At 68.9% G+C, this 51,721-nt stretch carries 45 protein-coding genes (1 of these 45 only partly in view); 27 read left to right on the plus strand and 18 right to left on the minus strand.

Features of this window, described 5'->3' with window-relative positions; translation table 11 throughout:
* The 7 genes from ACZ54P_RS26990 to pqqA all read right to left on the minus strand — a co-directional run.
* Positions 1-328, minus strand: partial view of an MFS transporter gene (locus ACZ54P_RS26990; protein WP_465464356.1) — the beginning only. Its footprint begins 893 nt before the window's first position; only the first 328 of its 1,221 coding nucleotides appear in the window; the start codon lies at positions 326-328; its stop codon lies beyond the left edge, outside the window.
* The gene (locus ACZ54P_RS26995; protein ID WP_465464357.1) at positions 325-843 is read right to left on the minus strand and encodes a helix-turn-helix domain-containing protein; all 519 of its coding nucleotides are present in this window, start codon (positions 841-843) and stop codon (positions 325-327) included. Before ACZ54P_RS26995 ends, ACZ54P_RS26990 begins: the two co-directional genes overlap by 4 nt.
* A 164-nt stretch (positions 844-1,007) precedes the next feature.
* The gene (pqqB, locus tag ACZ54P_RS27000) at positions 1,008-1,871 is read right to left on the minus strand and encodes a pyrroloquinoline quinone biosynthesis protein PqqB (RefSeq protein WP_465464358.1); all 864 of its coding nucleotides are present in this window, start codon (positions 1,869-1,871) and stop codon (positions 1,008-1,010) included.
* A complete protein-coding gene (gene pqqE / locus ACZ54P_RS27005; RefSeq protein WP_465464359.1) occupies positions 1,868-2,956 on the minus strand; it encodes a pyrroloquinoline quinone biosynthesis protein PqqE in 1,089 nt (362 codons plus the stop codon). The genes pqqB and pqqE overlap by 4 nt, the downstream gene beginning before the upstream one ends.
* Positions 2,947-3,219 (minus strand): pyrroloquinoline quinone biosynthesis peptide chaperone PqqD, encoded by a 273-nt coding sequence (gene pqqD, locus ACZ54P_RS27010; protein WP_465464360.1) that lies wholly within the window; start codon positions 3,217-3,219, stop codon positions 2,947-2,949. Before pqqD ends, pqqE begins: the two co-directional genes overlap by 10 nt.
* Positions 3,220-3,221: 2 nt before the next feature.
* Complete coding sequence (gene pqqC / locus ACZ54P_RS27015; RefSeq protein WP_465464361.1) at positions 3,222-3,902, minus strand: pyrroloquinoline-quinone synthase PqqC; 681 nt, start codon at positions 3,900-3,902, stop codon at positions 3,222-3,224.
* An 84-nt stretch (positions 3,903-3,986) separates the two neighbouring features.
* Positions 3,987-4,082, minus strand: coding sequence for a pyrroloquinoline quinone precursor peptide PqqA (gene pqqA, locus ACZ54P_RS27020; protein WP_007033797.1), 96 nt, complete (start codon positions 4,080-4,082; stop codon positions 3,987-3,989).
* 313 nt (positions 4,083-4,395) lie between these two features.
* On the opposite strand from pqqA, the gene ACZ54P_RS27025 reads away from it, so the two are divergent.
* Positions 4,396-5,382, plus strand: coding sequence for a PQQ-dependent sugar dehydrogenase (locus ACZ54P_RS27025; protein WP_465464362.1), 987 nt, complete (start codon positions 4,396-4,398; stop codon positions 5,380-5,382).
* Between the two features lie 76 nt (positions 5,383-5,458).
* Here the strand turns inward: ACZ54P_RS27025 and ACZ54P_RS27030 are convergent, their stop codons facing one another.
* Positions 5,459-6,835: a WS/DGAT/MGAT family O-acyltransferase gene (locus ACZ54P_RS27030; RefSeq protein WP_465464363.1), complete on the minus strand. Its 1,377-nt coding sequence runs from the start codon at positions 6,833-6,835 to the stop codon at positions 5,459-5,461.
* 95 nt (positions 6,836-6,930) lie between these two features.
* On the opposite strand from ACZ54P_RS27030, the gene ACZ54P_RS27035 reads away from it, so the two are divergent.
* From ACZ54P_RS27035 to ACZ54P_RS27075, 9 genes are all read left to right on the plus strand, one after another.
* On the plus strand, positions 6,931-7,944 hold the full coding sequence (locus ACZ54P_RS27035) for a glutathione S-transferase family protein (RefSeq protein ID WP_465464364.1): 1,014 nt from the start codon (positions 6,931-6,933) through the stop codon (positions 7,942-7,944).
* Positions 7,928-9,085, plus strand: coding sequence for an NAD(P)/FAD-dependent oxidoreductase (locus tag ACZ54P_RS27040; protein WP_465464365.1), 1,158 nt, complete (start codon positions 7,928-7,930; stop codon positions 9,083-9,085). Before ACZ54P_RS27035 ends, ACZ54P_RS27040 begins: the two co-directional genes overlap by 17 nt.
* On the plus strand, positions 9,078-9,704 hold the full coding sequence (locus tag ACZ54P_RS27045; protein ID WP_465464366.1) for a pyridoxamine 5'-phosphate oxidase family protein: 627 nt from the start codon (positions 9,078-9,080) through the stop codon (positions 9,702-9,704). The genes ACZ54P_RS27040 and ACZ54P_RS27045 overlap by 8 nt, the downstream gene beginning before the upstream one ends.
* Before the next feature lie 98 nt (positions 9,705-9,802).
* Positions 9,803-11,434 carry a thiamine pyrophosphate-binding protein gene (locus tag ACZ54P_RS27050; RefSeq protein WP_465464367.1) on the plus strand — a complete coding sequence of 544 codons (1,632 nt, stop codon included), beginning with the start codon at positions 9,803-9,805 and terminating at the stop codon, positions 11,432-11,434.
* Complete coding sequence (locus ACZ54P_RS27055) at positions 11,431-13,491, plus strand: hydantoinase/oxoprolinase family protein (RefSeq protein WP_465464368.1); 2,061 nt, start codon at positions 11,431-11,433, stop codon at positions 13,489-13,491. The genes ACZ54P_RS27050 and ACZ54P_RS27055 overlap by 4 nt, the downstream gene beginning before the upstream one ends.
* Entirely contained in the window at positions 13,488-15,269 is a 1,782-nt protein-coding gene (locus ACZ54P_RS27060; RefSeq protein ID WP_465464369.1) for a hydantoinase B/oxoprolinase family protein, read from the plus strand. Before ACZ54P_RS27055 ends, ACZ54P_RS27060 begins: the two co-directional genes overlap by 4 nt.
* Positions 15,200-15,985 (plus strand): SDR family NAD(P)-dependent oxidoreductase, encoded by a 786-nt coding sequence (locus tag ACZ54P_RS27065; protein WP_465464370.1) that lies wholly within the window; start codon positions 15,200-15,202, stop codon positions 15,983-15,985. The genes ACZ54P_RS27060 and ACZ54P_RS27065 overlap by 70 nt, the downstream gene beginning before the upstream one ends.
* Before the next feature lie 4 nt (positions 15,986-15,989).
* Entirely contained in the window at positions 15,990-16,679 is a 690-nt protein-coding gene (locus ACZ54P_RS27070) for a GntR family transcriptional regulator (protein ID WP_465464371.1), read from the plus strand.
* Positions 16,680-16,778: 99 nt separating this feature from the next.
* On the plus strand, positions 16,779-18,050 hold the full coding sequence (locus tag ACZ54P_RS27075; protein ID WP_465464372.1) for an aminotransferase family protein: 1,272 nt from the start codon (positions 16,779-16,781) through the stop codon (positions 18,048-18,050).
* 142 nt (positions 18,051-18,192) lie between these two features.
* Here the strand turns inward: ACZ54P_RS27075 and ACZ54P_RS27080 are convergent, their stop codons facing one another.
* The 5 genes from ACZ54P_RS27080 to ACZ54P_RS27100 all read right to left on the minus strand — a co-directional run bounded on the left by ACZ54P_RS27080 (position 18,193) and on the right by ACZ54P_RS27100 (position 22,495).
* Positions 18,193-18,387, minus strand: coding sequence for a hypothetical protein (locus ACZ54P_RS27080; protein ID WP_465464373.1), 195 nt, complete (start codon positions 18,385-18,387; stop codon positions 18,193-18,195).
* Positions 18,388-18,632: 245 nt separating this feature from the next.
* Positions 18,633-19,127 carry a GNAT family N-acetyltransferase gene (locus ACZ54P_RS27085; RefSeq protein WP_465464374.1) on the minus strand — a complete coding sequence of 165 codons (495 nt, stop codon included), beginning with the start codon at positions 19,125-19,127 and terminating at the stop codon, positions 18,633-18,635.
* Positions 19,128-19,180: 53 nt separating this feature from the next.
* On the minus strand, positions 19,181-19,960 hold the full coding sequence (locus ACZ54P_RS27090) for an IclR family transcriptional regulator (protein WP_465464375.1): 780 nt from the start codon (positions 19,958-19,960) through the stop codon (positions 19,181-19,183).
* Positions 19,961-20,408: 448 nt separating this feature from the next.
* Positions 20,409-21,944 carry a PH domain-containing protein gene (locus tag ACZ54P_RS27095; protein ID WP_465464376.1) on the minus strand — a complete coding sequence of 512 codons (1,536 nt, stop codon included), beginning with the start codon at positions 21,942-21,944 and terminating at the stop codon, positions 20,409-20,411.
* Complete coding sequence (locus ACZ54P_RS27100) at positions 21,941-22,495, minus strand: PH domain-containing protein (protein ID WP_465464377.1); 555 nt, start codon at positions 22,493-22,495, stop codon at positions 21,941-21,943. Before ACZ54P_RS27100 ends, ACZ54P_RS27095 begins: the two co-directional genes overlap by 4 nt.
* Positions 22,496-22,600: 105 nt before the next feature.
* On the opposite strand from ACZ54P_RS27100, the gene ACZ54P_RS27105 reads away from it, so the two are divergent.
* Positions 22,601-23,524 (plus strand): proteasome assembly chaperone family protein, encoded by a 924-nt coding sequence (locus ACZ54P_RS27105; RefSeq protein WP_465464378.1) that lies wholly within the window; start codon positions 22,601-22,603, stop codon positions 23,522-23,524.
* Positions 23,525-23,820: 296 nt separating this feature from the next.
* Here ACZ54P_RS27105 and ACZ54P_RS27110 read toward each other — a convergent pair whose 3' ends face one another.
* Positions 23,821-24,474 (minus strand): NAD(P)-dependent oxidoreductase, encoded by a 654-nt coding sequence (locus tag ACZ54P_RS27110; RefSeq protein WP_465464379.1) that lies wholly within the window; start codon positions 24,472-24,474, stop codon positions 23,821-23,823.
* Between the two features lie 165 nt (positions 24,475-24,639).
* On the opposite strand from ACZ54P_RS27110, the gene ACZ54P_RS27115 reads away from it, so the two are divergent.
* Positions 24,640-25,440, plus strand: a complete 801-nt coding sequence (locus ACZ54P_RS27115; protein ID WP_465464380.1) for a class I SAM-dependent methyltransferase — start codon at positions 24,640-24,642, stop codon at positions 25,438-25,440.
* 26 nt (positions 25,441-25,466) lie between these two features.
* Here the strand turns inward: ACZ54P_RS27115 and ACZ54P_RS27120 are convergent, their stop codons facing one another.
* The gene (locus ACZ54P_RS27120) at positions 25,467-25,901 is read right to left on the minus strand and encodes a MarR family transcriptional regulator (protein ID WP_465464454.1); all 435 of its coding nucleotides are present in this window, start codon (positions 25,899-25,901) and stop codon (positions 25,467-25,469) included.
* Positions 25,902-26,004: 103 nt separating this feature from the next.
* Here ACZ54P_RS27120 and ACZ54P_RS27125 point away from each other — a divergent pair, with 103 nt between their 5' ends.
* Together ACZ54P_RS27125 and ACZ54P_RS27130 are read left to right on the plus strand one after the other, a co-directional pair.
* On the plus strand, positions 26,005-26,691 hold the full coding sequence (locus tag ACZ54P_RS27125) for a nitroreductase/quinone reductase family protein (protein ID WP_465464381.1): 687 nt from the start codon (positions 26,005-26,007) through the stop codon (positions 26,689-26,691).
* Positions 26,692-27,003: 312 nt separating this feature from the next.
* Entirely contained in the window at positions 27,004-27,819 is an 816-nt protein-coding gene (locus ACZ54P_RS27130; protein ID WP_465464382.1) for a CARDB domain-containing protein, read from the plus strand.
* A 45-nt stretch (positions 27,820-27,864) separates the two neighbouring features.
* Here ACZ54P_RS27130 and ACZ54P_RS27135 read toward each other — a convergent pair whose 3' ends face one another.
* From ACZ54P_RS27135 to ACZ54P_RS27145, 3 genes are all read right to left on the minus strand, one after another.
* Positions 27,865-29,100 carry an RNA polymerase sigma factor gene (locus ACZ54P_RS27135; RefSeq protein ID WP_465464383.1) on the minus strand — a complete coding sequence of 412 codons (1,236 nt, stop codon included), beginning with the start codon at positions 29,098-29,100 and terminating at the stop codon, positions 27,865-27,867.
* On the minus strand, positions 29,100-29,504 hold the full coding sequence (locus ACZ54P_RS27140) for a YciI family protein (protein ID WP_465464384.1): 405 nt from the start codon (positions 29,502-29,504) through the stop codon (positions 29,100-29,102). The genes ACZ54P_RS27135 and ACZ54P_RS27140 overlap by 1 nt, the downstream gene beginning before the upstream one ends.
* A 106-nt stretch (positions 29,505-29,610) precedes the next feature.
* Positions 29,611-30,840, minus strand: coding sequence for an MFS transporter (locus ACZ54P_RS27145; RefSeq protein WP_465464385.1), 1,230 nt, complete (start codon positions 30,838-30,840; stop codon positions 29,611-29,613).
* A gap of 153 nt (positions 30,841-30,993) precedes the next feature.
* Here ACZ54P_RS27145 and ACZ54P_RS27150 point away from each other — a divergent pair, with 153 nt between their 5' ends.
* The 13 genes from ACZ54P_RS27150 to ACZ54P_RS27210 are packed head-to-tail and all read left to right on the plus strand — an operon-like array spanning position 30,994 to position 51,624.
* Positions 30,994-31,761, plus strand: a complete 768-nt coding sequence (locus ACZ54P_RS27150) for a thioesterase II family protein (RefSeq protein WP_465464386.1) — start codon at positions 30,994-30,996, stop codon at positions 31,759-31,761.
* Between the two features lie 25 nt (positions 31,762-31,786).
* Positions 31,787-33,112, plus strand: coding sequence for a salicylate synthase (locus ACZ54P_RS27155; protein WP_465464387.1), 1,326 nt, complete (start codon positions 31,787-31,789; stop codon positions 33,110-33,112).
* Positions 33,109-34,194 carry a Gfo/Idh/MocA family oxidoreductase gene (locus ACZ54P_RS27160; RefSeq protein ID WP_465464388.1) on the plus strand — a complete coding sequence of 362 codons (1,086 nt, stop codon included), beginning with the start codon at positions 33,109-33,111 and terminating at the stop codon, positions 34,192-34,194. Before ACZ54P_RS27155 ends, ACZ54P_RS27160 begins: the two co-directional genes overlap by 4 nt.
* Before the next feature lie 2 nt (positions 34,195-34,196).
* Entirely contained in the window at positions 34,197-34,874 is a 678-nt protein-coding gene (locus ACZ54P_RS27165; RefSeq protein ID WP_465464389.1) for a VOC family protein, read from the plus strand.
* Positions 34,875-34,902: 28 nt separating this feature from the next.
* Positions 34,903-36,447 (plus strand): ABC transporter substrate-binding protein, encoded by a 1,545-nt coding sequence (locus ACZ54P_RS27170; protein WP_465464390.1) that lies wholly within the window; start codon positions 34,903-34,905, stop codon positions 36,445-36,447.
* A gap of 1 nt (position 36,448) precedes the next feature.
* Positions 36,449-37,396, plus strand: a complete 948-nt coding sequence (locus ACZ54P_RS27175) for an ABC transporter permease (protein WP_465464391.1) — start codon at positions 36,449-36,451, stop codon at positions 37,394-37,396.
* Positions 37,393-38,154 (plus strand): ABC transporter permease, encoded by a 762-nt coding sequence (locus ACZ54P_RS27180; protein WP_465464392.1) that lies wholly within the window; start codon positions 37,393-37,395, stop codon positions 38,152-38,154. The genes ACZ54P_RS27175 and ACZ54P_RS27180 overlap by 4 nt, the downstream gene beginning before the upstream one ends.
* Complete coding sequence (locus ACZ54P_RS27185) at positions 38,151-39,620, plus strand: ABC transporter ATP-binding protein (RefSeq protein ID WP_465464393.1); 1,470 nt, start codon at positions 38,151-38,153, stop codon at positions 39,618-39,620. Before ACZ54P_RS27180 ends, ACZ54P_RS27185 begins: the two co-directional genes overlap by 4 nt.
* Entirely contained in the window at positions 39,617-44,932 is a 5,316-nt protein-coding gene (locus ACZ54P_RS27190) for a non-ribosomal peptide synthetase (protein ID WP_465464394.1), read from the plus strand. Before ACZ54P_RS27185 ends, ACZ54P_RS27190 begins: the two co-directional genes overlap by 4 nt.
* Positions 44,929-46,656 carry an ABC transporter ATP-binding protein gene (locus tag ACZ54P_RS27195; protein WP_465464395.1) on the plus strand — a complete coding sequence of 576 codons (1,728 nt, stop codon included), beginning with the start codon at positions 44,929-44,931 and terminating at the stop codon, positions 46,654-46,656. The genes ACZ54P_RS27190 and ACZ54P_RS27195 overlap by 4 nt, the downstream gene beginning before the upstream one ends.
* The gene (locus ACZ54P_RS27200; RefSeq protein ID WP_465464396.1) at positions 46,653-48,389 is read left to right on the plus strand and encodes an ABC transporter ATP-binding protein; all 1,737 of its coding nucleotides are present in this window, start codon (positions 46,653-46,655) and stop codon (positions 48,387-48,389) included. Before ACZ54P_RS27195 ends, ACZ54P_RS27200 begins: the two co-directional genes overlap by 4 nt.
* On the plus strand, positions 48,386-49,378 hold the full coding sequence (locus ACZ54P_RS27205) for a hypothetical protein (protein WP_465464397.1): 993 nt from the start codon (positions 48,386-48,388) through the stop codon (positions 49,376-49,378). Before ACZ54P_RS27200 ends, ACZ54P_RS27205 begins: the two co-directional genes overlap by 4 nt.
* Entirely contained in the window at positions 49,375-51,624 is a 2,250-nt protein-coding gene (locus ACZ54P_RS27210; protein WP_465464398.1) for a class I SAM-dependent methyltransferase, read from the plus strand. Before ACZ54P_RS27205 ends, ACZ54P_RS27210 begins: the two co-directional genes overlap by 4 nt.
* Positions 51,625-51,721 lie beyond the last annotated feature (97 nt).

A 51,721-nucleotide genomic window follows, 5' to 3' on the forward strand; every position in this document is an offset into this window, starting at 1 on the left:
GCGCGACCAGCAGCGGAATCGAGGCGAATCCACAAAGGACACTCGCCGCGATGGTCGCCTGGGTCAGCGTCGCGGCGAGTTCGGTGCCCTGCAGGATCACCGATCGCGGCAGTCTGTCCGCCAGCACCCCGCCGAACAGCAGCAACAGCACACTCGCCACCGACCGCGCGCCGACGACGATGCCGATGTCGACGGCCGAACCGGTCAGGTCGATCACCGCAAACGCCAGCGCGAGCGGGGCGACGGCGTTGCCGAACTCGCCGAACGTACGGCCGCCGATCAGCCAGCGGAAGTTGTGGTGGCGCAGGGGCTCGCGCAGTGAGGTCACGACGGCGTCATTTCGAACATCGCGACCGTCGCGCTGACCGGGATCGTGCCGCGAGTCCGGGGCGGCCGCGCGGCCGCGTGCAGGAGCCTGCTCAGTTCACGCGCGTGCCCGAGTGCTTTCTCCCAGGTCTCGCGGTCGACCCACATTTCCGCGTCGGTCGTCGAACCGCGTTCGCCGGTGACCCGGAATTCGCTGCGACGTGTGAGCTCTTCGGCCATGGACCCGATGAGGAGCTGTTCCTCTCGCGGATTCGTCGAGGCGAACCGCGTGCCGGACTCCGGATCATGCCGGTAGCGCTTCGCCAGCCCGCCCCGGATCCGGACCTCCTCGGCGACGTCCAGCAGCCCGGCCTCGTGCAGTCGCCGCAAGTGATAGCTGACATTCGCCTGTGTCTCGCCGAGTTCGCGGGCGGCTTCGGCCGCGCTCATCGCGACACCGGTCAAAAGCGACAGAATGCGCAGCCGTACGGGATGCGCGAGGACGCGAAGCCCTTCGAGGCTCGGGGAATCCGGCATAAGGACGAGTATTGACTGCCGGGACGACAACCGGCAAACAGTTATTTGGGGGTTTGTTCGGCCGGGAGTCCCAGTGCGGTGCCTCGACGTCTGTGCTGTGCTGGAGCACGCGTACGACAGGAGCGGTCTCGAGGTGTGCCGGGCGCGAGTCCGGAAGGCATCTCCTAAAGCTCGAACTCGGTACCGTCCAAGGGAAGTGAGGCGTCGCCATCCAGTACGGCGGCGTGCTCAGGTGAGGACGGGTCGATGACCGGGTTCGTGTTGTTCACATGTGTGTAGGCCCACCGCGGACCAGGACGGAGTCTCGCGAGACTTCCGGTGATCGGCAGATGTCCCATCGCCAGCTGCGCGCCGTCCCCGACCTTGGCCTCGGTGGCCCCCGACATCTCGTCCGGCGCGTGGAAAGTGCCGTCCAGCAGTACCAGGCCCGCGTCGCGCGTGAACTCGTCGAACCCGTCCGGCCAGCTCCTCAGGCATGGCGCGTACACGAAGACGCCGCCGGTCCCGACGTCCTCGATGCGATACGCCACCACCCACGGACCGTCCTCTGTGGACGAACGCGCGTACTTCGGTCGTTTGTCGCTCACCGGAAGCACGCTCACCCGAAGCCCGTCGATGGCGATCTCCGACGTCGGCAGCCAGTCCCAGCCACCGTAACCGTCGATGATCGACCGTGCGGGGAACTGCTCGGAGAGTGCGCGAAGCGCCGCCTCCGGTGCCCACACCGGAAGTCCGCCGGCTTCCCGTAACATGAGCAGGCCCAGCGAATGATCGAGTTCGGCGTCGGTGAGCAGCACCCCGCGCAATGGGATCTCTCGCGGCCCCGGCCCGGCACGAAGTGGCGGCGTGGCGAGGATCTGGGCGCGGATGTCCGGAGACGCGTTGAGCAGGTACCAGCCCTTGCCGTCCGCGCTCACCGCGACGCAATCCTGCGTCCGAGGCGGAGCGTCCGAAGTGCACAGTGCGCAGGCGCAGTTCCATTGCGGGAACCCACCGCCGGCCGCGGTGCCGAGCAGGATCACCCTCATCGAGTTGTCCGCATGACCAGTTCGCCGGTGCGAGGCGGCGTGGCGAGGATGAGATCGACGACGTCGCGACGCGGCGATCGGGAGCACACCGGGTCCGTCGCGGCGGCGTCACCGGTGAGCTGGAACGCCTGGCAACGGCAGCCGCCGAAGTCGATCGAGCGCCGCTCGCAGGTTCCACACGTGTCCGGCATCCAGTCCTCGCCGCGGTAAGCGTTGAAGGAACTCGACTCGTACCAGATTCGCGCCAGCGGCATGTTCCGCACGTTGTCGAATTCCAGCGTCTCGATCGCGGTCGACGCCGGACACGGCAGCACGGTTCCGTCGGGCGCCACGGTCAGTTGCCGCGCGCCCCAGCCGTACATGCACGGCTTCGGATACTGCTCGTAGTAGTCGGCGACGACGTAGATGATCTCCATACTGCCGCGCAGCCGTTCGGTGGCCGCGCGCACGATCGGCTCGGCCTCGTCGAGTTGGCGCCTGGTCGGCATCAGGGCGTCGCGGTTGCGCAGGGCCCAGCCGTAGTACTGCGTGTTGGCCAGTTCCAGCCGGTCCGCGCCCATTTCCTCGGCCAGTTCGATGATCCCGGCCAGCTGGTCGTGGTTCTGCCGGTGCAGGACGACGTTCACCGAAAGCGGCAGGCCCGCTTTCTTGATCAGTTCGGCGACGACCAGTTTGCGGTCGTGGGCACGCGCGCCCGCGAGCCGGTCCGCGCGCTCGGCCGTCGCGCCTTGGACGGAAAGCTGGATATGCGCGATGCCACGTTCGACGAGATCATCCAATCTGGACTCCGTCAGCCCGAGACCGGACGTCACCAGGTTGACGTAGCAACCCAGTTTCGTGGCGTGCTCGACCAGGATGGGCAGATCCGGCCGGGCGAGTGGTTCGCCGCCGGACATGTGCACCTGGAGTACGCCGAGTTCCCGTGCCTGCGAGAGGACGAACAACCATTCCTTTGTGGATAGTTCGTCCTCGCGGGCGAGTAGTTCGACGGGATTCGAGCAGTACGGGCAATGCAGCGGACAGCGATGGGTCAGTTCGGCCAGCATTCCCAACGGGGGTGCCGCGGTGGAGGTGTTCAGGTCCATTCGACGATCCGCCGATCTCCCAGCCGGGACAGGACGTCCAGGATCTCTTCCTCGCGGACACCGGAATAGCGCTCGCGCAGCGCGGCCGCGATCGCGGAGACGTCCGCCTCGCCGTCGCAAAGCCCGAGTACGGCGGCCGCCGTCGGATTCGGGACGAGCACACCTTCCGGGAAGAGCAGGACGTGCGTTTCCCGGGTCTGGTCATAGCTCAGCCGGACTCCGCGCCGCAGCCGCGGCACCGAACCCATCTCCAGGGTGGTCATCGCTACTCCTTGGCCGCGGCGCGCTCGATGGCGTCGAGCATGGACCAGAGCACGTCGGTCTTGAACGTCAGCGCGGCGATCGCCTTGTCCTGGTGCTCTCGGGTGACGGCGTGCCGCACGACGATGTCGAGCGTTCCCTTGCCCTCGCCTGAGACCTTGTCGATGCGATTGGTGAAGTAGGCGAGGTCTTCCTTGGCGATCCACGAGTAGTTCGCCAGCATGTCGGCGACCCGTTGTTGCATGAGATGGCCGGCGAACATTTCGGTCAGCCCCGAAGCGACCGCTTCGAGCCAAGGTTTCGTACGCGCGAAGTTCACGTAGGCGTCGACGGCGAACCTGACGCCGGGGGCGACGTGCCGCTGATCGAGAACCTCTTCGCGGTCGAGCCCGACCGCGGTGCACAAGCGGAGCCACCGCTCGATTCCGCCGTCCCCGGCTTTCGTCCCGTCGTGATAGACGATGCGGTCCAGCCATTCGCGGCGGATTTCCGGCAACGGGCAGTTGCTGATGATCGCCGCGTCCTTCTGTGGGAGCATGCACTGGTAGTACCAGCGGTTCGCGGCCCAGATCTTCAGCTCGTACTCGGACAGGTCGCCGCGGTGCATCCGCTCGTGGAACGGGTGCGTGCCCCAATAACGGTGCGAAAGCCCGCGCAAGGCCGCGATGAAGTCCGACGACGACATGAGGGACACCGGGCTGCCTCCAACGGCTCGCTGATCGGGACGGCGGCGCGGTGGTGGGGATGGCCCCCACCACCGGAGGCGAGATCAGTCCTCCATGCGCGCCGCGTAAGCGGTGACCTCCATGGGGGTTTCGTACTCGACGAAGTCGGGGGTGGTCCATACCTCGATGGTTTCGATCATTTCCGCTCCTAACGTCCACATGGGATCGAACAGGGCCGAGCCCCGTCACCTTAGAAGCGGGCCGCCGATTCTGACCAGACGTAAGAGCCAAGTTCCGGGCGGGTTTTGTAAAGTTTCCTACCTATGGGCGATAGCGTCGGCCCGCCGGTCACGCTCGGCACACACAACGGTTAACGGAAAGCGCTTGCCTTAGCCCGTCCAGTGGTGTCCGTTTCATCCTGTGGTGTGTTTGTATCCAACTCGACGGGGGCACCCGACCCTCCGTCATCCGCCGCCATCCGGGCTCCAGGGGTGTAGCTGAAGGAGGCGTCCCATGTCCTTACGTCGTACTCTCGCCACCACGTTCGCCGCCGCGACGGCCGTGTCGATCGCGGTTGTTCCGGCGGCGGCGGCCGAAGCGCCGTCCGTCCAGGCGATCAGACAGCTGGCGAGCGGGCTCAACCAGGCCTGGTCGCTCGACTTCCTGCCGGACGGCACCGGCCTCTTCACGCAGAAGGACGCCAAGACGATCAGCAAGATCGACAAGGCGGGCAAGGTCACCACCGTGCAGACCATCCCCGGGGTGAGCGTCACGGCGGAGGCCGGTCTGCTCGGCATCGCCGTCTCGCCTCAGTACGCCACCGACCAGACGGTCTTCATCTACTACACGACCAGTTCCGACAACCGCATCGCCAAGCTGAAGCTCGGGCAGACGCCGACGCCGATCGTCACCGGCATTCCGCGTGGTTCGCAGTACCACCACGGTGGGCGGATCAGGTTCGGCCCGGACGGTTACCTCTACGCGGGCACCGGCGACGGCCAGAACGGCGCCACTGCGCAGGACAAGAACTCCCTCGGCGGCAAGGTCCTGCGGGTCACCACCGACGGCGCGCCCGCCCCGGGCAACCCGTTCAACAGCCGCGTCTACTCCTACGGCCACCGCAACGTCCAGGGGCTGACCTGGGTGAACGGTCAGCTGTACAACTCCGACATCGGCGCGAACAGGCTCGACGAACTGAACAAGATCGAGCCCGGCAAGAACTACGGCTGGCCGACCTGCGAAGGCCCGTGCAACACCGCGGGCATGACCAACCCGGTGAAGTCGTGGCCGACGTCTTCGGCCACACCGAGCGGGCTCGCGGCCTACAAGGGCTCGCTGTACATGGCCTCGCTCAAGGGCGGTACCTACAAACTCGACGTGAATGGCAACGGCGGCAAGCTCTGGACGAACCTCGGCCGTACGCGTGACGAGGTCGCCGGTCCCGACGGCCAGCTGTACACGATCACGCCGAGCGCCATCTACGTCTCCGACGGGAGCTAGCCCCGGCGCGTTTCGTCCTCTGAATGCGGTAGTTCAGCGTCGAACCAGCGCATTCAGAGGACGAAACGCAAAGGACTTAAACGCGGGGTAGGGCGACCGCGTGCTCGAGCTCGACCAGCGCGGTGTCGAGGTGGGTCAGGATGCGCTGCAGATGCGGGACGCTCCGGCGGCAGCCGGTGATGCCGAAGTCCAGGTTGTCCCCGTTGCTGGTCAGCGTGATGTTCAGCGCCTGCCCGTCGAGCAGCACCGACGCCGGGTAGATGCCGTCGAGCGACGCGCCGTTCCAGTACAGCTGCTTGCGCGGCCCCGGCACGTTGGAGATCACCAGGTTGAACGGCGGTTTCGTGTTGTTCACGAAACCCGGGATCGGGGACACGCCGAGCTGGGCGACGTTGATCCCCGACAGCAGCAGCGTCTGCAGTGGCGTCAGTTCCGAGAAGAGCTTCTTCCCGTTGCGCATGGACGCGTTGATCGCCGCGAGCCGCGCGGCCGGATCGGCCAGATGAGTGGCGAGGTTGCACAGCAGCGCGCCGATGTTGTTGCCCGCCGCGTCCCCACTGTCCTTACGCCGCAAGGACACCGGAACCATCGCGGTCAGCGGCGCGTCGGGAAGCGCGTTCTGTTCGATCAGGTAGTCGCGCAGCGCGCCCGAGCACATCGCGAGGACGACGTCGTTGCGCGACACCCCGGCCGCGGTGGCGATCTTGCGCACCCTGTCCAGCGACCACGACTGCGCCGCGAACCGCCGGGCACCGCCGATCGGGACGTTGAACATCGTCTTCGGCGCCTGCGACGGCAGCGTCAGGGTGTGCTCCTGGAACGCCTCGCGCGCGACCTTCACCGCGGCGGGCGCGATGCCGGCGAGCTGATTGAACGTCTTGCCGACGGTCCGGAACATCGAGGGGGACGCCTTGCCGTTGCGGCTCCCGCCGGGTTTGGGCCGGGACCCCCACGGCGGCGGGCAGTCGAGGTCGAACGGGTCGTCCGACAGCGTGCCCTGCAGATGCCGCAGTGCCGAAACCCCGTCCATCAGCGCGTGGTGGATCTTGCTGTAGATCGCGAACCGGCCGTCCTGCAGACCCTCCACCAGGTGGATCTCCCAGAGCGGGCGGTGCCTGTCGAGCAGGGTGCTGTGCCAGCGCCCGGTCAGCTCCAGCAGTTCGCGGATCCGGCCGGGCTGGGGCAGTGCCGAATGGCGGAAGTGGTAATCGAGCTCGAGATCGGTGTCGGTCGACCAGGCGAGGTGCCCCGCGGTGTTGACCGGCCGGGCGGGACGGCGCCGGAACACCGAGCGCATGTTGTCGGAATCGAGCAGTTTCCGCCGGATGTCACGGAGATAGTCGTCGCCGGCGTCCTCGGGTTTCTTGAACAGTTGCAGTCCGCCGACGTGCATCGGATGTTCGCGCGTCTCCACAAGAAGGAACATCGAGTCGGTCACGGGCATCAACGGCATCGTGGGACCACCTTCCGCGCGGCGGCGTGCGGGCACGCCGGGTGCGAGAGTCTACGCACACCGCAACCACCATCTCACGCTTTAGGGTGGCTTACATGACGATCCCGACCGATCCGGAGACGGGCGAGTTCCGTCGATCCGCCAACCATTTCGACGCGCGCATCACCGCCGACGGCCGCGACGGCTGGCCGGTCGAGGCGGGAAGATACCGCTTGGTGGTGAGCCGGGCCTGCCCTTGGGCGAGCCGTGGGCTGGTCGTCCGGCGGCTCCTCGGCCTCGAGTCCGCGCTGAGCGTGGCCGTCGCCGACCCGATCCAGGACGACAAGAGCTGGCGGTTCACCCTCGATCCCGATGGCCGGGACCCGGTACTGGGCATCAAATACCTGGCCGAGGCCTATCACGCCGCCGACCCGCACTATCTTGGCGGGATCAGCGTTCCGGCCATTGTGGACATTCCGAGCAAGCGGCTGGTGACCAACGACTATCCGCGGATCACCTTGGATCTTTCCGCCGAATGGACCAGTCTGCACCGCTCCGGCGCGCCGGAGCTGTATCCGGAGCGGCTGCGCGACGAGATCGACGCCGTCAACGCGGGCGTTTACACCGACGTCAACGCCGCCGTCTACCAGGCCGGTTTCGCTACCAAGCAGTCCGCGTACGAAGACGCGTACCATCGCCTCTTCATCATGCTGGACGTGCTTTCCGAACGACTCGAAAGGCAGCGGTACCTCGTCGGTGACACGATCACCGAAGCGGACATCCGGCTGTTCACCACGCTCGTCCGGTTCGATCCGGTCTATCACGGGCATTTCAAGTGCAACCGGAACAAACTGGCCGAAATGCCGGTGCTGTGGGCGTACGCCCGTGACCTCTTCCAAACGCCCGGCTTCGGTGACACCGTCGACTTCGACCACATCAAGCGGCACTACTACGCGGTGCACGAGCAGGTGAACCCGACGCGGATCGTCCCCTTGGGACCGGAGCTGTCCGGCTGGGCGACCCCGCATCACCGGGAGCAGCTGGGCGGGCGCCCGTTCGGCGACGGCACGCCGCCGGGACCGCCGCCCGAGGACGAACGGATCGGAACAGGAGATGGAGTCACTTCCTGAACGCACCGACGTCGTCGTGATCGGCGGCGGCATCATCGGGGTCGCCTGCGCGTACCGGCTCGCCGCCGCCGGAGTCGCGGTGCTGCTCCTCGAACGCGACAGCTTGGGCGCGGGCTCGACAGCGAAAGCGGCCGGCGGGATCCGGTCGTCGTTCACCACCAGGGCCAACATCGAGATCGGGCTACGCGGCTTGGCCGAGTACGCCTCCTTCGCCGAGACGTACGGGACCGAGATCGACTTCCGCCGCGACGGCTACCTGTACCTGATCACCGATCCCGCGGACCTGCCCAAATTCGAGCGCTGTGTCGACCTGCAGAACTCCTACGGCGTCCGCAGCAGACTCGTCGAACCGGGCGAAGCAAGGCGGCTCTCCCCGCTGATCGACACCGAAGGCGTGGTCGCGGCGCTGTGGTCGCCGGAGGACGCGAAGGCCACGCCCGACTCCGCGGTCCAGGGTTACGCGCGGGCGGCCCGCGGGCACGGCGCGGTGCTGAAGACCGGCGTCGAGGTGGTCGGGATCGAACGCGACGGCGACGAGATCACCGGCGTCCGGACCAGCGACGGCATCACGTCGACGAACGCCGTGGTCTGCGCGGCGGGCGCCTGGTCGGGGCGGGTCGGCGAGTTCGCCGGCGTCGACCTCCCGGTCCGGCCGTTCCGGCGGCAGGTCGTGTTCACCGGACCGGTCGCGGACCTGCCCGAATCCGTACCGCTGACCATCGAGATGCCGTCGGCGTTCTACTTCCACCGCGAGGGCCTCGGCCTGGCGATGTCCTTCTGCGACGGTGACGGCGACCCCGGCTTCGACACCCGGTACCAGCCGGGTGACTGGCTGCCGAAGCTCGCCGAGATCGCCGCGCGCCGGGTGCCCGCCGTGCTCGACGCGGGGATCCGCAGCGGCTGGGCGGGGCTTTACGAAGTCACCCCCGACCGCAACCAGATCGTGGGTGAAAGCGTCCAGGTGTCACGGTTCTTCTACGCGACCGGGTTTTCGGGGCACGGGTTCCAGATGGGCCCGGCCGTGGGGGAACTCGTGCGGGACCTCTACCTGGGGAGGGCCCCGAGTATCGACATCACCGAGCTCGACGTCCGGCGCTTCGCCGGCGACCGGGCCGTGACGAGGGAGCACAACATTGTCTGAGGGAATCGTCGAGGTCACCACCGAGGCGGAGCTGCGCGAGATCCTGCCGCCGCCGCTGGAGCGGACCGCGAACAAGGCGCGGCCGAAGCTGCACGAGATGGACCGGCGGTGGCTCGCGGAGTCGCCGTTCGTGCTGATCGCGACGTCGGCGGCGGACGGCACCTGCGACGTCTCGCCGAAGGGCGACCCGGCCGGGTTCACGCTGGTACTGGACGACACGCGGATCGCGATCCCGGAGCGTCCCGGCAACCGCCGCGCCGACGGATTCCACAACGTACTGTCGAATCCGCACGTCGGGCTGATCTACCTCATCCCCGGTCGAGGGGACACGCTGAGGATCAACGGTCGCGCGCGGCTCGTGCGGGAGGCGCCGTTCTTCGACGACATGATCGTGAAGGGGAACCGGCCGAAGCTCGCGCTGGTCGTCGACATCGACGAGATCTTCCACCACTGTCAGAAAGCCTTCATGCGGTCGAAGCTTTGGGAGCCCGAGACGTGGGCTCCCGACGCGATGCCGTCCCGTGCGGTCATCTCCAAGACCTTCGAGCGGCCGGAGGACAGCATCGCTGACCTGGAGGCGTACTACGAGCCGGACAGGTACGCGGCCGGGCTGTACTGACCTCGTGAGTGGTAATGACGGTTAGAACCGTCGTTACCACTCACGAGCCGTAGCGGAATGGTTGCTGGATCGTTGAACGATCTGGCACTATCGGCGAGGTGCCTGCACCCACCGGAGCCCAGCATCTCGCCGACGCGCTGACCGCTCTGGGGACCGAAGTCGTCTTCGGTCTCCCTGGGGTGCACAACCTGCCGTTATGGGAGGCGCTGGCCGACACGGACATCCGGCTCGTGGGGGTCCGGCACGAGCAGACGGCCGGGTACGCGGCCGACGGCTACGCCCGCGCGACCGGGAAACTCGGCGTCGCGCTGGTGACCACCGGGCCCGGCGCGGCGAACACGCTCGCCGCCGTCGGCGAGGCGATGGCGTCCGCGGCGCCGATCCTGGTCATCGCGACCGACATCCCGTCCACGCTGCGGCGTCCCGGCGTCGTCCGCGGCGTCTTGCACGAGACGTCGGATCAGCAGGCGATGTTCGCGCCGGTCACGAAGGCGGGGTTCACCGTCCAGAGCGCCGACCAGGTCGCCGCCACCCTCCACCGCGCGGCCCGGCTCGCGCTCCAGCCGCAGAGCGGTCCGGTCTACGTAGGTATCCCGGCCGACTTCCTGTCGCAGCGGACACCGGCCCGCCGTCCGCCGCGGTCGCACGCGCGACCTCCCGAAATCCCGGATCTCACCGAAGCCGAGGCGTTGCTGGCCACCGCGGAACGGCCGCTGATCTGGGCGGGCGGTGGCGCGTTGCGGGCCGAGGCCGGTGAGGTGATCGGCAAACTCGCCGAACGGCTGGCCGCGCCGGTGCTCACGACCTTCGGCGCTCGCGGGCTCCTGTCGGTCGATCATCCCTGTCTCGCCCCGAACCCGGTGCACGCGCCCGAGGTCGGTGCCCTGTGGGACGAGGCGGACGTCGTCCTCGCCATCGGCACCGATTTCGACGGGCTGATGACGCAGAACTGGGCGATGCCGAAGCCGAAGAAGCTCATCGCGATCAACGTCGACCCCGACGACGCGGCCAAGAACTACCAGCCGGACATCACGCTGGTCGGTGACGCCCGCGCGCTCACCGAGGCGTTGAAAGTCGAGGAACGGCCCGGTATCGCGGCCCTCGTCGGCAGGCTCGCCAAGGTCTCCGCGCGGGTCCGGCGGCGGATCAAGGAAGAGGAGCCGCAGGCCGCGGACCTACTGTCCACTTTGGACGAAGTGTTGCCGCAGGATGCCGTCGTGGTCGCGGACATGTGCGTGGCCGGGTACTGGATCGGCGGTTTCCACCGCGTCCGCGCCCCGCGCAAGCTCGCCTATCCGATGGGCTGGGGCACGCTCGGCTACGGGTTCCCGGCCGCGCTCGGTGCCGGGGCGGCGGGCGCCGGTCGCGCCATCTGCGTCAGCGGGGACGGCGGTTTCCTGTTCGCCTGCGGTGATCTCGCCACGCTGGCGCAGGAACAGTTGCCGGTCACCGTGATCATCGTCGACGACGGCGGCTACGGGATGCTCCGCTACGACCAGGACAGGGCCGGGCTGCCGCGACGCGGCGTCGACTGGGACAGCCCCGATTTCGTCGGTCTCGCCCGGTCGTTCGGGGTCCACGCGGACCGCGTCTCCGGGTTCGGGCGCGCGTTCCGGCGACTGCTCGGTGAGTTCGTCGAGTCCGACGAGCCGAACGTGCTGGTCGTCCGGGCGAAGATGGCGCCGCCGCTCAACACCTCCCCGCGCTGGTATCGCAAGGAATCTTCGTGACCGCGCTCCGGCTCGGCGTGGACATCGGCGGGACGTTCACCGATCTCTGCGTGCTCGACGAGTCCGGTGTCGTCGCCATCGGCAAGGTGCTGACGACGCACGACGAACCCGCCCGCGCGGTCGAAGAGGGACTGAAGAAGACACTCGCCGACGCCGGGCTGGACGCGGCCGACGTCGAGCAGTTCGTGCACGGCACCACGCTCGTCACGAACGCGTTGATCGAACGCAAGGGGTCGCGCACCGCGCTGCTGGCGACCGCCGGTTTCCGTGACGTACTGGAGATGCGGCGCGAACATCGGTACGAACTGTACGACCTGCTCATCGAACTTCCCGCCCCGCTGGTCCCGCGGCACCTGCGCTTCGACGTCCCCGAGCGGATCCTCGCCGACGGGACCGTCCACACCGGACTGGACGAGGACTACGTCGCGCGTCTCGGCCGCGAACTCGACGCCCGCGGGATCGACGCGGTGGCGATCTGCTTCCTGCACGCCTTCACCAATCCCGTGCACGAACGACAGGCGGCCGAGATACTTCGTGACGTCGCACCGCGACTGCGGATCGCGCTGTCCAGCGAGGTCGTCCCGGAGATCCGCGAGTTCGAACGCGCGTCCACCACGGTCGCGAACGTCTACGTCCAGGACCTCACCGAGCGCTACCTGCGTGACCTGGAACGACGGCTGCACGGGGCGGGCGTGCGGCCGTCGCCGCACATCATGCTGTCCAACGGCGGGATCGCGACCGTCGACACCGCCGCGCGCTACCCGATCCGCATCCTGGAATCCGGTCCCGCGGGCGGTGCGCTCGCCGCGGCCGCCCTCGGTGCCGCGGCCGGTATCGAGGATCTGCTGGCCTTCGACATGGGGGGCACCACGGCGAAGTTGTGCATGATCTCCGGTGGCGCGCCGCTGGTGACGCACGAGTTCGAAGTGGACCGGAAGTACCGGTTGCTGCCGGGCTCCGGGTTGCCGGTCAAGGTCCCGGTCACCGACATGATCGAGATCGGTGTCGGCGGCGGCTCGATCGCCCGGATCGACGCGCTCGGGCTGCTCACCGTCGGCCCGGATTCGGCAGGCTCCGAACCGGGCCCGGTCTGTTACGGACGAGGCGGCACCGAGCCCACCGTGACCGACGCCGACCTCGTGCTCGGCTACCTGGATCCCGCCTATTTCCTCGGCGGCGGAATGACTTTGGACGCCGAGGCCGCGCGCGAAGCCATCCGGGTGAAGATCGCCGGGCCGCTCGGCGTCAGTGTCGAAGAGGCCGCCTGGGGTATTCACACCAGCGTCAACGAGGACATGGCGAACGCGGCGCGCGTGCACGCCGTCGAACGCGGCAAGGACCCGGCGAAGCTGCCGATGTTCACGTTCGGTGGTGCCGGGCCGGTGCACGGTGTCGGCGTGGCGCGAGCGCTCGGCGCACCCGAAGTCGTCGCGCCACCGGCGGCCGGAGTACTGAGCGCGGCGGGTTTCCTCACCGCGCCGCTGGCTTTCGATTTCGTGCGTTCGGCGCGTGCGGCGGTCCTCGATCTTTCTTGGGCGCAGGTGGAAGCACTGTTCGCCGAGATGGAGGCCGAGGGCGCGGAACTACTGGAGAAGTCCGGTGTGGACGGTGCGAAGGTGACGCATCGGCGGATCGCCGAGATGCGGTATTCCGGTCAGGGCTACGAGATCCGCGTACCGGTCGAGAACGGGAACTGGCCGGAGTCACTGGTCGGCGCGTTCACCGAGGCCTATCGGACGCTGTATCGCCGGACCGGTCCGGACGTCGCGATCGAGGTGCTCAACTGGCGGGTCGTCTCCACCGGTCCGGCACCCGAAGTCACCCTGAAGCTCTCGGGCACGGTGGCCGAAGGTGACGCGCGCAAGGGCGGTCGTCCGGCGTACTTTCCCGCCCAGGGTGGTTTTGTCGACACGACGGTGTTCGACCGGTACCGGCTCAAGCCCGGTGACAGCGTCGAGGGTCCGGCCATCGTCGAGGAACGAGAGTCCACTGTGGTCGTTCCGCCCGGTGCTCGGTGCGTGGTCGGCGAGGACGCCAGTCTGGTGGTGACGGTATGAGCGTCGACCCGATCCTGGTGGGGGTGCTGGGGAACCGGTTGCATTCGATCCTGGCCGAACAGCAGAACGCGCTCGTCAACACGGCGTTCTCCTCGGTGGTGCGGGAATCGCTCGACCTCGCCTGCGCGGCGTTCGACTCGCGCGGCGAGATGATCGGCCAGTCCGTCGGCGGGACTCCCGGCCACATCAACGCGATGGCGACCGGGATGCACCACTTCGTCGCCGCTTATCCGCCGGAGACGCTGGAACCGGGCGACGTCCTGCTCACCAACGATCCATGGCAGACCGCGGGGCAGATCAACGACATCACCGTGGCCACGCCGGTGTTCCTGCGCGGACGGCTGGTCGCCTGGTTCGCTTCCTGTTGCCACGCCCCGGATATCGGTGGACGGCTGGTCTCGGCCGAGGCCAACGAGGTCTTCGAAGAGGGCCTGCGCCTGCCGATCATGAAGTTCCTTCGCGCGGGAAAGGTCAACGCCGATCTCGAATCGGTGATCCGGGTGAACGTGCGCACCCCGGAGGAGACCATCGGCGACCTGTACGCGCAGGTCACCGGGAACGAGGTCGGCGCCGCGAGTTTGGTGCGGCTGCTGGAGGAGTTCGGCCTCGATTCGCTGGACGATGTCGCGGCGGAGATCATGAACCGCTCCGAGCGGGCACTGCGGGACGCGCTGGCGAAATTGCCGGACGGCACCTACACCAGCGAACTGGTGACCGACGGCTTCGACGACGAAGAGATCGTCCTCAAGGTCACTGTGACCATCGACGGCGAAGACATCCACCTCGACTTCGGTGGATCGTCGCCGCAAAGCCGTCGCGGAATCAACGTCGTGCTCAACTACACCCGGGCGTATGCCTCGTTCGCGGTCAAGGCGGCGATTTCCCCGGCGGTACCGCACAACGCGGGCTCGTTCCGGCCGGTGCACGTCAGCGCGCCGGAGGGATCGGTGCTCAACTGCACTCCGCCCGCTCCGGTGGCGTCCCGGCATCTGATCGGGCATTTCCTGCCGTCCTTGCTGATCACCGCGCTGCACGAAGCGTTGCCCGGTAACGCCTTGGCGCACAGCGCGGACGCGTTGTGGATGACCATCTGGCGCGGCGTCGACGCCGAGGGCCGCGAGTTCATGCTCAACGTCTTCCAGACCGGCGGGATCGGCGCGAGGTCCACAAAGGACGGGCTCAGTACCACCGGATTCCCGAGCGGACTGAGGTCGACGCCGACGGAGGTCATCGAGACGATGGCGCCACTGATCCAGCGTGAACGTGTGCTGCGCACGGACTCGGGCGGCGCCGGAAAGTGGCGAGGCGGCCTCGGCCAGTGCACCACCATGGCCGCTCGCGGTGAGATTTCCTGGAGCGTCAACGGAAACGTCGATCGGGTGCGCCGACCGGCGTCCGGGGTGGATTCCGGACACGACGGGTCGATAGGCCGATTCGAGCTGACCCGCGGTTCTTTGCCGTCGAAGAGCCGGGTGAACCTGCGGCAGGACGACGTGGTGAACGTGTTCCTCCCGGGCGGTGGGGGTTACGGCGACCCGTTCGAACGGGACCCGGAAGCCGTGCTCGCCGACGTCGTCGACGGTTACGTTTCCGTGGAAGCCGCGCGCGAACTGTACGGCGTCGAGGTCACCTATCACGGAGATCCCGAGGCGCTCGTGCGCCTTCCGGAGGACTACACAGCGGTTTCGTCGAGAGGGAGGAAAAGAGCATGGGCCGGCTGGCAGACAAGGTCGCGGTGGTCTTCGGGGGAGCGAGGGGTATCGGTCTCGCCACCGTGAAGGAGTTCGTCGCCGAGGGCGCGACCGTGTTCTCCAGCGACCTCCGTGAACTCGCCGAGCCCGTCGAAGGCGTTCGGCATTCCCTTGTGGACGCTACCGACGAGACACAGGTCGACGAGTTCGTACGCGGCGTGCTCGCCGAGGCGGGCCGGATCGACGTACTGTTCAACAATGTCGGCAGCCACCTCGGAAAACCCCTGTCCGACACCACGCTCGCGGAATTCGACGACATCTTCGCGGTGAACGTCCGCGCCGCGTTCCTCGGCACGAGAGCGGTACTGCCGCAGATGATCGAGCGAAAGGCGGGCAGCATCGTCACGACGTCGTCCAACGGCGGTGTGATGGGCCGCCCCGGCGACCCCGTGTACAACGCCACCAAACACGCGCTGGTCGGCATGATGAAATCGATCGCCGTCGCGCACGCTCATCAAGGGATCCGCGCCAACACGATCAATCCGGGCGCGATCGACACCGACATGTTGCGCGGAACCCTGGCCGCGCCGGAGGATTTCGAGGCGAAACAACACCAGTTGACCGCGAGTACCCCGGCCGCGCGGGTCGGCGAGGCATGGGAGGTCGCGAAGGCCGTGGTCTTCCTGGCAAGCGACGAGTCGCGGTTCATCAACGGCGTCGCGCTCCCGATCGACGGCGCCAAGGCCGCCGGTGCCATGCCCGGCAACCGGTACAGCCTCGACTTCGAACTCGGTGTCAGGTAGCGCCATGCCCACTCCTGCCGCCGAGGAGGCGCTGGCTCGCGACCGGCCTCTGCTCGAACGGAGCGGGACGGCGGAACGGGTCGCCGAGATCCTGCGCCAGCGCATCACCGAAGGTGTCTTCCCGCCGGGGTCGAGGCTCTCCGAGCCGTCGATCAGTGCCGCGCTCGGCGTCTCGCGCAACACTTTGCGGGAGTCGTTCCAGCTGCTGGCCCACGAACGGCTCGCGGTGCACGAACTCAACCGCGGTGTGTTCGTGCGGGAGCTGACCGCGCAGGACATCTCGGATCTCTACGTCATGCGGCGGGTCACCGAATGCGGCGCGCTGCGCCGTGCGGCCGAACTGTCCATTGTGGATCTCTCCGACGTCGTGGACGCGGTGGGAAAAGGCCGTGCCGCGGCGGCCGAAGGCGACTGGCAGGCCGTCGGGACCGCGAGCATCGCGTTCCATCAGGCGCTCGGGGATCTGGCAGGCAGTGAACGGGTCAGCACGACCATGCGTCAGGTGCTGGCGGAGACGCGGCTGTTCTTCGTGCTGGCGGAGAACACACGGGCGTTCTTCGAGCCGTTCCTGGAGCGGCACGAGCGGATCGTGCGCGATCTGGAACGGGGCCGGTTCGGGCCGGCCGAGACGGCGCTGGAGAAGTACCTGCGGGACGCGGAGAAGCAGCTGCTGGCCGCTTACGACCGGCGGTGACAGACCGGACAGGTTCGCGGCGCGAATTGTGCACGATGGAGTGTTCGCGTCACGGCCGGATCCGGGTGAGGATGGGAGCACGGACACAAGGAGGAAGACATGGTGTCGTCGGCATCCGCGCACAATCCGCTGTGGCACCCTTTCGCGGACATGGGAGCGGTCGACGGCGACCGGCTGGTCATCACCCGCGGTGAGGGTTCCTACGTCTGGGATGACGAGGGGAAGCGGTACTTCGACGCGACCGCGTCGCTCTGGTACGCGAACTTCGGGCACGGGCGCGAAGAGATCGCCCGCGCCGTCGCGGACCAGTTGCGGACGCTCGATTCGTACAACCTGTTCGGCTACAACGCCAACGAACCCGCGCTGAAACTCGCCGAGCGGGTCTCCGCGCTGGCGCCGGAACGGGGCTCGAAGGTGTTCTTCGGTTCGGGTGGCGGTGACGTCATCGACACCGCGGTGAAGATCGCCCGGTCGCATTTCGCGCACACCGGGCGGCCGGAGAAGGTGCACGTCATCGGGCGGACGCAGGGGTACCACGGCACCCACGGTTTCGGCACGGCCGTGGGCGGTATCGCGGCCAACGCGGCGGGCTTCGGGCCGTTGCCGGGCGACATCTCGCACGTGCCGTACGACAGCGCCGAAGCACTCGAAGCGGAGATCCAGCGGGTCGGGCCGGAGCGGGTCGCGGCCTTCTTCTGCGAACCGGTGATCGGCGCGGGCGGGGTCCTGCTGCCGCCGGAGGGGTACATCGAGTCGGTCGCCGAGATCTGCCGCAAGCACGGCGTGCTGTTCGTCGCGGACTGCGTGATCGCCGCTTTCGGGCGGCTGGGGACCTGGTTCGGGATCGACCGGTGGGCGGTGAAACCGGACATGATCACGACCGCCAAGGGCATCACCGGCGGGACGATCCCGCTGGGCGCGCTGATCGTCGCGCCGAGGGTGGCGGAGCCGTTCTTCACCGGCAAGCCGGGCGCGCCGGTGCTGCGGCACGGGGCGACGTACGCGGGACATCCGGTCGCCTGCGCGGCGGGGAACGCGACGCTGGACATCTACGAGCGTGACGGGCTCATCCCGCGCGGCCGGGAACTGGAGAAACCGCTGGCGGACGCGCTTTCCGGACTGGCGTCGCATCCGCTGGTAGCGGAGGTGCGGGCCGGGCTGGGCTTCCTCGCCGCGGTGGAACTGAAGAGCGACTTCCTCGCCTCCGACGCCGGCGCGCCGAACCGGCTGCAGCGGGCGGCGCGGGAGGAGGGTGTCCTCGTGCGGAACCTGGCGAAGGGGATCGCGGTCTCACCGCCGTTGATCGCGGGCGAGGCCGAGCTCGACTTGCTCGCGTCGGCTCTGCCTCGTGCCTTGGACCGGCTGGTCTAGTCCCGCCGGAGACGCAATGTAGGGGCCTGGCATAGCAAAATTTGCTCTGACAGGCCCCTTCATTGCACGCCCGCGCAAGCCCGCTCAAGGTCCTTGCGTGTGCAAGTACCGCGTTTAGAGGACGAAACGCGGCGGAGCGGCATCACCTGGAAGTCATCCGCCATACCGGCACATTGACGACCCGCCCCGACAATTCCGGGAACTCGTGCGCGCCGACCACGCTGAACCGCCACTTGTCGACCCCACCACCGATGATCTCGGCGTAGCGCCGGGCGCCGTCCGCGTTGGCGAAGCGGACCTGCTGACCACTGGTGAGATGGGTGATCTTGACCGCCATCTGTGCCTCCTGTCGTTCCGGTGCCGGCCCACGGAGCTTCCCCCTCCGGGGCCGGCGCGCACAGTAGAACACACGTTCGATAGGTGCGGCCAATCGAGTCCCCCGCCCGGGGAAGCCACGGGTCAGCGGCGCGCAGATGCCGGCGATCGATGCCGCCGAAGCGGCGCTTCCTCGAGCTGAACACGACCGGCACCACGTTGTGCCTGATCACCGAGCCCACTCGCCGTCGCCCGGTGGCCGATTCGTCATCGCCGCATGGTCACCCTCGGCCAAGCGTCCAGCCCGCGGGCGATTTCGTGGGCGCGGATGGCCCGCAGCCCCTCGGTGAGGTCCTGTTCATCGAGTGTCACAAAACCGAGCCGGGAGTAGTACGGCGCGTTCCACGGCACCTCGGCGTACGTCGTCAGCGTCAGCCCCGCGAGGCCTTCCCGCGCCGCCCAGCCCGCGGCGTGCTCGATCAACCGTCGTCCGAGGCCCTGTCGCGCGTGGCCCGGATGGACGGACACCTGCTCGACATGGCCGTAGCCGTCCACGACCTCGGCGAGGAGATACGCCACCGGCCCGTCGCCGCCATCGCAGACCCAGGCGCGGCCGTCGTGCTGGTAGGCCGCGAGATCCGCGAGCGAAGGAGGGTCGTCGTCGGCGATCGTGGCCATGCCGAGCGCGCGGAACGGTTCACCCGCGGCGCGTTCGATCTCCTGGAGCACGGGAAGGTCTTCGGCGACGGCGAGTCGGATCACGGATCGAGTTCTACCCCGCCGCCGACACTGGGCGCGCGCGAATTACCGCCGCGTCAGAGGGAAAACGACGAAACGGCCCGGTGGATCCTGCCCGCGAACGACTGGAGCGCGACGATGGCGGCGCGTTTCGCGTCGTCGCCGATCCGGGTGGCCGGGGCGGCCAGGCTCAGCACCGCGGGCCGGTGCCCGGTGCTCGGGATCGGCACCGAACACGACCAGACGCCGTCGTCCAGTTCGCCCCAGCTGACCGCGTACCGGTTGACCCCGGCGCGTTTGACCTCTTCCCGCACACTCGGCCCGCGACGCTGGACGATCGACGAAAGCCGTCTTTCGCGTTCGTCTTCCGGCAGCATGGCGAGCAGCATCTTTCCCGACGCGCCCGCGCCGAGCGGGACGGAATGGCCGGGCTGGAAGGTGAACCGCATCGCGCGTTCGCATTCGACCCGGTCCGCGCAGACCGCCGAGTCGCCGAAATGCTGGAACAGCAGGACCGTCTCGCCCAGTTCGCGTGCCGCCTCCTCCATCGCCGGACGCGCCAGCCGAGCGAGGTTGTTGGCGAGCTGCGCGGCGCGGGCGAGCGGCATCACCTGGCTCGTCACGTGATAGCGCCCGGTTTTGCCCTCCTCCAGAAGCTGGAGTTCCTTCAACAGCGCGACATAGCGGTACGTCGTCGCGACCGGGGTGCCGATCCTCGCGGCGAGTTCGGCGACGCTCGCGTCACAGCGGCGTTCGGAGAACGAAAGCAACAGTTGCAGGACTTTGCGTGAACTGCTGGCGCCGGGGGTGCGTTTCGGGGAAGTGGTGGCGTCCAGGGATCGTGCGGCAGTCGTCATCTCGACCTCTCGCCGGGGCAATCACGAAGAGTCAAGAAAGTAGCACATTGTGTGAATTGCGGACCAGGGTCTTTGGTCCATGAACAAGCGGACTTCTTGCTGGGTTCGCACCATGAAAAACCCTGGGACGCAAGATCGCCTTGGTCGCCGGTGCGACCGTTTACGTGACCGGTCGCGGTAACGCTTCGCGGACGGGCGTGGGATCGCGGTCGGGTAGACCATTTGGCGGCAGCGGAAGTCCGCGAACTGACATCTAGGGCCCACCCATCGAATGGGACAAGACGGTGTGGGAGTCCACTTTGGACATCGGATTGCGGCCCTTGCGGCTCGCCATCACCAGCCATTCCGCGAATTGGCGAAGGAATACGGATTCACCGACCTGGACGGCAGCCGTCCCGACTACCGGCGCTATCTCGTCGAGGTCCAGGATCCGGCGAACCGGCGGACGTCACCGGCTATCGCCGGCCGTGCGCCGCAGGAACGGCGTGAGCAGACCTGGCGCGGCCTGCTCCGCCATCGCCAGTCCGGCCGATTCGCCGACGTCGACCACCTGATAGCCGCCCCTGCCCGCCGCGATCGGGGCGGTCACGGTGATCAACCCGCCGCGGCGTTGGAAGAACGAGCGGCTGACGACGATCCCGGTGACTCCTTCGCGCCGGATCGCCACCGTCGCCCGCGCCAGCGAACCGGAGCGGCTGACCAGGTATCGCCCGACGATCGCGTGGCCGAGATTGCGATAACGGTCCCAGCCGACGAGCGCGGCGAACGGCACCAGACCGAGCGCGACCTGCCACAGCCAGCCCGGCAGGAAATCGATCAACGCCAGGCCGAACAGTGCCGCCGCGAGGATCAGCACGCCGCCGACGGCCCGGGTGAGCCGCCGGGTCAGCGCGCGCCGCGGATGCCGGTTCAGCGGCACGGTCGCCGGGTCGAAGTTCTCCCGCAGCACCTCGGCCGCGACCTCGTGGACCCGTCCGACCGGCGCGGGCGGCAGCAGGAGACCGCCGCCCTTGTCCCCGCCCTTGCCCTCGCGCAGCCCGCCCGCGATCGCGGTGAGCCGCGCCCCGCCCGCGATCCGCAGCGGCAACGGTTCCTTCACCTCGACGCCGCGAAGCCGGTCCTCTTCGATGGACACCGAACGCGTGGTGATCAGCCCGCGCCGGACGTGCAGGGTGCCCTCCGTCTCCCGGGTGAGCTTGAAGTTCCAGAACGAGAGGATGTAGCCGCCCACGGACAGCAGCGAGACGACGACCAGCAGGGCGACCGCCGCGACGACGACGATCACCCAGACCGCGGTATCGGCCAGCCCGTCCAGGAGGTCCCGCAGCGGGCCGACGTTCTCCGGGGCGATGTTCAGCTGATGCGCGAAATGCCAGACCGTGGCGAACACCGCGCCCACCACGGCCAGCCCGGACAGCGTGAACGGCGCGTACCGAAGCCATTTCCGGTCCACCTCCGCCACGACCTGCTCCGGCGGCGGCGCGGATTCGGATTCGGATTCGGAGACGACCTCCTTGCGGTGCAAGAGGACCGTGCGCAGCCGGTGCGCTTCGGTCGCGCTGACGGCGTCGAGCACCAGCTGGTCGCCGCCCGCGCCCTGGCCGTGCGAATGCCGTCCGGTGCCGATGCGCACGGCACTGAGGGAGAACAGGCGGTGCTTCGGTTCCGAAGTGACGTCGACCGTGCGCACGCGATCCAGCGGGATCGCGCGATGTTTGCGCAGCAGCAGGCCCGTCGTCCATTCCACCTGGCCGTCGGCCACGCGATACCGCGACGTGAGGACGTGCGAGATCCCGACCAGCACGGTCACCGCGGTGATGCCCAGCCCGATCCACTCCCAGCCGTTGCCCCGGCCGAGGAGCACCGTCCCGATCAGCACCGGCAGCGATTTGACGACGTCGAGCACCGGCCGGATCAGCAGCATCCGGCGGTCGAGGCGATGCCACTGCGCCAGTTCGGCTTCCGGGACCACGTCGATGGTCATGTCGCGTCGCCAGGGGTGGCTTGAGTGGTTTTCGTGAGTTCCGCGGCCAGCGCCAGCGCTTCGGTGTGATCGAGGCCGGTGATCTTCACCGGGCCCGCGGCCGACGCCGTCGTCACGGTGATCTTCGCCAGCCGGAACAGCTGCTCGACCGGGTCGCGTTCGATGTCGACGGTCTGGATCCGCGAGATCGGCGCGATCCGCCAGTTTTGTTTGAGCCAGCCTTCCTGGGTGTACACGGCCTCGCCGGTGACCTCCCAGCGGTGGATCCGGTACCGCCACTGCGGCATGACCAGCAGATGCAGCGGGGCGAGCACGCACGAGATCACCCAGGTCACCGTGAGCCACGTCGGCGGGTCGTCGCCGGTGAGCACGAACACCGCCTGGACGCCGATGAGCACCGCCCAGCCGACCGCGGCCCACACGGTCCAGTACCCGATGGCGCGACGGCTGACCCGGTTGGCGGGCGGCCGCAGGGTGAGCCGTTCAGGCGGTGCCGTCTCCTCTGTCACCCCTCCACCCTGCACCACCCCGGTGTGGACTGCCCACGACAACCGTCACGCCCGGATAGGATCTCGGCCACCAACGGCGGAATGGATGCCCCCTATCGGGGCGTTGCCACCCATAGACGGTTGTAACCACGAAAGCTGGAGGATCTGGTGGCGCTGGACCCGGAGGACCTGTACGAGGTGGACTCGGACGTCCCTGACCTCGGCGGGGCCGTGCTCCTGCACTACTTCGACGGATTCATGGACGCGGGTTCGGCCGGCAAGCTCGTCGCCGAGCACCTCCTGAACTCCTCCGAGCACCGCGTGATCGCGCGCTTCGACGTCGATCGCCTCATCGACTACCGATCGCGGCGCCCGATGATGACCTACGCCATCGACCACTGGGAGGCCTACGACGCCCCCGAACTGGTCGTCCACCTGCTGCACGACGCCGACGGCGTGCCGTTCCTGCTGCTCACCGGCCCAGAGCCGGACCACGACTGGGAGCGGTTCTGCGCGGCGGTGCGCGGGCTGGTGGAGCGCTGGGACGTCCGCCTCACCACCGGTTTCCACGGCATCCCGATGGGCGCGCCGCACACCCGCCCGCTCGGCGTGACCGCGCACGCGACCCGCGACGAACTGGTGGGCGAGCACCGTCCGCTGCCCAACCGGATGCAGGTGCCAGGCAGCGTCGCCGGGTTGCTGGAGTTCCGCTTCGGCGAGTGGGGGCACGACGCCGCCGGGTTCGCCGCGCACGTGCCGCACTACCTCGCGGAGTCGACGTATCCGAGCGCGGCGCTGCACCTGCTCGAAGCGGTCGCCAGGGCGACGGGCCTGAACCTGCCGGACGGGGATCTGCGGGAGGCCTCGCGCGAGGCGGACGCCGAGATCGACCGGCAGGTCGCCGAGTCGGAGAAGGTCGCCGACGTCGTGCGCGCGCTGGAGCGGCAGTACGACACATTCATGGAGGCGTCCGGCAAGGAGAGCCTGCTCGCGGAGTCGGTCGAGCACATGCCGACCGCGGAGGAGCTGGGCACCCAGTTCGAGCGCTTTCTCGCCGAGCAGCAGAACGGCGGCGACACGCCGGAGCGGTAGCGCTCAGGGCGGCGAAGTCGGGACCCTGACCTGCGTGAGGTGACGGTTCAGCGAATGCCGGGATCGGCCCGCTCTTGACTGCCCATAAGGGATGCTTATCGCGACCGTGGCGCCCGTTTCAGGCGGTTCGCGCGGTTTCGGGAGGGGGTCGTGAGTGGCAATGAGTGTTCTAACCCTCATCAGCACTCACGACCCACCGTAGAACCGGGCATAGAGGTACCAATCGGACACTTGGTCGTCGGGATGTGGTCCCAAGCCCGGTCGGCGCCCGGGATCAGGCCTTCACGCGCGTCAGGTCAGTGGTCGATGGCGACCATCGCCCGCGAGTGTTCCGGCCGTTCGATCTCGTCGATCAGCGCGACCGCGAGATCCGCGTAGGAGAACGGCCCCGCGTCCTCCGCGCGCGGCAGCACCCGGTGGTCTCCGGTGCGGTATTCGCCCGTGCGATCGGCGTGTTCGTCGATCATCGCGGGCGGCGGGGCGATGACCACCCAGTCCAGTCCGTCGCCGGACGTACGGAGGACCTCCAGTTCCGCTGTGTGCCCGAGGGAGAACTCGCGGTGCGCCGACGGCCAGCCCGGCTGGTCGTGGAACGCGACACCCGGTGCGATCTCCAGCGCCGATCCGACGCCGACGACGACCAGTCTCGCGACCCCCGCCCGGCCGAGGCCGTCGATCAGCGCGTGTGCGGCGGCCGGGTAGTACTCCTGGGACGGGAGATCCGCGCGGTAGATGGAACTGATCGCGGCGTCGTGCCCGTCGGCGGCCTTCGCGACGTCGTCCGCGACCGTGACGTCGGCGGCCGTGAGAGTGACGTTGTCCCCGGCGAGATCCGCGTGGCGGCGGGGATCCCGGACGGCGGCGGTCACCTGGTGCCCGCGGTTCACGGCTTCGGTGACGGCACGGCGTCCTCCACGTCCGCCTGCCCCGAAGATGACGATCCTGCTCATGGTGCTCCTTTTCCGCGCCGGACCTCGAACACCGGCGGCGAACGCGATGGTAGGAGCGGACCCCTCGGTTACCGCAACGAAACCGGCTCCGGTGTTCTGGACCCGTTCACTCGAATGGTGCTGGTGTATCGTCCCGGAATGCGTCACCTGGTATCCCACTCGGCCATGAAGACCTTGAGTCGATCGGCTCGAGGCACACTCGGCCGGGGCCTGCACCGGCTCGCCCGGCGATTCCATGATCCCTATACCGAGGAGCTGAACCGAGTCGCCGCGGAATTACGCGCGGAGATCGTCCGGCAAGGGGATCGCTGTTACGACCGCGTCATCGAGTTCGAAATCCGGAGCCGTCGCGACATCATCTACGCCGGTGACCAGGACGCGGCACGGGACAGCAATCGGTTCGCCCGTGAACACCTCACCGGCGCTCGGCATTTCGCCTGTCCACAAGAGACTCTCGCGTACGCGCTGTCCCTTGCCCCGTCTGGGGGAATGGCCCTCGAATTCGGTGTGGCGACGGGAAATACGCTCCGCGTGATCGCCAAGGCGCGCGGCGGAGCCGAGACCTATGGCTTCGACTCGTTCCAGGGGCTGCCGGAGAACTGGCTCAACGGGATGCCCGCCGGTTCGTTCGCGCGCGACGACCTGCCGGACGTCCCCGGCGCCGAACTCGTCGTCGGCCTCTTCGCCGACACGTTGCCCGGCTTTCTCGAAAAGCACGAAGGCGTCGTCGATTTCCTGCACGTGGACGGCGATTTGTACAGCTCGGCGAAAACCGTGCTCGACCTGGCCGGTCCGCGACTGCGACCGGGCAGCATCGTGCACTTCGACGAATTCTTCAATTATCCCGGCTGGCAGCGCCACGAACACAAGGCGTGGCTGGAATACGTCGAACGCACCGGCGTCGAATTCGAATACGTGGCCTATACCTACGCCGACAACCAGGTCACCGTGCGAATCACCGGCTGAAGCGGTTCGCGAGCGGAGATGGGCCCCTACTCGGTGAGCCCGTCTTCGTAAGCCCGCAGCGTATCGATGAACATGCGGCGTTGCGCCGGGGTCAGTGGCGCGAGCGCCTTCTGCCAGGCCTTGGCGCCCCGCGCGAGCCATCCGTCGATCGCGGGTCGCATCCGCTCGGTGATGCCCACGATCCGCCGACGCCGGTCGGCCTCGTCCTCGCGCCGATCGAGAACGTCCTTTTTGGTCAGTTCGCCGACCATCAGGCTCACCGTCGTCGGGGCGACTTCGAGCCGTTCTGCCAGTTCGTTCACCGTCATCGGCCCGTCGAAGAGCAGGTACGACAACAGCGAGAGATGGCGCGGCGCCAGTGACAGCGACTGGAGCTCGTCGGGGATCTTGATCCGCTTCGCGCGCCCGACCATCCGCGGCATGAGCAGCAGCAAGGCCCGGACGGCGTCGTCGACTTCCATGTCCTCGGTTGACACCGGGCACCCCCCTGGATACCTTTGCAAGCAAAGAAACTTTGCTTGCAAAGCAAAATGGCTTTCGATGCGATGATACCTGGGGAGTGCCGTGAAAACGTTGCTGATGATCACCGCGGACGCCGGGACAGGACGCCCGCGTACGACCACCGTCAGCTATCGGCGGGATGGGAACCGGTACCTGGTGTCCGCGTCGGGCGCCGATTCGCGGTGGTACGACGACCTCCTCGTCAGTCCACAAGCGACGCTCGAAATCGACGAGGTCCCGCAGGCCGCGCGTGCCGTGCCGGTCGACGGCCAGGAGCGGGGTGTCGCCCTGTATCCGCTGGAGATCGACGCCGACCGTGGGCGGGCGATCGCCGATCAGCTGCTCGTCCACCACGGCGAACTGCGCAAGGCGCTCGCGGACGCGCGAGCCGAACTCGACGGCGGGCCGGTCGCCGAACGGCAGGCGCTGCGGCGCGAACTGCTCGGTCATTGCGTGACCTTCTGCAACGGCCTGCGGATGCACCACATCCGCGAGGACGGTGCGTTCACCGCGATCGAGAAGGCCCATCCCGGACTCGCGCCGGCGCTGAACCGGCTGCGCGAGGAGCACAAAGCCGTCTCCCGCGCCCTGCTCGACCTCGATGAATTGTTGCAGGGCAAGGGAGAGCTCGAAAGCGCCGCCCTGCGTGAGGAGTTCGAACGGGTCGCGAAGGGACTGGAGGAGCATTTCGCTTACGAGGAGGCGAATCTGCTTCCCGCATTGCGTGGAGCCGGCACGATGTCGCCATGACCGAGCTGGATCGGCCCGCAAGAGCGCCCTGATCACCATCTCGGCGGGGCGGATTCCCGAGATCTCAGGCTTCGCGGATCGGCCATGTTCGCGAGGTTCGGCCTGGCTGAGCGGGTTTCGTGTGGTAGGAAACGCGACCGCGTTACTCCGAGCGGGTGAGGCCTTCGGGTCGCTTGGCGGGAGACAGCGGTAACGAATGTCCGTTCCTCGGCGACTGATCGTTGTCCGCACCGATCGGCGCGACGCCCCCGACCGGAACAGTGAGAACCGATGAAGCTTCGAAGAGCCTCACTTCTGTCTCTGGTGGCCGCTGTGGCCACCATCATGCTCGTTGCGCCGTCCTCCGCCCTCGCGGCCCCGCCGACCAGCACGGTGGAGGTCTCCCCGACAACTGTCCAACGTGGACAGACGTTCACCGTTTCGCAGACCGTTCACAACGCCGATGCGACGTCGACCATCGAAGGTGGCAAGGCGACGCTCTACGGCAAGGAATCCTCGTTGCCGGGAATCGTCGACCTGGTGTCCTGTCCCGGCGCATTCGCCTGCGACATGCTCGGCGGCAGTATCCGCGGCGGCGTCGGAACCGTGACGCCCGGTCAGAGCAAGACCGTGCTGTTCACCTTCCGGGTCAAGGACGACGCGCCGCTGGGCAGCGTCACCCTGCAGCACCAGTTCGTCGGCGACAACTACAGTTTCGAGATCCTCGACGGTCCCGTGCTGACCATCACCGACGTCCCGAGCACCGCGGACCTCGGGGTCGCGCTGACCGCGTCCCCGCGCGGAATACTGACGTCGTCGGTCGAATACACGGTCAAGGTCACGAACGCGGGCCCGGCGGCGGCGTCCGGGATCCGGGTGGCTTCGACCCTCGGCAACGGGCTGCGCTTCACCGGCTCGTCCACCTGCTCGAACCCGAGTGGCACGAAGGTCGTCAACTGTGACTTCTCGTCGCTCGCGGTCGGTGCCAACGCCACGGCCAAGTTCTCGGTGGCCGCCGGACTGCTGACCCTCGGACCGGTCAAGACGACCGCGAAGATCGTGCAGAATTCCGTGTCCGACCCGAACGCGGCCAACAACACCGCGTCGTCGACCTGCACCGCGGTCACCGGGCTCCTGCTCAGCTGCTAGACCGGTCGTGAGGTGATCTGGGTCGTCAGAACGACCCAAATCACCTCACGACTCGCGTAGTCGGGCGGCGCGGCCGTGAAGGTACCGCTGGTGCGGCAGGCTGGTCGCCCTTCGCGCGGCCTCCATATAGGACTCGACGGCCTCGGCACCCTCGCCCGCCATTTCCAGCAGATGCGCCCTCGCGGCGTGGAACCGATGGTCACCGGAGATCCGGTCGCCGAGCTTTTCCAGCGCGGCCAGCCCTTCTCGCGCACCTCGGGCCATCCCGACGGCGACGGCGTGATTCAACGACACCACGGGATTGTCGGAGAGTCGCAGCAGAAGTTCGTACAGCGCCTCGATCTGCGGCCAATCGGTCTCCTCGGCGCGCGGTGCCTCGTCGTGCAGCGCGGCGATCGCCGCCTGGATCTGGAACTGCCCGGTCGGCCCGTGCGGCAGCGCTTCGGACAACAGTGCGACACCTTCGGCGATGTACTCGCTGTTCCAGCGGCTCCGGTCCTGTTCGGACATCGGGATCGGCGTGCCGTCCGGGGCCGTCCTCGCCGGACGGCGGGCATCGGTGAGCAGCATCAGCGCGAGCAGTCCGGTGCCTTCGCTGTCATCCGGCAAGAGCCGGTGGACGATCCTGGCCAGCCTGATGGCTTCGGCGGAAAGCTCGCTCCGCACCAGGTCCGGGCCCGACGTGCTGGCATAGCCCTCGTTGAAGATCAGGTACAGCACGTGGAGCACCGCGTCGAGCCGCGCCGCGCGGTCGGCCTCCGGCGGCATGCCGAACGGGACACCGCTGGTCTTGATGCCGGTCTTCGCACGGCTGATCCGCCGGGTCATCGTCGACTCGGGGACCAGGAACGCCCGCGCGATCTCCGCGGTGGTGAGACCGCCGACCGCCCGTAGCGTCAGCGCGATCTGCGACGCCGCGGACAGGGACGGGTGACAGCACAGGAAAAGCAGGATGAGCGTGTCGTCGCTGTCGGCCGCTCGCCGGTCCGCCGCGGGGGCGAGGTGTTCCCCGGGCAGTGTCCACTGGACGAGGGTGTCCTCGCGACGGCGCCGCGCCTGCTCGGCGCGGAGCAGATCCGTCAGCCGTCGCGAGGCGACGGTGATGAGCCACGCGCGCGGATTGTCCGGCAGCCCTTCGCCCGGCCATTGGGTCGCGGCCGCGAGCAGCGCTTCCTGCGTCGCGTCCTCTGCCAGGTCGAAGTGCCCGTAGCGGCGGACGAGGGCACCGAGGACCTGCGGCGACAGTTCGCGCAGCAGGCCCTCGATGCCACTGTCCGGCACTAGAGCTCCAGTTCTTCGAAGCTGTCGGCGCACGGCCGGATGTCGACGTACCACTCGCGACCGAGGTCGGTGCCTTCCGGATACGGGGTGGCCGCCAGCTTGGCCGCGATCTCGGTCGCGCGGTCGTAGCTCGCGCAGTCGACGGTCGTGTAGCCGACCAGGACCTCCTGCGTCTCGGCATACGGTCCGTCGGTCACCACGGGCGCGCCGTCGCGCAGGGAGATCCGGCGAGCGTGCGCCGGCTGGGAGAGGCCTTGCGCGTCGACGAACTCGCCGGACTCGACCAGGTCGTTGTTCCACTTGGCCATGAACTCGTGCAGGGCCGTGATGTCGTCGGCGCTCCAACTGCCGCTGATGCTGGTCAGGTCCTTCTGCGACCCCATCATCATGATCATGTACTTCATGGCTTGCTCCTCTCGGCGGACACCGCCTCGGTGCCTTCTGCCGGAGACGTCGGAGCCGCCGGACAGGACCGGACATCGTTCGCCGAGAATTCTTCCTCAGCCGCGGTCAGCCTGCCGGGGCCGCTTCCGTCACTTCGGTCGCCCGCGTCCCCAACCGTCGCGCCGCCGGTGAGAACACCGCCAGCAGCAACGCGCCCGCCGCGGCACCGGCGGCGGCGAAGATCGGCACCGCCGGGTCGGCCTCGTAGAGCGCGGTGCCCAGCAGCGGGCCCACGATGAACGTCGCCCCGGTCGTGGCGTTGACCAGGCCGGCGACCGAACCCTGCTGTTCCGGCCCGACCATCAGCGTCGGCGCGGCGGCGAAACCGGGCAGTGCCAGGCCGAGGCCGAGCGCGAGGACCGCGAACGCGGCGGTGATGGACCACAGTTGGCCAGCGATCGCGAGCAGGACGAACCCGGCGACGGCGATCGGCGCGCCGACCCGCATCAGCCGGACGGCGGGCCAGGCGAGCTTCGGGACCACGGCCCCTTGCACGGCCACGAGGACCAGACCCGCCGCGAACAGCGCGACACCGACCGAGCCCGCCGTCTCCTCCGCCGCGAGGTGCAGCCGGTCCGCGATGAGGAAGCCGGTGATCACCTGGACCAGACCGAGTGACAGGTAGAGCAGGAAACCGATCGCGAAGAACGGCCAGAGCCGGGCTTCCCACGGTTTCACCCCGGCCGCGCGTGGCCCGTCGGGGCGGACGTGCGGCGTGCGGCTGGCCGTCGCGAACACCCAGATCGCGAGCAACGCGGTCAACGCGGGGGCCAGATAAAGCGGCAGGGTCAGCGAAACGACGGCGAGCGCGCCACCCAAGGCCGGTCCGAGGACGAGCGAGATCCCTTGTACCGCGCCGACGAGGCCGACTGCCTTGGTCCGATCCGCCTCGTTGGACGTCGCCGCGCTGGCCGCGGCGAGTGCCGCGACCGGTAGTGCCGCGATCCCCGCCCCGAACAACAGGCTCCGGGTCGCGAGCATCACGGCGAGTACCGAGGACGACGACAGGACCTCCGCGAGGCCGAGCGCCGAAGCCACGGCGAACCCGGTCAGCCCGAGGGTGGCCAGCACCAGCCCGGCGAGCAGTACCTTCCGGACGCCGACGCGGTCCAGCGCCCGCCCCCAGAGCGTGCTGGCGACGGTCAGCGCGATCGCCGCCGTGGTGATGACCAGCCCCAACTGGCTTTCCGTGAGATCCAGCCGCCGCGAGAGCGGCGCCAGGATCGGGGTGATCAGTTGCTGTGCCGAGAAAACGACCAGTACCGCAAGCAGTAGTGGCGCCATGGTCTTGCGCACGGGCTCCCCTTCGAGTTAGGTAAGGCTACCTTAACTAATCGCGGCGCAGATCACTGACATGCTTCACTCATCCGACTATGAAAACCGTTATCGTTACTCTAACGTGGGATGGGTTTGAGGGGAAGCGGTCACTGCGGGTATGGGAGGAACGCGATGTCTGGGGGAGTGGATGGCAGAACGGGTGACGTCTGGCTGCATCGGTGGAGACCGCGGCCGCGGGCCCGCGCCCGCTTGGTGTGCTTCCCGCACGCCGGCGGCGCCGCCGCGTTCTTCGCGCCGTGGAGCACGAAGCTTCCGGCGGAGATCGACGTCGCCGCGGTGCGGTATCCGGGCCGCGCGGACAGGTTCGCCGATCCGCCGCTGACGTCGATGTCGGCGATGGTCACCGAGATCGCCGGCGCGCTCGAACCACTGGCCGATCGGCCGACCGTCCTTTTCGGACACAGTCTCGGCGCGCTCGTCGCCTACGAGGTGGCCAGGGAACTCACCCGTCGTGACGTGCCGCCCGCGCGGCTGGTCGTCTCCGGACGCCGCGCACCCGGGGACGAACCCGGCGGCACGAAACATCTTTTGCCCGACGACGAGCTGGTCGGCGAACTGGTCCGGCTCGGCGGAACGGAACCCGGACTGCTGGCGAGCGAGGACGCCCGTTCGGTGTTCCTGCCCGCCATCCGCGCCGATTTCCGGCTCGCCGAGAACTACCGGCGGCTCCCCGGACGCGAGCCGTCCTGTCCGCTGACCGTGCTCGTCGGCGACGAGGACACCGACGTCGACGTCCGCCGCGCCGGACGCTGGGCCGAGCACGCCGTCGCCGGGTTCTCCGCGCATGTCCTGCCTGGCGGCCACTTCTACCTGATACCGCAGGAGAAGGCCGTGCTCGCTCTTCTGGTCGAGGCCTGCACCACCCCCGCGGCCGCCTGACCTCGTTTTCTGACAAGGAGTTTCCGTGTTGTCGCGATACCACTATGCCGAGCGGCGGATCCCGCTCGCCGCCGACGCCGTCACCACGCTCGCCGCGCTGGCCCGTGACCGGTCCGGCGACCAGGTCGGCTACGAGAGCCGAGGGACGGTTTTCTGGGCCGAGGACGCGTGGGCGAGGGTCGAACTCCACGCCGGCGGAGCCCGGCTGATCGCCGGTGACCGCGAAACCGAGCTCGCCGGGAAGCCGCTCGACGTCGTGGGCGAGGCGCTCGCCACGGCCGGGATCGCGGACTGGCGGGCGTACGGCTGGGCGGGTTTCGAACTGGCGCACGCCCTGCACGACACCGCTTCGGCCGCGGGGCCGCTGGCCTGTCTGATGATCCCGCGCAAGGAGATCCGGTTCGACGGCGAGAGCGCGTTGCTCCGCGCGACCACCGAGTCCGAAGTGGACGAGCTCGCTGAGCGACTGGCCGTCGCCACCGCTCCCGCACCGGCGGACGGCGATCGGGTCGCGGTCGACCTCGACCATGACGCGGCCGCGTACCGCGCCATGGTCGCCGCCGCGGTCGGTGACATCCGCGCCGGGAAACTCGACAAGGTGATCCTGTCCCGGGTGGTCCCGATCGACGGTGAACTCGACCTCGCGGCCACCTATCTCGCGGGACGGCGCGGCAACGATCCCGCGCGCTCCTTCCTGCTGCGGCTCGGCGGCTGGGAGGTGGCGGGGTTCAGTCCCGAGATCGTCGCGCGGGTGACCGCGGACGGCCGGGCGAGGACCCAGCCGTTGGCGGGCACCAGGGCACTCGACGGCGACGGGCTCGACGTCACCCGCCGCGAGGAGCTTTACCGCGACGCCAAGGAAGTCTTCGAACACGCGATCTCGGTACGGCTGGCCGTGACCGAACTCGACCAGGTGTGTGTCCCGGATTCGGTGCGGGTCAGCGAATTCATGTCGGTCCGCGAACGCGGCAGTGTCCAGCACCTCGGTTCGGACGTGGCAGGCGACTTGGTTTCCGGCAAGACGGCTTGGGACGCGCTCACCGCGTTGTTCCCGGCCGTCACCGCATCCGGGATCCCGAAGGCGGCGGCGTGCGAAGCCATCGGCCGGCTGGAAGCCGGACCGCGCGGGCTCTACAGCGGCGCCGTCCTGACCGCCGACGCCGACGGTTCGCTCGACGCGGCTTTGGTGCTGCGCAGCGTCTACCGGTACGAAGGTCGCACCTGGTTGCGGGCGGGCGCGGGCATCGTCGCACAGTCCACTCCGGACAGAGAACTCGAAGAGACCCGCGAGAAACTGCGCAGCGTCTCGCGGTTCCTGGTGCCCGCGCTCGCTCCGGCGACCCTCTCGTGACCCGGCGCAAGGTCGTGGTGGCGGGGACCGCGTTCGGCAGGATCTACCTCGACGCCGTCCGGTCGGATCCGGAATCCTTCGAACTGGCGGGCATTCTGGCGAGCGGGAGCGCCTACTCCGCCGAATGCGCGCGCCGGTACGGGGTTCCGCTGTACACCTCGCCGGACGAGGTCCCGGACGTCGACATCGTCTGCGTCGTCGTCCGCTCGGGAGCACTGGGCGGTGACGGGTCCGAACTGGCGCGAACCTTCCTGCGCCGGGGAATCCCGGTGCTGCAGGAACATCCGGTGCACGCCGAGGAGATCGCCGACTGTCTGCGCGCCGCCCGTGCCGGTGGCGTCGCGTACTCGGTCAACACATTGTATCCACGGTTGCGGCCGGTGCGGCGATTCCTGGCCGCGGCGCGGGCGCTGCGCGAACGGCAGAAGATCGCCTTCATCGACGCCGCTTGCAACAGCCAGGTCGCGTACCCGCTGCTCGACGTGCTCGGCCGCATCGCGGGCGGGCTGCGGCCATGGGCCTTCGGCGCGGTCCAGCCGTTCCCGTTCGCCGAGCTCGCCGCACCGCAACCGTTCCAGGCGCTGCACGCCGTCATCGGCGGGATCCCGGTGACCTTGCGCGTGCAGAACCAGGTCGATCCGGACGACGCGGACAACCACTCCTTCCTGCTGCACCGGATCTCGCTCGGTGCCGAGGGTGGCGTGCTCACCCTCGCCGACACCCACGGGCCCGCCCTGTGGAATCCGAGGCTGCACGCCGGACGCGACGAGACCGGACGGCTGGTGATGGCCGGTCCCGGGACCGAACGCCTCGGCGTCACGACCACCGTGGCGCTCGGCGACGAGGAACCCGGCACCTACCACGACGTCTTCGCCGATCTCTGGCCGGACGCGGTCGCCGAGAGCCTGCGGGAGCTGTGCCGGGACATCGACGAACCATCGCGTCGCGCCGCGGCCGGGCAATGGGCGCTCGGCGTGTCGACCGCCTGGCGCGACCTCACCGCGGCGATCGGGTTGCCCGAGTTGATCGATCCCGGTGTCCCCGCCGAGATCCCACTGTCCGTCCTGTCCACAAAGGAGTGACGATGGCCCGCTGCAGTCATGTGCTGCTGAAGGTCGACGACCTGCATCAGGCCGTGCGCGATTTCCGTGAGCTGGGGTTCGTCGTCGACTACGCCAGCGCGGAGGAGAAGGCCAAACACGCGCACATCTGGTTCGAAGACGGGCCGATCATCGAACTGTTGACCACACCACCGGGCGCGCACCGGCTGAAGTGGCCGATCGAGTTCGCCTTCGGCCGCGGCTCCGGGGTGCGGATGACCCGATGGGCACTGGCGAACGAAGGATTCTGCGACGTCGCCGTGCTGATCGACGAGCCGGACCTCGCCGGTCCGCTGAAGTCGTTGCGGGCGGGAGGGATCCAGACGGGCCGGGCGGTGCGCTGGACCCGCACCAAACCGGACGGTGAACAGACCCGGTTCCAGTTCGCCTACCCCCGCGGACCTCGGCTGCCGTTCCTGGTGAGTCCGTACGACCCGCCGCAGTATCCGCCGAAGGTCGAGCATCCGAACGGCGCGAAGAGCCTGCGCACGGTCGTGATCGACGTCGCCGCGGCCGACCGGCCCGCCTTCGACCGGATCACCGGCGGCGACCCGGCGTTCGCCGTCACCGAGGCCGCCACCACGCGGGTCCGGGCGGTCGAACTCGAAGGCCTGTCCGGTCCGCTCGATACCGCTTTGCTGCACGGCGCCGAAATCCACTGATCCACCCGAGAAACACAGGAGTACGACCATGTCCTTCACCCGCCGCGACCTGTTCCGGACGGCCGGGGTCGCCGGAGCCGGATTCCTGCTGGCCGCTTGCGGCGCCTCCGGTCCGGTGAGCGCCCCGGTCGCCGGAGCCGGCACCTCGGCCGCCAGGCGTGGCGGAGTGCTGAAGGCCGTGTTCACCGGTGGTGGCGCGGGCGAGAGCCTTGACCCCTACACCGGCGGATCGCCGATCGACTTCGTCCGCCACGACGTCCTCTTCGACTCACTGTTCACTTTGGACAAAGCCGAGGTCGTGCCGGGGCTCGCGTTGGCGGCCGAGCCCGCGCCGGACGGCCGTTCGTTCGTGCTGCGGTTGCGGGCGGGAGTCCGCTGGCACGACGGGACGACGTTCACCGCGCAGGACGTCGCCTACAGCTTCCGGTACATGTCCGCGCCGGAACGGGCCTACCCGAGTCAATTGGGGTCCTTTGTGGACTCGGCGGCGGTACGGGTGCGGGATCCGCTGACCGTGGAAGTGCCCACCAAACAGGCACTCGGCGACCCGGCCCTGTTCCTGGCCGCCTTCCCGGCGAAGATCGTCAAGGACGGCGCGACGTCGTTCACCGCGGCCACCGCCGTCGGCACCGGCGCCTATCGCGTGACGGCGTTCGAGGCAGGCCGGGAAGCCCGTCTCACCAGGTTCGACGGCTACTGGGGCGGTGCCGCACCGGCGGACGAACTGGTGCTGCTCAGCCTCACCGACCCGCAGGCCAAGGTGAACACCGTCGTCACCGGCCAGGCCGACTTCGCCGGGGACATCCCGTTCACCACGGCCAAAACCGGTGTCGCGAGCGCCGACCTCGAAATCCGGACGGCCGGGGAGGACCACCGCACCGCGTTCGGGTTCGTGCTCAATCCCACGCTCAAACCGTTCGACGATCCCCGCGTCCGCAAGGCGGTCCGGCTGGGGATCGACCGGAAGGCGCTGGTCGACACCGTCCTGCTCGGCTACGGGGCGGTGGGCAACGACCTGCTCTGCGCGGGCTCGAAGTACTTCGCCGCCAAGGAACCGCTCGCGCGTGACCTCGACAAGGCACGCGCGCTGGTGCGCGAGGCCGGGGCCGAGGGCGCGGAAGTGACCATCCGGACGGCGGAGTACGAGATCGGTTACAACGCCTCCACCCAGTTGCTCGCCGAGCAACTGAAAGCGATCGGCCTCGTGGTGAAGCCGCAGATCGTCGGCCCGGCCGAGTTCTTCCGGCCCGAGGCGGTGGCCGCCGCGCACGGCGTCTCGTTCTCCAGCGGCGCCGTCCCGCTCGCGGTGATGTACGGCAGGCTCGCCGGATTCCCGGGCCTGGCGTTCCAGGACGAGCGGTTCAAGGCGGCGTTCGGCACCGCGATCGCCAGTACGGACGAGGGCACGCGCGCCAAGGCATGGGCCGAGGTCCAGGACGTGATGTACGACCGCGGCAACACGGTCGTCTGGGGACAGGCGGACGTGCTGAGCCTCGCGCGTAAATCCGTCGCCGGGATCACCGTGCGCGATCAGGCCAAATACCCGTACCTGGGGAAAGCCGGGCTGAGCTGACGTGACCTCTTTCGCGCGCAAACTCCTGACCCGGCTCGGCATGCTGGCGGCGTTGTCGATCCTGGTGTTCGCCGGGGTGGACCTTCTGCCCGGTGATCCGATCACCAGCAGGCTCGGGATCTCCGCGACCCCGGAGCAGGCCGCCGCGGTGCGTGCCCAGCTCGGTCTCGACCGGCCGCTGCCGGTGCGGTACGCCGAGTGGGTCTCCGGTCTGTTCAGCGGAAATCTCGGCCTGTCGACGAACGGCAGGCCGGTGACCGAGCTGCTTTCGGACCGCGTCGGCAACTCGGCGCTACTCGCCGCGCTGGCCGTCCTGCTGCTGGCGCCGCTTTCGCTGGGACTCGGGTTGTGGGCCGCCTGGCGGCGCGGCCGGGTCGCGGACAAGACGATCTCGGCGGGGTCGCTGCTGATGGTGTCGGTGCCGGAGTTCGTCGTGGCGGGCGGGCTGGTGCTGCTGTTCGCGGTGACCCTGCGGTGGTTCCCCGCGGTGTCCCTGCTGCCCGCCGGCGCGAGTCCGCTCGCGTATCCCGAAGTGCTCGTGTTGCCGGTGGCCAGTCTGGTGCTGGTCGGGTCCGCCTACGCGGTCCGTGTCATCCGCGGTGCGGCGGCGCAAACGCTTGCGGGGCCGCAGGCGGAGTTCTTGCGGCTCAACGGGGTGCGCTGGCCGGTGCTGGCTCGACGGCTCGTCGTCCCGGCGGTGCTGCCGGTCGCGGTCCAGGTCTGGCTCATCACCGGTGTCGCGCTCGTCGGCGGGGCCGTGCTGGTGGAGAAGGTGTTCGGGTACCCGGGAATCGGGGAACTGCTCGTCTCGTCGGTGCAGACCGGGGACCTGCCGGTGGTACAGGCCGTCGTACTCGTCCTGGGCGCGCTGATGCTGCTGGCGCTGCTGCTCGCCGACCTCGCCGTCGTCCTGCTGACGCCCCGCCTGCGGACGGGAGGGGCGCGATGATCCGCCGTGTTCTCCTCGCGGTGGGGATCCTTTCGCTCGGGATCGTCCTTTTCGGACCGGAGCTGGCGCCGCATTCCGCGACCGCGCCGGTCGCCCCGCCGTACTCGCCGCCGGGCACCGGTGGGCTCTTCGGCACCGACCACCTCGGCCGTGACGTGCTTTCCCGCGTGCTCCACGGCGGCAGGCCCCTGCTGCTGACGAGTCTCGTGTCCGCGTTCGCGGGCGCGGGTCTCGGTGCCACGATCGGCCTGTTCATCGCGCTCGCCCGCCGACGCTGGGTCGAGCCGGTGCTCATGCGGCCACTCGACACGCTCGCCGCCGTCCCCCCGATCCTGCTGTCGCTGCTGGTGCTGACCGCCGTGCCGAACCGCGCCGGACTGATCCTCGCGGTCGCGCTGGCGAGCATCCCGCTCTCGGCCCGGGTCGCGCGGGCGGCCGCCGAACAGGTCCGCGGCCGGGCGCACGTCGAAGCCGCGATCGCCAGGGGCGAGCGATGGACCTGGTTGCTGGGCCGCGAAATCCTGCCGCTGGTGGCGGGGCCGCTGGCCGCCGACCTCGGCGTCCGGTTCGTCACCGCCGTCTACCTCGTCGCGGCGGCGGGCTTCCTCGGCCTCAGCACCTCCGACTCGGACTGGGGATTGCTCATCGTGGAGGCCCTGCCCGGCGCCGCGCTGCAACCATGGGCGCTGCTCGTCCCGGTCGCCGGGATCGCGATCCTGGCCGTGGCCGCCAACCGGACCGCGGAGCGACTGACATGACTGTGGTACGCATCTCCGGTCTTCGCTTGGCCGCGGGGGACACTGAAATCCTCGCCGGTGTCGACCTGACGATCGCCGAGGGCGAGGCCGTCGCGCTGGCCGGTCCGTCGGGCGCGGGCAAAACGTCCTTGGCGCTGGCGGTGCTCGGGCACCAGCGTCCCGGCGTCCGGCGGACCGCCGGGACGGTCGAGGTCACCGGACCGGTCGGGTATCTGGGACAGGACCCTGGCTCACTGCTGAACCCATACGCGCGGGTCGCGTCGATCCTGCGGACCGCCGCCGGACGCCGGGCGCCGCGCGAATGCGTGGACATTCTGCTGGAGCGGGTCACGCTGCCCGCGAGCCTCGCGCGCCGCTACCCGCACCAGCTTTCCGGCGGCCAGCAGCAACGGGTCGCGCTGGCCGTCGCGCTGGCTCGCTCGCCCCGGCTGCTGGTGCTGGACGAACCGACGACGGCACTGGACCTCCTGGCCAAAGCGGAGGTGCTCGCCGAGATCGAGCGGCTGCGGGCGGAGGGTGTCTCGCTGCTGTGGGTCACGCACGACCTGGCGACGGTGCGGAATCTGGTGGACCGGGTCCTGGTGCTCGACGAGGGCCGGGTTTCCGGTCCCGAGAGTGCTATGAAAGGTCCTTTCCTTGCAAATTTTGCAAGGAAAGGACCTTTCATAGCACTCTCGGGTGCCCCAACCGAGGTGTTGAGGGCCGACAAGCTCACCGCAGGGTACCGCGGAACCCCCGTCCTCACCGACGTCGACCTCACCGTCAGCCGAGGCGAGTGCCTCGCCGTCCTCGGCGTCTCCGGAGCGGGAAAAAGCACCCTCGCCCGCTGTCTCGCCGGGCTCCACCGCCCCGGCACCGGAACCGTCACGCTCCACGACGACCCGCTCAAACCCGACGTCCGCGACCGCGAAAAGCACCAAAAAGCCGCGATCGCCCTCGTGGCCCAAAACCCGGCCGAAGCCCTGCACCCACGCCAGGACGTCCGCACCGCGCTCGTTCGCCCGATGCGGTTGCTGCGCGGGATCAAGTCCCGCGAGGAGCAGGACGCCAAGGTCGCCGAACTGCTCGAAGCGGTCGGGCTCGACTCCACAATGGACAAGCGGCTGCCCGGTGAACTCTCCGGTGGGCAACGGCAGCGTGTCGCGCTGGCCAGAGCCTTGGCCGCGGAACCGGCGGTCCTCATCTGCGACGAAGTCACCTCAGCGCTCGACACCGAAACCCAGGCGGAAGTCCTCACCTTGCTGAACGAACTTCGCGCGCGACTCGGCCTCGCGGTCGTCCTGATCACGCACGACGCCGGTGTCGCGACGTCCACCTCGGACCGCTTGCTGGTGCTGCACGCCGGTCGTTCCGTGCTGACCGCGCCGACCGCCGAACTGGTGCCCGAAGGAGCTGATCCGGACCGCGTGATCACCCGCCTGCTGACCGACCCGTCCCGAACCGAACAAGGAGCTTCGCTGGTATGACCGAGCAGATCATCGACGAGCTGCGCGCATTGGGCGTCCGGTTGTGGGCCGAGGCCGGGCAGCTGAAGTTCCGCGCCCCGCGCGGCGTCCTGACCGACGCGCACAAGGCGACCCTCAAGGCGAACAAAGCCGAGATCCTCGCCCTCCTCGAAACCGACGAAAAGGCCATCACCCACGACGCGGAAGCCCGCCACGAGCCGTTCCCGCTCACCGACGTCCAGACCGCGTATCTCCTGGGTAGACAGGATTCCTTCGGCTACGGCGGGGTCGCGTGTCATGGCTACCTCGAAGTCGCGTACCCGGGCCTGGATCACAAGCGGGTCGAGGACGCGTGGAACGTCCTCATCACCCGGCACGACATGCTCAGGGCGGTCGTCGAACCCGACGGCTACCAGCACGTCCTGCCCGAGGTTCCGCGGTTCCGTGTCGGATACTCGGCGGACCCGCTCGCGGTCCGCGCGGAACTGGGCCACCGCGTCTACGAGACCACTCGCTGGCCCCTTTTCGCTCTGCACGTCACCCCCGGCACGCTGCACATCTCCATGGACTCGCTGATCGCGGACTGGGCAAGCGCCGGGGTCCTGCTCGGGGAACTCGACACCCTCCTCGCCGATCCCCACGCGGAGCTGCCGCCGCTCGAAATCACCTTCCGCGACCACCTGCTGGCCGAGCGGGCTCTGCGTGACACCGACCGGTACCGCCGCGATCGCGAGTACTGGCAGTCCCGCGTCGACGACCTGCCCGCCGCGCCCGACCTCCCGAGGAAGCCGGGGGAGAGCACCGGTCCGGTCCGGTTCGAACGGCACCACACACGGCTCGACGCTTCGACCTGGACGGCGTTGTGCGAACGGGCGAAACAGTACGGCCTCACGCCGTCGAACGTCGTCCTCGCCGCCTACACCGACGTGCTCCGCCGCTGGTCACGACGTCCTCGGTTCGGCCTCAACCTGACGCTGCTCAACCGGCGGCCGTCGCATCCGCAGGTCGGAATGCTCGTCGGTGACTTCACCTCCGTGACCCTCCTCGCGGTGGAAAACCAGGCCGGGCAGGCGTTCCATGACCGCGCTCGCGGACTCGCCGAGCGACTGTTCACCGATCTGGACCACCGGCTGTTCTCCGGGGTCGAGGTGGTGCGGGAGATCGCCCGCCGCCGCGGTCGCGAAGCCGCGCTGATGCCGGTCGTGTTCACCAGCGGGATCGGGCTCGGTTCGAGTGACCGTCCCGCCGGATACGGCATCACCCAGACACCGCAGGTGTTCCTCGACTGCCAGGTGACCGACGACGCCGGCGGGCTCGCGATCAGCTGGGACGTCCGGCAGGGTATCTTCCCGGACGGTCTGGTCGCCGACATGTTCGCCGCGTTCGAAACCCTCCTGCGCGATCTGGCCGCGACCGGCGACGGCTGGGAAGGCACCGGCCCGGTTCCGTTGCCGGAATGGCAGGTCACCGAACGCGCGGCGGTGAACGACACCGCGGCGCCGCTGCCGGAGGCGTTGCTGCACGAGGAGTTCTTCGTTCGTGCCGCCCGCGAGCCCGAGACGATCGCGATCACCGGCCCGGCCGGGAGCCTGACCTACGGTGAACTCGCCCGCCAGGCGGGAGCGGTCGCGGAGGCCTTGCGCGGCAAGGACTTGGGCCGGGTCGCCGTGGTGATGGACAAGGGACCGGAGCAGATCGTCGCCGTGCTCGGCATCTTGCTGGCGGGTGGTGCCTACCTGCCGGTGGACACGACACAACCCGCGCTGCGCCGGGAAAAGGTCCTCGCGTCGGCCGGAGTCCGCGTGGTGCTCAGCCAATCGTGGGTCGCGCGGCCGGACGGTGTCGAGGTCATCGACGTCGACACGCTCGAGCCCGCCGACGAGATCCCCGTCGCGGCACCGGGTGATCCGGACGCGCTGGCGTACGTGATCTACACGTCCGGTTCGACTGGTGAGCCGAAGGGCGTGATGATCACGCACCGCGCGGCACTGAACACCATCGAGGACGTCACCCGCCGATTCGGGATCACCGGCGAGGACCGCGTGCTCGGGCTCGCGCATCTCGGCTTCGACCTCTCGGTGTACGACATCTTCGGCGCGCTTTCGGCCGGCGCGAGCCTCGTCCTGCCGGACGCGGGGCGCCCTGGCGACCCGTCGCATTGGGCACGGCTGGTCGCCGACCACGGCGTCACGGTGTGGAATTCAGTGCCCGCCCAGCTGCAGATGCTGGCCAATTACCTCGAATCGGAGCCGCTGGCGATTCCGAGCCTGCGCCTGGCGCTGCTGTCCGGCGACTGGATCCCGGTCACGCTGCCCGCGCAGATCGCGAAGCTGGCGAACGTCGAACTGGTCAGCCTCGGTGGGGCGACCGAAGCGGCGATCTGGTCCATTCACCACCCCATCGATCAGGTGGATCCGGAGTGGGTGAGCATTCCGTACGGAAAGCCGCTGACCAATCAGGGCTTCCGCATTCTCGACGAGTCCTACCAAGACCGTCCTGTGTGGACGCCTGGTGACCTGTACATCACCGGAGCCGGTCTCGCACTCGGCTACTTCGGGGACGAAGAACTGACGGCGTCGAGGTTCTTCACGCACGAGGGGGTGCGGCTCTACCGCACCGGTGACCTCGGCCGGTACCTGCCCGGCGGCGAGATCGAATTCCTGGGCCGAGAAGACGATCAGGTCAAGCTGCGTGGTCACCGGATCGAACTCGGCGAGGTCGAGTCCGCGCTGCTTTCACACGAGGACGTCGGCGCCGCCGCCGTCGTGCTCACGGGCGAGCGACATGGTGAACGCGCCCTGCTCGGTTTCGCCGAACCCGCCCGTCGGTCCGACAAGGACGAAGTACCGCCACGGCTGGCCGAAACCGTCCGCAAGTTCGCCGACCGTCAGGTGGTCGGAATCGGTGAAGATCAAATCACCGAGCACGTCGCGAATCTGCACGAGGCCGCGCTGCTGTCCATGCTCACCGCGCTGACCGAACGCGGCGCGTTCGAGAACCCGCAGGACGCCGACGGTGTACTGGAAACAGCGAGGATCCACGAACAGCATCACTGGCTGGTCCGCCGCTGGCTCGCTCTCCTTGCCGAGGCGGGGAAACTCGCCTTCGACGGTCGCTACACGCGTGTCGCCGACGCCGCTCCCGAACTGGTCGCCGAAGCCTGGCGCCGGGTCGAACAGGGGCTCGCGACGCCTGAGTTCGTGCGCTACCACGAACTCCACGTCGACCAGGTCCACGCCCTGCTGGACGGCGAACAGAATCCGTTCGAGCTGCTGTTCCCCGAAGGAAGACTGGACACCGCGCGGGCGATCTACCGTGACGACACGATCACCCGCTACCTCAACCACGGCGCCGCCGCGCTGCTGAACCGGCTCGCGGCGGCGAGCGACCGCCCGCTGCGGATCCTGGAAGCGGGCGCGGGTACCGGGGCGACGACGTCTGCGGTCTTGCCGATGCTCGAAGGCTTCGACGTCGATTACCTCTTCACCGATCTCACGCCGTTCTTCCTCACCCCAGCTCGCGAGGAGTTCCCACGGGCGAGGTTCGGTCTGTTGGATCTCGACCAGGAGTTCCGGGCGCAGGGTTACGCGCCGAACTCGTTCGACGTCGTCCTCTGCGCGGGAGTCCTGAACAGCACGCGCGACCCGGCCTCCGCGATCGCCGCGGCTACCGAACTCCTCGCGCCCGGCGGCTGGCTCGTGTTCACCGAACCGACGGAGGAACACCCGCACATCCTGCTGACCCAGGGCTTCATGATGGAACCCGAAGGCGGTGACCACCGGGCCGGTGCGACCCCTCTGCTGTCCACAGAGGATTGGCTAGGGCTGGTCGACGCCGACGTCGTCCTCCCCGCCGACGGTCATCCGCAAGCCGCGCAGGGGATGCGGTTGTTCGCGACGCGCGTCAAGACCGATCGGCGGCACGTCTCCGCCGACGACCTCACCGAGTTCTTGACCGAACGCCTCCCCGCGCAGATGGTCCCCGCGCACGTCCAGGTCGTCGACGAACTGCCGCTCACCGGTAACGGCAAGGTGGATCGCAAAACCCTCGCCGGCTGGCGGCCGATCTTGGCCGACGACGACCTCGCCGCCGAGGACGGCCCGCCGGACGAACTCGAGGGCAGGCTCGCCGCGTTGTGGGCGGCGGCGCTCGGCCTGCCGCGGATCGGCCGCGACGACAACTTCTACGACCGAGGTGCCGACTCACTCGTGCTCGCCAGGGTCGCGGGGCGGTTGCGCGAGGAGGTCCCGGAGGCCGGGCCGTTCACCTACGACACGCTCCTGCGCCAGATGCTCAACGAGCCGACGGTGTCCGCGCTGGCCAGAGCCCTGCGTACCCAGCCGCTGTCCACACCTGTGGAAGATTCCGACAGGTCGGGTAACGCGCTCCTGATTTCCTTCGGTGGCGGGCAAGAGGGTCCGGCGCGGGTGCTGTTCCACGCGGCGCTCGGCACCCTCGACTACTTCCAGTCGCTCGGGAAGGCGTTGGCGGCGCAGGAACTCGGACCGGTGATCGGCGTGGCCGTCGCCGATCAGGAGGCTTACTGCGAGATCGACCCGAAACAGCTGATCGGCCGGGTCGCCGACGACTACGCCGACCGCCTGCTCGCGGCGGGGCACACCCGGTTCCAGCTGATCGGCTACTGCCTCGGCGGCCTGCTGGCCACCGAGGTCGCCCGGCGGCTGCTGGAACGCGGCGTGCCCGTCGATGACCTGACCCTCGTCGACAGCATCCCGATGTTCCTGGAAACCGGCGAAGAACTGGCGTTCGAGGCGATCTTCGTCCCGAACCTCAACCTCGATCCGGTCACCGCCGTCTTCGGGTCCGATGTGGACAGTGCTGATGTATACCGGGCGATCGAGAAGCTCATGACCGACCACGACCGGAACGTCCCCGCCGGGGCGATGGGCGCGCTCACCGGCGACCCCGGCCTGGAGGCCGTCGCGGCGGCCGTCCGGCGGCGGCACGAACTGGACCAGGACACGCGGCTCGCGCAATACGCCGAAGCGGCCTCGAAACAGGCCGGGATCCCGGTCGACCCCGAACTGGTCCCGGCGCTGTTCCGCGTCTGCCGTCACAGCATGCGCGCGGCGAGGTACGACCCCGAACCGTACGTCGGCGACATGACCTTCTTGCGGGCCACCGAACAGCAGTCGTTCGGGGTCACCGCCGGGGTCGGTCATCTCGCGGCGCCGTTCTGGGAAAAGACCTGCCTCGGCGAGTTCACCGTGCTCGACGTGCCAGGCAACCACTTCAGCGTCATCGAACCACCGAACGTCGACGTCGTCGTCACCCATCTCGGCGCCGCCATCACCTCGGGAGTGACCGCGTGACCCCCTTGAAGGAACTGCGCAAGCCCGTCGCCGGGTTGACCCGGCTCGGCGTGCTCGTCGGTGCGGCCGGTTCGCTGACCACGCTCGTCCCGTTCGCCGGCCTCGCCGAATTCGGGCGGGTGCTGCTGGAAGACGGACCGCTCGACACCGGTCGGCTCACCACGGTGGCGGTCGTCATCGTGGTGGCGCTGGTCGTGGGAGCGCTGCTGAACATGCTCGCGCTGGGGCTGACCCATATCGCGGACGCACGGCTGCAGGCGCTCCTGCGCCGCCGCATGGTGGACCGGCTCGGCGCGGTCCCGCTCGGCTGGTACACCGACGTCACCTCCGGCCAGGTGCGCAAGGCCGCACAGGACGACGTCGAGGAACTGCACCATCTCGTGGCGCACCACGACGTCGAGATGACCGGCGCGATCGTGCTGCCACTCGGCGGGGTCGCCTACCTGTGCTGGCTGGACTGGCGGCTCGCGCTGCTGGCGATCGTCACGTTGCCCGTCTACCTGTTCGCGTACGCCTCGATGATGCGCGGGTTCGCCGACAAGATGCGGCAACTCGACTCGGGGTTCGCGAAGGTGAGTGCGGCGATCGTCGAGTTCGTGCACGGCATCACCGTGGTCAAGGCGTTCGGCCAGGCGGGGCGGGCGCACCGCGGTTACCGGCAGGCCGTCGTCGACTACGGCGAGCGTTACGCCGGCTGGGTCCGCCCGATCCTCAAGCTGGAAGCGCTGACGTCGCTGGCGCTCTCGGCGCCGGTGATCGCGTTGGTGAGCCTGGCGGGCGGGACCTGGTTCGTCTCCCAGGGTTGGGTGAGCCCGGTCGACGTCCTCGCCGAGGTGCTGGTGGCGATGATCATCCCGTCCACTTTGCTCACCCTCAACAGCGGGTTCACCGCGCAGCGCAAGGCGGAAGCGGCCGCGGAACGGATCACGGCGCTGCTGGACACCCCGGTGTTGCCGGTCGAGGAGAAACCCGAGGAGCCCCAAGGGCACCTGGTCGAGTTCGACCACGTTTCGTTCGGCTACAACGAGGGCGAGACCGTGCTGGCGGACGTCAGCCTGGTCTGCCGTCCCGGTACGGTGACCGCGTTGGTCGGCAGTTCGGGCGCGGGGAAGTCGACGCTCGCGAAACTGGTTCCCCGGTTCTACGACGTCACCGGCGGAGCGGTGCGGCTCGGCGGGGTCGACGTCCGAAAGATCGCGCCGGAAGTGCTGTACCGCAAGGTCGGGTTCGTCCTCCAGGACGTCCAACTGCTGCACGGTACCGTCGCCGACAACCTGCGGCTCGGCCGTCCACAAGCGACAGATGCCGAAGTCGAAGCCGCGGCCGAAGCCGCCCGGATCCACGACAGGATCCTCGCGCTGACCCGGGGTTACGACTCGGTGGTCGGCGAGGACGCGGTGTTCTCCGGAGGTGAGGCACAGCGGATCTCGATCGCGCGCGCCCTGCTCTCCGACACGCCGGTGCTCGTACTCGACGAGGCGACCGCCTACGCCGACGCGGAATCCGAGGCGCGGATCCAGCAGGCGCTCTCCATCCTCGCCCGCGGCCGCACGGTGCTGGTCATCGCGCATCGGCTGGCCACCATCGCCGGAGCCGACCGGATCGCCGTGCTCGACGGCGGGAAGATCGCCGAATCCGGCACCCACGAAGAACTATTGGCCGAGGGCGGGCGCTACGCCCGCATGTGGCACGCGCACGCCGGTGCCGAGGAGGACGTCCGATGATCAGGGATCTGCAGGCGATCATGGGGCCGGAACATCGCCGCTCGCTGCGCGTCTACTTCGCTTGGCTGGCCGGGTATGCCGTGCTGCAAGGGCTCGCGATGGCTTCCCTCGTACCGGTGCTCCAGGCGCTGCTGAGTGGTACCCCCGGTGACGCGTGGAGCCGGCTGCTGGTGACGGCGGTGATCGTCGTCCTCGCCTGTGTCGCGCATTATCAGCAGGCGATGAAGGGGTTCGCCCTGTCGCTGGTCACGCTGACCAGCCTGCACACCAGGCTCGGCGATCACGTCGCGAGCCTGCCGCTCGGCTGGTTCTCCTCGGAGAAGGTCGGCAGGCTTTCCCGCAGTGCCACCGGCGGCACGCTGATGGTCACCAGTGTCACCGCGCATCTGCTCACGCCGGTCGCCACCGGGATCGTGACCCCGGCGACCGTCGCGGTCACGATGTTCTTCTTCGACTGGCGTCTCGCCGTGGCCACCATTCTGTGCGCACCGGTGCTGTACGTCGTCCACCGCTGGGCGGCCTCCTCGGTCGGCCGGTCCGAGGAGCGGACCGACGCGGCGAGCAGCGTGGCCAGCAGCCGGGTCGTGGAATTCGCCCGGACGCAGCAGGCGTTGCGTGCCTTCGGCCGGACGGCCAACGGCTACGCCCCGCTCGACGACGCCATCGAAACGCAGCGCAAGGAGTGGGGCGGCATGCTCGCCAGGACCGCGCCCCGGCTGCTCGCGAGCGGTCTCGCCGCGCAACTGGCGTTCGCCGCGCTGATCGCGGTCGGGGTGTCGCTCGCCGCGAGCGGGTCCATCGATCCGGTGGTGCTGGTGGCGTTGCTCGCGCTCGCGGCCCGCTTCACCGGCCCGCTCGGCGAACTCGCCGGGCAGAGCGGGATGCTGCGCATGGCCGCCAACGATCTGCGCCGCCTCGCCGCGATCTTCGACGAGAAACCGTTGGCGGAACCGGTGGAATCGCGGCCGGGCGCGGTACCCGGAGAGGTCGCGCTGCGGGGAGTGACCTTCGGCTACCGGCCGGGGGAGCCGGTGCTGCGTGACGTCTCGTTGCGGATACCGCCCGGCACGATGACCGCGATCGTCGGCGCCTCCGGTTCGGGCAAGACCACCATCACGCGGCTGGTCATGCGGTTCTTCGACGTCGACGAAGGCGTGGTCTCGGTCGGCGGCGCGGACGTCCGCGATCTGTCCACTGTGGATCTGATGGCGCAGTTGTCCGTGGTGATGCAGGACGTCTACCTGTTCGACGACACCTTGGAGGCGAACATCCGGCTCGGCAGGCCGGACGCCTCCGACGAGGACGTGCGCGAAGCGGCGACCCTCGCCGGGGTCGACGAGATCGTCGAACGACTGCCCCGTGGCTGGCAGAGCAAGGTCGGCGAGGGCGGCACTTCGTTGTCCGGTGGCGAACGCCAGCGGGTCTCGATCGCCAGGGCCCTGCTCAAGAACGCGCCGATCGTGCTGCTCGACGAGGCGACCGCGGCGCTCGACCCGGAGAACGAGCGGTTCGTCCAGAACGCGCTGCGCTCGCTGAAGGACTCCTCGACGCTGCTGGTCATCGCGCACAAGCTGCCCACGGTGATGGCGGCCGACCAGATCCTCGTGCTCGATGGCGGGGAGATCGCCGAAGCCGGGACGCACGAAGAACTCCTGGCGGCGGGCGGCCGGTACACGAGCTTCTGGCAGGAACGCCGGGACGCGCAGGGCTGGCGTTTGGTGGGCGGCGCGTGATCGGGGTATTGGGTGCGACGGGCGACGTCGGCCGTCACGCGGCCGGCTTCCTGGAACGGCTCGGCATCGGTCCGGTGCGCGCGGGTGGATCCGCCGAGGCGGACTTCCGTGACCCGGCGTCGCTGGACCGGTTCGCCTCCGGATGCGAGGTGCTGGTCAACTGCGCCGGACCCGCGCACGCCATCGGCGACAGTGTCGCTGAAGCGGCACACAGGGCTGGGGCGCACTACGTCGACGCGTCCGGGGACGAACCGGTAGATGTCCACAATGGACGTACGGCGTTGTTGTCCGCCGGTCTCCAGCCTGGGCTTACCGCTTTACTGCCCAGGTGGCTAACGCGCGACGCCCAGGTCCACGATCTCAAGATCTGGCTCGGGGTGTCGGACCTGTTCAGCCGCTCCGCCGCCGAGGACTACCTACACGCTGCCGCTGCCGGTCACGGCGAGGCGTTGGCGGCCTGGCGCGGTGAACGGCGGTCGAAGGCACTGACTCGGGAGGCCGGGGTCACGCTGCCGTTCTTCCCGGAGCCGGTGACCCTGTTGCCGTACCTCGCACCCGAGTCCGAACGGCTGGCGCGAGCGCTCCGGGTCACCCGTGGCGACTGGTACACGGTGCTGTCCGGCGAGCACGTCGGCCGGGCCTTCGACCGGGTCCACGGACTCGGCCGCGAAGAAGCGGTGGCGGCCTTGTGCCGGGCGAGCCGTCTCGACCTCGCCGGACGGGAGCCGCGGGTGGTGCTGATCGCCGAAGCCGACGGCCGCACCGCCGTCCTCCGGGCGAAGGGGAACGGCGCGGTCACCGGCGCCGTCGTCGCGCTGGCCGTGTCCGCGCTGGAACGCGGCGAAGTACCACCCGGTTCGTATTTCGCGGGCGACGTCCTCAGTCCCAAGTCCCTTGTGGACGGTCTGACCGGGCTGGGCGTCGCCGACATCAGCGTCTTCGGCCGGCCGCTGAGCCGTCTCGTGCTGGAAGAGGAGGGCGCGCTGTGAACGGCGAAGACATCCCCAAGGCCATGCGGGTGATCGAGGAGATCAGCCTGCGGGCGATGGCCGCGGCCCTGCCCGCGTGCGTTCCGGCTCCCCGGCACGAATGGCTGGCCGACCGCTGGCGCGCGGTCTTGTCGACCGAAGACGCGTCGCCCGAAGCGGTCGAGCCCGGTCCCGAATTCGAAGAGGCCTATGCCGCGCTGGGTTTCCCGCCCGCGATGGCCGCGCTTCACCGGGTGACGCTCGGCAGGCTGCCGGAGCTGCTGGCCGACCGGGTGACCCTGCTCGACCTGTTCGACGCCGCCGAACTGGCCGCCTATCAGGACAACGTGTTCACCCGGCATCTCAACGGGGCCGCCGCGGACGTGCTCAGCGGCATCAGCGACGTCCTCGAACTCGGTGGCGGCGAAGGCCTCGCCACCGCGACGATTCTTCGGGCCGTGGCGAAGAAGTACCTGTTCACCGACGTGTCCCGCGTATTCACCGTCGCCGCGGCCGAGCGGTACCGCGACCGCGCCGGGTTCACCACGGCGGTACTCGACATGGATCAGGACTTCGGCGGGCAGGGGGTCACGACGGCGACCGCGGTGTTCGCCGGGAACGCGCTGCACAACGCGGCCCATCTCGGCCGGACCCTGCGCCGCGTCCGCGGTGTGCTCGAACCCGGCGGCAAGCTGGTGTTCACCGAGTCCAGCCACGAGAACTTTGCCCTCCTGACGTCCATGGCGTTCCTGCTGTCCGCCCCGGAGGGAAAGTCAAGGCCGGGGACGGCGGATCGGCGCGCGGGCGCGCCGTTCCTCGACGAACCCGGCTGGCGGGCCGAACTCGCGGCGGCCGGGTTCACCTTGGAAAAGGTCCTGCCCGAACCGGATTCCCCGCTCGCCGTCGCCGGACAACGGCTGTTCGTCGCCGTGGCCACCGACGAGATCCCGGCCGACTGGAGTCCCGCGAAGGTGCTCGCGCACCTCGAACGCACCGCTGCCGAGCACGCCGTACTGCCCGCGTCCACGCTCCGGGAGTTGCCGGAGCATCCGGCCGCGTTGCTCGCGGATTTGCCGCGGCTACGCCGGATCGAGAGCACCGGATGGCTCACCGACGCGGAAGCCGACGCCGTGCGGGAGGCGTTCGGCGTCGAGGTCGTCCGGCATCCGGCACCCGAAGTGCGGGTCGACGTCGCCGCGGCCGGTGCGGCCGCCGACCGGGCGTTGGCGCATATCGATCTTCCCTCGGCCGTCGACGCCGTCGAAGATTTCGGGCGGACGGCGTTGCTGTCGATGCTCAACGTGCTCCGCCCGGTGCTGGGACGGCCGGAGGACGAGATCCTCGCGATCACTCCTGGCCATCGTCGCCTGCTCAAACGCTGGCTCGACGTCCTGAAGGCCGAGGGCCTGCTGACCGAGGACCATCAGCCGGTGCCGAATCCGGCCGACTACTCGGACGAGGCGCTGGAAAACGCCTGGCAGCGGGCTCGGCGGGCGTGGCTCGACACCGTCGGTTCGGCGGGCACTGTCGACTACGCCATGGCCAACGCGCGGAAGCTGCCCGAGCTGCTGGCCGGCCGCGAGCAGGCGGTCAACCTCCTGTTCCCCCAGGGCCGGACGGATCTCGCCGCGGCGCTCTACCGCGAGAACGTGACCGGCCGCTACCAGCACCACGCGGTCAGCGCGCTGGCCGCCGGGATCGCCGCCGGACGTCGGGTGCGGATCCTCGAGGTCGGCGCGGGCACCGGTGCCACCACCGATCACGTGCTCCCCGCGCTGAACGACGTCGAGTACCTGTACACCGACGTCTCGGCCTACTTCCTGGACCAGGCTAAAGAGCGGCTGAGCGGTGATCCGCGTGTCCACTTCGGACGGTTCGACATCGACGTACCGATCGCGGAGCAGGGTTTGTCGCCGGAGTCGTTCGACCTCGTCATCGGCGGCGGCGTGCTCAACGCCGCGCAGGACACCGACGCGTCTGTCGCCCGGTTGACCGAACTCCTCGTGCCGGGTGGCTGGCTGCTGCTCACCGAACCGACCGTCGAAGAGTTCTGGATCCTGACGTCACAAGCGTTCCTGATGGCCGACGCCGCCGACGACCGCGCGGAGAACCGCGCCAGCTTCCTGACACTGCCGCAGTGGAACGCCGTCCTCGATCGCGCCGGCCTGCTCCGCGCGGACGGCCTGCCCGCCGCCGGACATCCGCTCGAACCGTTGGGTCACCGCGTGTTCGCCGCGCGCAAGCCTCCGGGCTCAGGTGACGCGTAGGTACAGGTGGTCGTGAGTGGCGATTCGGGTTCTAACCCGAACCGCCACCCACGACCACCCCAGCCCACCCCTCACCTGCGCCCTCCTCCCACCCTCA

The organism is Amycolatopsis sp. NPDC034160 (assembly GCF_055575355.1).

Coding starts and splice junctions, on each gene's coding strand:
- ACZ54P_RS27040 (WP_465464365.1), top strand. CDS start 7,928: ATGGAGTCACTTCCTGAACGCACCGACGTCGTCGTGATCGGCGGCGGC.
- ACZ54P_RS27095 (WP_465464376.1), bottom strand. CDS start 21,944: ATGACCATCGACGTGGTCCCGGAAGCCGAACTGGCGCAGTGGCATCGC.
- ACZ54P_RS27110 (WP_465464379.1), bottom strand. CDS start 24,474: ATGAGCAGGATCGTCATCTTCGGGGCAGGCGGACGTGGAGGACGCCGT.
- ACZ54P_RS27150 (WP_465464386.1), top strand. CDS start 30,994: ATGTCTGGGGGAGTGGATGGCAGAACGGGTGACGTCTGGCTGCATCGG.
- ACZ54P_RS27090 (WP_465464375.1), bottom strand. CDS start 19,960: ATGACGACTGCCGCACGATCCCTGGACGCCACCACTTCCCCGAAACGC.
- ACZ54P_RS27025 (WP_465464362.1), top strand. CDS start 4,396: ATGTCCTTACGTCGTACTCTCGCCACCACGTTCGCCGCCGCGACGGCC.
- ACZ54P_RS27190 (WP_465464394.1), top strand. CDS start 39,617: ATGACCGAGCAGATCATCGACGAGCTGCGCGCATTGGGCGTCCGGTTG.
- ACZ54P_RS27140 (WP_465464384.1), bottom strand. CDS start 29,504: ATGAAGTACATGATCATGATGATGGGGTCGCAGAAGGACCTGACCAGC.
- ACZ54P_RS27060 (WP_465464369.1), top strand. CDS start 13,488: ATGAGCGTCGACCCGATCCTGGTGGGGGTGCTGGGGAACCGGTTGCAT.
- ACZ54P_RS27120 (WP_465464454.1), bottom strand. CDS start 25,901: ATGGAAGTCGACGACGCCGTCCGGGCCTTGCTGCTGCTCATGCCGCGG.
- ACZ54P_RS27075 (WP_465464372.1), top strand. CDS start 16,779: ATGGTGTCGTCGGCATCCGCGCACAATCCGCTGTGGCACCCTTTCGCG.
- ACZ54P_RS27080 (WP_465464373.1), bottom strand. CDS start 18,387: ATGGCGGTCAAGATCACCCATCTCACCAGTGGTCAGCAGGTCCGCTTC.
- pqqA (WP_007033797.1), bottom strand. CDS start 4,082: ATGATCGAAACCATCGAGGTATGGACCACCCCCGACTTCGTCGAGTAC.
- pqqC (WP_465464361.1), bottom strand. CDS start 3,902: ATGTCGTCGTCGGACTTCATCGCGGCCTTGCGCGGGCTTTCGCACCGT.
- ACZ54P_RS27200 (WP_465464396.1), top strand. CDS start 46,653: ATGATCAGGGATCTGCAGGCGATCATGGGGCCGGAACATCGCCGCTCG.
- ACZ54P_RS27185 (WP_465464393.1), top strand. CDS start 38,151: ATGACTGTGGTACGCATCTCCGGTCTTCGCTTGGCCGCGGGGGACACT.
- pqqB (WP_465464358.1), bottom strand. CDS start 1,871: ATGAGGGTGATCCTGCTCGGCACCGCGGCCGGCGGTGGGTTCCCGCAA.
- ACZ54P_RS27170 (WP_465464390.1), top strand. CDS start 34,903: ATGTCCTTCACCCGCCGCGACCTGTTCCGGACGGCCGGGGTCGCCGGA.
- pqqD (WP_465464360.1), bottom strand. CDS start 3,219: ATGACCACCCTGGAGATGGGTTCGGTGCCGCGGCTGCGGCGCGGAGTC.
- ACZ54P_RS27065 (WP_465464370.1), top strand. CDS start 15,200: ATGGGCCGGCTGGCAGACAAGGTCGCGGTGGTCTTCGGGGGAGCGAGG.
- pqqE (WP_465464359.1), bottom strand. CDS start 2,956: ATGGACCTGAACACCTCCACCGCGGCACCCCCGTTGGGAATGCTGGCC.
- ACZ54P_RS27070 (WP_465464371.1), top strand. CDS start 15,990: ATGCCCACTCCTGCCGCCGAGGAGGCGCTGGCTCGCGACCGGCCTCTG.
- ACZ54P_RS27035 (WP_465464364.1), top strand. CDS start 6,931: ATGACGATCCCGACCGATCCGGAGACGGGCGAGTTCCGTCGATCCGCC.
- ACZ54P_RS27115 (WP_465464380.1), top strand. CDS start 24,640: ATGAAGACCTTGAGTCGATCGGCTCGAGGCACACTCGGCCGGGGCCTG.
- ACZ54P_RS26995 (WP_465464357.1), bottom strand. CDS start 843: ATGCCGGATTCCCCGAGCCTCGAAGGGCTTCGCGTCCTCGCGCATCCC.
- ACZ54P_RS27165 (WP_465464389.1), top strand. CDS start 34,197: ATGGCCCGCTGCAGTCATGTGCTGCTGAAGGTCGACGACCTGCATCAG.
- ACZ54P_RS27030 (WP_465464363.1), bottom strand. CDS start 6,835: ATGCCGTTGATGCCCGTGACCGACTCGATGTTCCTTCTTGTGGAGACG.
- ACZ54P_RS27180 (WP_465464392.1), top strand. CDS start 37,393: ATGATCCGCCGTGTTCTCCTCGCGGTGGGGATCCTTTCGCTCGGGATC.